A 56372-nucleotide genomic window follows, 5' to 3' on the forward strand; every position below is an offset into this window, starting at 1 on the left:
CCGATGGTTCGAACCGTCGGCGCGCGCCGACGTGGGGAGCCGCCCCGCATGCGCCAAGGCCCACACAAAGTTCATTTGCACCCGGCATGATGGCCCGAAAACCGCCGCATGCGCTTGCGCTGCGCCTTCTAAAATAACGGCATCGCCGCCGCGCCGCCCGAACCGTTCATGAATCCGCCCGCCCCAGCCGACGTATCGAAACCGTACGACGTCATCGACATCCCGCCGGAATTCGCGCCGACCGCCGTCCATCCGATGCGTGTGCGCGCGCGGCAGGTCGATGCCGGCCGCCGCATCCCGCTGCACACGCATGCGTGGGCGCAGCTCGCATACGCGTCGCGCGGCGTGCTGCGCGTCGCGACGACCGGCACGACCTGGATGGTGCCGCCGTCCCGCGCGATCTGGGTGCCGCCGCACGTGACGCACGAGGTCGTGATCGTCGAAGAGGCCTATTTGCGCACGCTGTATATCGACGAGTCGATCGTGCCGGACGGGCTCGATGCATGCCGCGTCGTCGAGGTGACGGGGTTGCTGCGCGAACTGATCGTCGCACTCGACGCACGCGACCTGAGCACCGCGCGCGAGCGCCTGCTGTGCGGGCTCGTGCTCGACGAACTGAGTCATGCCGAGCCGCTGCCGCTCGCGGTGCCGATGCCCGACGAGAAACGGCTGCGCCTGCTGTGCGAATCGGTACTCGCGCATCCCGCGCATGCGGAGTCGCTCGAACACTGGGCGAGCGAGGTCGGCGCGAGCACGCGCACGATATCGCGGCTCTTCAAGCAGGAACTGGGCGTGAGCTTTTCGCAGTGGCGCCAGCAGGCGCTGCTGGCGCGGGCGATTCCGCTGCTGAACCAGGGGCGTCCGCTGTCGCATATCGCGCGCGAGCTCGGCTACCAGAGCCAGAGCGCGTTCTCGGCCATGTTCCGCCGGGCCTTCGGCGAAAGCCCGCGCGCGTTCATGCTGCGCGGCTACGAGCATCGCGGCCCGGAAGGCAGCGTCGCGGATAACGAGACGCCGGACGACGACGACGGCGCGCTCGACACGATGCGCTGAATGCGCGCCGTGGCGTGCCGGATCGTCAGACCGGCCGCACCATATGACGGATCGAGCCGAGCTGCGCGAGCCGCGGCCCGGTGACCTGGTAGCCCATGCGCAGGTACAGACGCGCGGCAGGGTTGTCGACGAATACGCGCAACTGCAGTTCATGCAGACCGCGCGCCCGTGCCCAACGATGCGACATCTCGAGCATGTAGGTGCCGGCGCCCTGGCCGCGATGGCCGGCCGCGATCTGCACGTCGCGGATGTGCAGCGAATCGCCCTCCTCGGTCACGCGCAGCACGCCGATGCGCTCGCCGTCGGCCTCGAGGATGAAGTTCTCGGATTCGCGCCAGCTCGCATAGAACAGGTCGCTGCGCCACACGAGCCCATGGCGCTTGTAGTAGCCGCCCATGTTGCCGTGCGTCAACGCTTCGGCATACGGAAAATCGCCGGGCTCCGCGGGCCGGAGCTGATACAGGAGTCGCAGGTCGGTCGGATCGAGCATCGCGCAGGAGTCAGAAACGCATCCCGCCACGATAGCGCAGTCGCGTGCGGATGCAATCGCGAATTTCTCGTAGGACGCGGTGCGCGATGTAGCACGCGTGGTGAGGGGCGAACGGAAGGCACGACGCACGATGCAAATGAAAAAGCCCGCACGAGGTGGGCTTCTTCATTTTCTGGCGGAGCGGACGAGACTCGCCTACATTCCGCAGGCCGCGGCTGCGCTTGCAAGCGCAGCCCTTCGAGTCCCGCCGGAAGCCGCGCAGGCGGCTTCCTCCGCCCCGCCGTCACACTGCCCGCAAGCGGGCACGACGCACGATGCAAATGAAAAAGCCCGCACGAGGCGGGCTTCTTCATTTTCTGGCGGAGCGGACGGGACTCGAACCCGCGACCCCCGGCGTGACAGGCCGGTATTCTAACCGACTGAACTACCGCTCCAGTCTTGCTGCTTGCCTGGCAGGCGTCGGTTACTTCCTGCCGGCGCGTCGTTTGTTCGAACGACGCCGAAATCTGGCGTCCCCTAGGGGATTCGAACCCCTGTACTCACCGTGAAAGGGTGATGTCCTAGGCCTCTAGACGAAGGGGACAACGTACTGCTTACATCTTTAACGAGAAAGCCCGTTCAAAAACGCTTTTTGAACGGGCTTCGTTCTGGCGGAGCGGACGGGGCTCGAACCCGCGACCCCCGGCGTGACAGGCCGGTATTCTAACCAACTGAACTACCGCTCCAGCTTTCTGCACCACCGCCTGCAGGATCTCGTCACGTTCCTGCACGCGTTGCGACACTTCTACGAAACGCCGCTGAATCTGGCGTCCCCTAGGGGATTCGAACCCCTGTACTCACCGTGAAAGGGTGATGTCCTAGGCCTCTAGACGAAGGGGACAACGTACTGCTTACATCTTTAATACAAAAGCCCGCTCAAAAACGTCTTGAACGGGCTTCGTTCTGGCGGAGCGGACGGGACTCGAACCCGCGACCCCCGGCGTGACAGGCCGGTATTCTAACCGACTGAACTACCGCTCCAGCTTTCTTACCCAACCTGCAGGACGTCGGTTACGTTCCTGCAAGCCTCGCGACACTTCTACGAAACGCCGCTGAATCTGGCGTCCCCTAGGGGATTCGAACCCCTGTACTCACCGTGAAAGGGTGATGTCCTAGGCCTCTAGACGAAGGGGACAAAATCTTTTCAGATTTGTCTGACTTTCGCTATTCACTTCTGGTCAACAGCGAAGGCCGAAATTCTAACTGCTTTGAATCATTTTGTGAAGCATTTATTACTACCGCTGCTTCGCCAATCAATTCGGTTTGTTCTGTTGGTGGAGGTAAGCGGGATCGAACCGCTGACCTCTTGCATGCCATGCAAGCGCTCTCCCAGCTGAGCTATACCCCCTTGCAGAACAGAAATGAGATTATATGGACCGATTTCGAACTTGTAAATACCCTTTTTACGATTCGCACGAAATTTTTTGCGAAGCCGCCGCGCGCGCATGCGCGGACGGCTTCGCGCACGCACGAACGTCAGGCCAGCGCGGCCTCGATGCGCGACACCACGACGTCGCGACCGAACAGCACGAGCACCGCGTCGATCGACGGCGTGTGCGTCGTGCCCGCCACCAGCAGGCGCACCGGCATCGCGAGCTGCGGCATCTTCAGCTTGTGTGCGGCGAGCGTCGCCTTCAACGCCGCGGATACTGCTTCCTTCGTCCAGTCGGCCGCCTTCAGCGCGGCGACGAGATCGGCCAGCGCCGGGCGCACCGCATCGGTCACGTGCTGCGCGAGCGCATCGGCCTCGGGCGCCGGCACGCGGTAGAACATCGTCGCGCCTTCCGCGATCTCCTTGACCGTCGTCGCACGATCCTTCATCAGGCCGACCACCGCGTCGAGCGCGGGGCCCGTCGCGATCGCCGCGTCGTCGATGCCGAGTGCGTCGAGGAACGGCTTCGCGAGTTCGGCAAGGCGCGCGTTGTCGGCTTCCTTGATGTAATGCGCGTTCAGCCAGCTCAGCTTGCTGTGGTCGTACTGCGCGGGCGACTTGCCGAGATGCTCGAGATCGAACCATTCGACGAACTGCTCGCGCGAGAAGATCTCGGCGTCACCGTGCGACCAGCCGAGACGCGCGAGATAGTTGACGACGGCTTCCGGCAGGAAGCCCGCGTCGCGGTACGCCATCACGCTCATCGCGCCATGCCGCTTGCTCATCTTCTCGCCCTGCTCGTTCAGCACGGTCGGCAGGTGCGCATAGACGGGCGGCTCGCCGCCGAGCGCATTCAGGATGTTGATCTGGCGCGGCGTGTTGTTCACGTGGTCGTCGCCACGGATCACGTGCGTGATGCCCATGTCCATGTCGTCCACCACCACGCAGAAGTTGTAGATCGGCGTGCCGTCCGGGCGCGCGATCACGAGGTCGTCGAGTTCCTCGTTCGAGATCTCGACACGCCCCTTCACCGCGTCGTCCCACACGACCGTGCCCGTCAGCGGATTGCGGAAGCGCAGCACCGGCTTCACGCCGGCCGGCGGCTCCGGCAGCACCTTGCCGGGCTCCGGACGCCACGTGCCGTCGTAGCGCGGCTTCAGGCCGGCTTCGCGCTGGCGTTCGCGCAGCGCATCGAGTTCCTCGGCCGACATGTAGCACGGATAGGCGAGCCCCTTCTCGAGCATCTGCGCGAGCACTTCGCGATAGCGATCCATCCGCTGCATCTGGTAGATCGGGCCTTCGTCGAAATCCAGCCCGAGCCATTGCATCCCTTCGAGGATCGCATCGACCGCTTCCTGCGACGAGCGCTCGACGTCGGTATCCTCGATGCGCAGCACGAACGTGCCTTTCATCTTGCGGGCGAACGCCCACGGATAGAGTGCGGAGCGGATGTTGCCGAGGTGGATGAAGCCGGTGGGACTCGGCGCGAAGCGGGTACGGACAGGACGGGTCATAAACGGTAACTCGAACGCCTGGGGCGCATGAATGATTCGACGCGGGACGACGACGGCAGCCCGGACAGCAACGGAGAGCCGGCGGCGCCCGGAACGGGAAAGAAGCCGGAATTATACTCGCGCCGGACATCGCGCCAAGCGCACCGCTTGCTTTATGATGTGCGCGCCGCGGCCGCCAGCCGGCGCGGCGCCGGCCGCACGGAACCTCCTGCGCGGCCGCTCGGAACCTATCGCCGCCGCGGGCCGTGTAACCCGCCGCCAAGCCGCCGGAGAACCATTCGATGTCGTCCCCTCGCCTGTCGCGCCGCCACTTCACGATCGCGTGCGCGTCCGCCAGCCTCGCCGCCTGTACGTCCTTCGGCGACAAGTCCCGCTCCGGCACGGCACTGCCGCAGGAGAAACCCGTCAAGATCGGCATCGCGCTCGGCGGCGGCGCCGCGCGCGGCTTCTCGCACATCGGCGTGCTGAAGGCGCTCGAGGCGCGCGGCATCCCGATCGAGTTCGTCGCCGGGACGAGCGCGGGCTCGGTGGTCGGCGCGCTCTACGCGTCCGGCATGAACGCGCTGCAGATCAACAAGATCGCGCTCGACATGGACCAGGCGTCGATCAGCGACTGGGCGCTGCCGTTTCGCTCGCGCGGCCTGCTGCAAGGCGTCGCGCTGCAGAACTTCCTGAACAAGACGCTCAACAACCGACCGATCGAGAAGATGGCGAAGCCGCTCGGCATCGTCGCGACGGACCTGCAAAGCGGCCAGCCGATCCTGTTCCAGCAGGGCAACACCGGGCTCGCGGTGCGCGCGTCGTGCAGCGTGCCGTCGGTGTTCGAGCCGGTGAAGATCGGCAATCGCGAATATGTGGACGGCGGGTTGGTGAGCCCGGTGCCGGCGTCGTTTGCGCGCAAGATGGGCGCGAGCTTCGTGATCGCGGTCGACATCTCGGCCCGACCGGACGGCGCGGCGACCAACAACCCGATCGAGATGCTGCTGCAGACCTTCACGATCATGGGCCAGACGATCAAGACCTACGAGCTCGACAAGTACGCGGACGTCGTGATTCGCCCGAACCTCGCGGCGATGGGCGGCAGCGACTTCAACCAGCGCAACGCGGCGATCCTCGCGGGCGAGGAAGCGGTCGCGCGCATCATGCCGGAACTGCAGCGCAAGCTCGCGGCGGCGCGCGGCGTGACGGCCGCCGCGTAAGCCACGATGAGCGGGCGGCCGCGGCACACGCCGCGGCCCGGCCGCCGACGGAACGGCTTCGGCTTCGTCGCCAACGCCCGCCCCAAAACAAAAAACCCTGCCACCTTTCGGTGACAGGGTTTTTTATCGTCCGGCCCGACCGACCGGCAAACGTCAGTTGTTGCCGTTCGTCGAATCGTCGCCGATCGTCGCGCGCACGCGCTGACGCAGGTCTTCGGGCTTCATCGGGAATTCCGATTCGATCCGGCGCGCGCCGGTGAAACGCTTTTCCCAGTAGCCGCTGTCGAGATCGTCGACGCGCACCGTGCTGCCCGTCGACGGCGAGTGCACGAACTTGTTGTCGCCGATGTAGATGCCGACGTGCGAGAACGTGCGGCGCATCGTGTTGAAGAACACGAGATCGCCCGGCTTCAGGTTGCTCATGCTCACCTTCTCGCCGACGCGGCTCATTTCTTCCGCGCGACGCGGCAGCGACATGCCGAGCGTGTCCTGGAACACGTAGCGCACGAAGCCGCTGCAGTCGAGGCCCGAATCCGGCGAGTTGCCGCCCCAGCGATACCGCACGCCGATCATGTTCAGCGCGCCGACCACCACGTCGCCGGCCTTGCCCGCCATGCCGGCAAGGAACGACTTCGCGCCGCCGCTCGACGGCGGCGCGTTGGTCTGCTGGAGGGAGGAACCCGACCCGATCTGAGCCGAATTGGTGACATTCTGGTTAAAACTGCTGACTTCGTCGGCGAACGCGCCGGGAGCTGCTGCGAACAGGGCGCCGATGAACAGCCCGGCGATGGTGCGCGCGCATGCCTGGGTCAGGGATCGATGCTGCATTGGTCGATGGAATTTGCTTAAAAATCAGCTGATTGGCGGAAAATTTCGGTCGATACTAGCCAGCGCGTAATCGTTTGTCAAAACAAATTAAAAAATACAATCGAGATGGTCAGACCATTGGACGCCTATCACGCTTTCCAGACCGCTTTCAACAGCTTTTGTGTGTAAGGATGTGACGGTCTGGTGAAGACGTCGGACACCTCCCCCGACTCGACGACCGCGCCGTCCTGCATCACCGCGACGCGGTGCGCCATCGCGCCAATCACCTCCAGGTCGTGACTGATGAACACGTAGCCGAGGTTGTATTTCTGTTGCAAATTCGCGAGCAGCTTCAGCACCTGCTGCTGGATCGACACGTCGAGCGCCGACGTCGGCTCGTCGAGGATCAGGATGCGCGGCTCCAGCACCAGCGCGCGCGCGATCGCGATCCGCTGGCGCTGCCCGCCCGAGAATTCGTGCGGATAACGGTGCAGCACCGTGCGGTCGAGGCCGACTTCGCGCAGCACCGCGAGCGACTTCGCGCGGCGCGCGTCGGGCGTCATGTCCGGGCGATGCAGCTCGAGCCCCTCGCCGACGATCCGCTCGATCGTGTGACGCGGCGAAAGCGAACTGAATGGATCCTGAAAGACCACCTGCATGTTCGAGCGCAGCGCGGTCTGTTCGCGGCCGCGATAGGTCGACAGCGCGCGCCCCTGGAATTCGATCTCGCCGCCGGCCGTCTTCTGCAGCCCGAGCAACGCCATCGCGAGCGTCGACTTTCCCGAGCCCGATTCGCCGACGATGCCGAGCGTTTCGCCCTGCCGCACCGACACCGACACGTCGGCCACGGCCGTCACCGGCACCGTGCCGAACCAGCCGGCGAAGCCCGGCCGCTTGCGCGCGAACTGCACGCTCACGTGGCGCGCGTCGAGCACCACGGGTGCGATCGGCATCACCGGCGTGACCGCGCGTTGCGGCCGGCTGTTCAGTAGCCGCTGCGTATACGGATGCTCGGGCGCCGTGAAGATCCGCTCGACCGGCCCGCTCTCGACGAGCCGGCCGTGCTCCATCACCGCGACCCGCTGCGCGAAGTGCCGCACGAGATTCAGGTCGTGCGTGATCAACAGGATCGCCATCCCGCGCTTTTCCGCCTCCTCCCGCTGCAGCTCCAGCAGCAGGTCGACGATCTGCGCACGGATCGTCACGTCGAGCGCGGTGGTCGGCTCGTCGGCCAGCAGCAGGCGCGGCCGGCACGCGAGCGCCATCGCGATCATCGCGCGCTGTCGCTGGCCGCCCGACAACTGGTGCGGGTAACTGTCGACGCGCTTCTCCGGTTCCGCGATACCGGTGCGCGCGAGCAGCGCGATCGCGCGCTTGCGCGCCTCCACGGCCGAGACGCCGTCGTGCAGCACGATCGTCTCGCCGATCTGCACGCCGATCGTATACAGCGGGTTGAGCGCCGTCATCGGCTCCTGGAAGATCATCGCGATGTCCGAGCCGCGCAGCCCGCGCATCTCGCGCTCGCTCTTGGCGACCAGATCCTGCCCGGCGAAGCGGATCGCGCCGCTCACTTCGGCGTCGCGCAGCAGCCGCAGGATCGACAGCGCGGTCACGCTCTTGCCGGACCCCGACTCGCCGACGAGCGCGACCCGCTCGCCGCGCCCGATCGCGAGCGTCACGTCGTCCACCGCGACCGTGTCGCCGAAGCGTACGTGCAGACGCTCGAGCGACAGCAGCGGCTCGTGCTGCGTCGATACGGTCGATGCGCTCATCGCTGGCCTCCCGCGGCGCGCACCGAGTCGGCGATCCGCGTGTCGAGCGCGTTGCGCAGCGCGTCGCCCATGAAGGTCAGCAGCAGCAGCGTCGCGACCAGCACGCCGAAGGTCGACAGCGAGATCCACCATGCGTCGAGGTTGCCCTTGCCCTGCGCGAGCAGTTCGCCGAGGCTCGGCGTCGGCGGCGGCACGCCGAGCCCGAGGAAATCGAGGCTCGTCAGCGCGAGGATCGACCCGCTCATCCGGAACGGCAGGAACGTGATCACCGGCGTGAGACTGTTCGGCAGGACGTGGCGCCAGATGATCTGCCAGTTCGTCAGCCCCATCGCGCGCGCCGCGCGCACGTAGTCCTGGGTGCGGTTGCGCAGGAATTCCGCGCGTACGTAGTCGGCGAGCCCGATCCAGCCGAACAGCGACAGCAGCACGATCAGCAGCAGGAAGCTCGGCTCGAAGATCGACGCGAAGATGATCAGCAGGTACAGCTCCGGCAGCGAGCTCCAGATCTCGATCAGCCGCTGCCCGACGATGTCGATGCGTCCGCCGAAGAAGCCCTGCACGGCGCCCGCGGCGATCCCGAGCAGCGTGCCGATCACGGTCAGGATCAGCCCGAACTCGACCGACACGCGGAACCCGTACACGAGCCGCGCGAGCAGGTCGCGGCCCTGCGCGTCGGTGCCGAGCCAGTTCTCGCGCGACGGCGGCGCCGGGTTCGGTACGTTCGAGAAGTAGTTCAGCGTGTCGTAGTAATAGCGGTTCGGCGGATAGACGACGAAGTTGCCGGGCGCCTCGAGCCGCTTGCGCACATACGGATCGAGATAGTCGGCCGGCGTCGGGAAATCGCCGCCGAAGGTCGTCTCCGGGTACGCATGGAACATCGGGAAATAGGTCTGGCCGTCGTAGCGCACGACGAGCGGCTTGTCGTTCGACCACAGCGGCGCCGCGAGGCTCGCGGCAAAGGCCACGACGAAGATCACGAAGCTCCAGTAGCCGACGCGCTGCTGCCTGAAGCGCTGCCACACGCGGCGGGCGGGCGACGGCGACACGCGCGCCCGCGCGGCGTCGAGACGGGAAGAGGCGACGGCCCGGTTCATCGCGCTCCTCGCCCGCTGGCGCCGGGCATGCGCATGGCTCGTTTCATGTCAGCGCTCCAGGTTGTCGAATTGAATGCGCGGATCGACCCACACATAGCAGAGATCGGAGATCAGCTTGGTCGCGAGCCCGATCAGCGTGAACAGGTACAGCGTGCCGAGCACGACCGGATAGTCGCGCCGCACGACCGATTCGTACGACAGCAGCCCGAGGCCGTCGAGCGAGAACAGCGTCTCGATCAGCAGGCTGCCGGTGAAGAACGCACCGATGAACGCGGCCGGGAAACCGACGATCAGCGGCAGCATCGCGTTGCGGAACACGTGCTTCCACAGCACGCTGCGCTCGGAGAGCCCCTTCGCGCGCGCGGTCAGCACGTATTGCCGGCGGATCTGGTCGAGGAACGCGTTCTTCGTGAGCATCGTGACGACCGCGAAGCTGCCGACGACCGACGCGGTGATCGGCAGCGCGATGTGCCACAGGTAGTCGAGCACCTTGCCGACGAGCGACAGCTGCGCGAAGTTGTCCGACGTGAGGCCGCGCAGCGGAAAGAGCTGCCAGAACGAGCCGCCGCCGAACAGCACGAGCAGCAACACGCCCAGCACGAAGCCTGGAATCGCATAGCCGACGAGCACGACGAGGCTCGTCGCGACGTCGAACGGCGAACCGTTGCGCACCGCCTTCGCGATGCCGAGCGGCACCGAGATCAGGTACGTGAGGAAGAACGTCCACAGCCCGATGCTGATCGACACGGGCAGCTTCTGCACGACCAGCGACCACACGCTCTGGTGGCGGAAATAGCTGTCGCCGAGATCGAAGCGCGCGAAGCGCTTCAGCATCAGCCAGTAGCGTTCGAGCGGCGGCTTGTCGAAGCCGTACAGCGCCTTCAACTGCGCGAGCTGCTGCGCGTCGACGCCGGTGTGCGCGCGCATCCCGAACGGCGTCGCGCCCTGCTCCGTCGCGCCCTTGCGCAACTCCTGCACGGCCTGCTCGACCGGGCCGCCCGGCACGAACTGGATCACCGCGAACGTGAGCGTCAGCACGCCGACGAGCGTCGGGATCATCAGCAGCAGGCGTTTGAGGATGTAGCTCCACATAGGGCGTCGACTCGTGATCGGGTGGCGGGGTTGAACAGAGGGCCGGCGCGGGTCAGTGATCGGGCTTCGCCCACCAGGTCGACACGACCCAGCCCTCGGCCGAATAGTACAGCGGCAGCGTCTGCGGATAGGCAAGCGTGCGCTTGTACGCGATGCGATGCGTCGTGCTGTACCACTGCGGGACCGCATAGTAGCCATGCATCAGCACGCGGTCGAGCGCGTGCGTCGCGTCGAGCAGTTCCTCGCGCGTCTGCGCGGTGCCGAGCGCATGCAGCAACGCGTCGACGGCCGGCGATTTCAATCCGGTGAAGTTGTCGGAGCCCGGCTCGTCGGCGAACTTGCTCGCGTAACGCGAGTATTGCTCGGCGCCCGGCACCTGCACGCCCGGCAGGCGGATCGTCGTCATGTCGTAGTCGAATGCGTCGAGGCGCTTTTGCAGCAGTGCGTAGTCGGCCGTGCGAAACCGCACGGCGATGCCGAGCTTCGCGAGGTTGCGCTGGTAGGCGGTCACGACGCCTTCCATCGCGCCGCCTGCATCGTCGAGGATCTCGAACGCGAACGGCTCGCCCTTCGCATTGCGCAGCGCGCCGTCGCGATAGGTCCAGCCGGCCTGCGCGAGCAGCGCGCGCGCCTTCAGCAGGTTCGCACGCAGCGAGCCCGGCGGATGGGTGTCCGGCTGCGTGACCATCGGGCCGAACACGGCCGGATCGAGCTGCGCGCGCAGCGGCTCCAGCAGCTTCAGCTCGCCCTCGCCCGGCGTACCGGTCGCCTGCAGGTCGGTGTCGGCGAAGTAACTGTTGAGGCGCGTATACGCGCTGTAGAACAGCTGGCGGTTCAGCCATTCGAAGTCGAACGCGAGGTCGAGCGCCTGGCGCACGCGCACGTCGCGAAACAGCGGCCGGCGCAAGTTCATGAAGAAGCCCTGCATGCCGGCGCCGTTATGTTGGCGGAATTCGCGCTTGACGAGCTCGCCGCTATCGAAACGCTTGCCGACGTCGCGCCGCGTCCAGTTGCGCGCGATGTACTCGACGAGCACGTCGTATTCGCCGGCCTTGAACGCCTCGAGCCGCGCGACGCCGTCGCCGTACAGCTTGTACACGATCCGCTCGAAGTTGTTGGTGCCGACCCGTACCGGCAAGTCGGCGCCCCAGTACGCGGGGTTGCGCCGATAGGTGATCGTGCGGCCGTTGTCGTAACGCTCGATCAGGTACGGGCCGCTGCCGATCGGCTGCTCGAACGCGAGCTGGTCGAACGGGATGCGCGAACCGTCCGCGCGCAATCCCCACTTGCGCGAAAACACCGGCACGCCGCCGGCGATCAGCGGCAACTCGCGATTCGCGCTGCGGAACTCGAAGCGCACGGTCGCCGGATCGACGACCACGACCTTCGCGATCTCCGCGAAATACGCGCCGAACTGCGGCGCGGCCTGCTTGCTCTTCAGCGTGTCGAACGAAAACTTGACGTCGTCGGCCGTGACGCGATCGCCGTTCGAAAAGCGTGCGCGCGGATTCAGGTGGAACGTGACCGAACGGCGGTCGGGCGCGACGGCGATGTCGTCGGCCAGCAGCCCGTACGCGGACGCCGGTTCGTCGGAGCTGCCGGTCGCGAGGCTCTCGAACAGCATGTCGATGCCGGGCGCGGCGTTGCCGCGCATCGTGAACGGATTGAACTTGTCGAACGACGTCAGCCGGTTCGGGTTCGCGAGCACCAGCGTGCCGCCCTTCGGCGCGTCGGGGTTCACATAGTCGAAATGCTTGAAGCCCGGCGGATACTTCGGCTCGCCGTACTGCGCAATGGCGTAGGCCGCGTGCGCGGCCGGCACGGCCAGCGCCGCGTGCAGCGCCAGCACCGCGGCCACGCGGCCGGCGGCCCGCAGCGCGCCGAGGCGGGCGCGCGCGGCGGCGGCCCGGGGCGAACCCTTCGTCATAGAGGCCCTGTCGGTCGAATGAGGGTAGTAACGTGAACGATTCTACCCATTCAATCCGTCGAGCCAAAAGAAAACCGCCACGCGGGCGGTTTCCTCACGAGCGATCGTCGCGCACGCATCACGCACGCGCGACCGGTCGATCAACGCCAGCCGTTGTGGCGGCCGTGATCCCAGTGACCGCGATCGCCGCCCCAGCCGCGGCCATGGCGGCGGTACCACTCGTCGCGGCCCCAGTAGCGGCGGCCGTCCCAGTAGCGGTCGCCGTGCCAGCCGATCACGATCGCCGGCGCCGGCGCGTACACGGGCGCCGGTGCATAGACAGGCGCCGGCTGGTAGACGACCGGCGGAGGCGGCGGCGCATACACGGGCGCGGGCGCGACGTAGACCGGTGCCGGCACGCCGACGTTGATCCCGACATTGACTCCCGCCATTGCTGCGCCCGACACGAGCAAGGCCGTCATACCGGTCAGGAGCGAGGCAACACGCAAAGTCTTCATGGATTCCTCTTCTGGTTGTGTCATGTGTGATTCGACTATAACGGCAAGCACCGTCCCCGCATATTTCAAGTTTGTAAGAACTGATGCGCGGCATCGCAACGGGAAGCCCGCGCTAACGTCTTGTAACAATCGACGTCGATTGCCCGTCCATACCCTTTCCTAAAACATCTTTCATGCTGCGTCGCGCCCGGCGTTAAGCGGCGCGCCGCACACTGCGCGAGCCGAATCGGGCTCCCGCCGCGCTTCGGCACCTCGCTGACAGGCCGGCGCGTCGCGCCGGCGGAGACCTCGCCGATGCTGAAACTCGTCCGACTCGCGCTCGCGCGCCCCTATACGTTCATCGTCCTCGCACTGCTGATCCTGATCGCCGGGCCGCTCGCGGCGCTGCGCACGCCGACCGACATCTTCCCCGACATCCGGATTCCGGTCATCAGCGTCGTCTGGAACTACGCGGGCCTGCAGCCGGCCGACATGTCCGGGCGCATCGTCACCTACTACGAGCGCACGCTCGGCACGACGGTCAACGACGTCGCGCACATCGAGTCGCAGTCGTTCCGCAGCTTCGGGATCGTCAAGATCTTCTTCCAGCCGAGCGTCGACATCCGCACCGCGACCGCGCAGGTCACGTCGATCTCGCAGACCGTGCTCAAACAGATGCCGCCCGGCACCACGCCGCCGCAGATCCTCAACTACAACGCGTCGACCGTGCCCGTGCTGCAGCTCGCGCTCACCAGCGACACGCTGAACGAACAGCAGCTCGGCGACTACGCGACCAACGTGATCCGGCCGCAGTTGCTGTCCGTCGCCGGTGTCGCGATTCCGTCGCCGTACGGCGGCAAGGTGCGCCAGGTGCAGATCGACCTCGATCCGCAGGCGCTGCAGGCCAAGGGACTGTCCGCGCAGGACGTCGCGACCGCGCTCGCGCAGCAGAACCAGATCATCCCGGCCGGCACGCAGAAGATCGGCGGCTTCGAGTACAACATCCGCCTCAACAACAGCCCGTTGACCATCGACCAGCTCAATGCGCTGCCGATCCGCACCGTGAACGGCGCGGTGATCTTCATGCGCGACGTCGCGCACGTGCGCGACGGCTTTCCGCCGCAGGGCAACATCGTGCGCGTCGACGGCCGCCGCGCGGTGCTGATGAGCGTGCTGAAGAGCGGCTCGGCGTCGACGCTCGACATCATCGCGGGCGTCAAGGCGCAGCTGCCGCGCATCGAGGCGACGCTGCCGCCGTCGCTGCGGCTCGTCGTGATGGGCGACCAGTCGGTATTCGTGAAGGGCGCCGTGAGCGGCGTGGCGCGCGAAGGGCTGATCGCCGCCGCGCTCACGTCCGCGATGATCCTGCTGTTCCTCGGCAGCTGGCGCTCGACGCTGATCATCGCCGCGTCCATCCCGCTCGCGGTGCTGGCGGCGATCGCCGCGCTCGCGGCCGCGGGCGAGACGCTCAACGTGATGACGCTCGGCGGGCTCGCGCTCGCGGTCGGCATTCTGGTCGACGATGCGACCGTCACGATCGAGAACGTCAACTGGCATCTCGAACAAGGCAAGGACGTGCGCAGCGCGATCCTCGACGGCGCGTCGCAGATCGTCGCGCCGGCCTTCGTGTCGCTGCTGTGCATCTGCATCGTGTTCGTGCCGATGCTGCTGCTCGACGGCGTCGCCCGCTTCCTGTTCGTGCCGATGGCCGAAGCGGTGATCTTCGCGATGATCGCGTCGTTCGTGCTGTCCCGCACGTTCGTGCCGATGATGGCGCGCTACCTGCTGAAGCCGCATGCCGCGCATCCGGAAGCCGTGCTCGCGCCGCACGGCGCGCCGTTCGCGCCGCCGCGCGCGCGCAATCCGCTGGTGGCGTTCCAGCAAGGGTTCGAGCGCCGCTTCGCGGCGCTGCGCGCGGGCTACCGCGTCGTGCTCGGCCTCGCCCTCGTCCACCGCGCCCGCTTCGTCGCACTGTTCCTCGCCGCGGTGGCGGTGTCGTTCGCGCTGGTGCCGTGGCTCGGCCGCAATTTCTTCCCGTCGGTCGACGCCGGCGAAATCGCGATTCACGTACGCGCGCCGATCGGCACGCGCATCGAGGAAACGGCCGCATTGTTCGATCGCGTCGAGCGCACGGTGCGCGGTGTCGTGCCGCCGCATGCGCTCGCGAGCATCGTCGACAACATGGGCTTGCCGAACAGCGGGATCAACCTCACGTACAGCAACAGCGGCACGATCGGCCCGCAGGACGGCGACATCCTCGTGTCGCTCACCGGCGACCACGCGCCGACGGCACGCTACGTGAAGCAGTTGCGCACCGTATTGCCGCGCGCGTTTCCGGGCGTGACGTTTTCGTTCCTGCCCGCCGACATCGTGAGCCAGATTCTCAATTTCGGCGCGCCCACGCCGATCGACGTGCAGGTGACGGGCCCCGACCGCGCGGCCAACCGCGCGTATGCGACCGAGCTGTTGAGGCGCATCCGCACGGTGCCCGGCGTCGCCGACCCGCGCGTGCAGCAGGCGTCGACCTATCCGCAATTCACGGTGTCGGTCGATCGGGCCCGCGCCGCGCAGCTCGGCGTCACCGAGCAGGACGTCACCAATGCGGTGGTCGCGAGCCTGTCCGGCACGAGCCAGGTGTCGCCGACCTACTGGCTCGATCCACACAACGGCGTGTCCTATCCGATCGTCGCGCAGACCCCGCAGTACCGGATGACGTCACTGTCGGACCTGCGCGCGCTGCCCGTCACCGGCCGCGCGGGCGCGCCGCAACTGCTCGGCGGCCTTGCGACGATCGTGCGCGGACAGACCGATGCGGTCGTGTCGCACTACGACATCGCGCCGCTGTACGACATCTTCGCGACGACGCAGGACCGCGATCTCGGCGCGGTCAGCGCCGACATCGAACGCGTGCTGCACGCGAGCGCGGCGGACCTGCCGAAAGGCTCGCGCGTGACGATGCGCGGCCAGGTGCAGACGATGAACAGCGCGTTCGGCGGCCTGCTTGCCGGCCTGGCCGGCGCGGTACTGCTGATCTACCTGTTGATCGTCGTGAACTTCCATTCGTGGCGCGACGCGTTCGTGATCGTGAGCGGGCTGCCCGCCGCGCTCGCCGGCATCGTCTGGATGCTGTTCGTCACGCGCACGCCGCTGTCGGTGCCGGCGTTGACGGGCGCGATCCTGTGCATGGGCGTCGCGACCGCGAACAGCATCCTCGTCGTCACCTTCGCGCGCGAACGGCTCGCGCATACCGCCGATGCGGCCGTCGCCGCGCTCGAGGCCGGCTTCACGCGCTTTCGGCCCGTGATGATGACGGCGCTCGCGATGATCATCGGCATGGCGCCGATGGCCCTCGGTCTCGGCGACGGCGGCGAACAGAACGCGCCGCTCGGCCGGGCGGTCATCGGCGGCCTGCTGTGCGCGACCGCCGCGACGCTGGTGTTCGTGCCCGTCGTGTTCAGCCTCGTTCACCGGCGCGATCGCGCGCCGCGCTCCGAATCCCTTTCCGTCACTCCGGGAGAACAGCATGTCCACTGAATTCGAAGTCCGTCCCCCCGGCACGCCGCGTTACCTGAAACCACTCGCGATCGCGGGCGCCGTGGTCGCACTCGTCGCCGCGGCCGCCGGTGTGTTTGCCCGCCAGCACGATGCGCACGCGGTCGCCGCGTGGACCGTGCAACAGGCGGTCCCGACCGTCGCGACGGTCGCGCCGCAGCCGGCCGCGGCCGACGCGCTCGTGCTGCCGGGCCGCCTCGACGCGTATGTCGACGCGCCGATCTATGCACGCGTGCCGGGCTACCTGCATGCATGGTACGCGGACATCGGCGCGCACGTGAAGGCCGGTCAGTTGCTGGCGTCGATCGACACGCCCGATCTCGACCAGCAGTTGCAGCAGGCGCGAGCCGACCTGCAGAGCGCGAACGCGAACGAGCGGCTCGCGGCCGTCACGGCCGCCCGCTGGGCCGAGATGCTCGCACAGGATTCCGTGTCGCAGCAGGAAGCCGACGAGAAACGCAGCGACCTCGACGCGAAGCGCGCGGCCGTCGCGGCGAGCACCGCCAACCTGCGGCGGCTCGAAGCACTCGAATCGTTCAAGCGGCTCACCGCGCCGTTCGACGGCGTCGTGACCGCCCGCAAGACCGATGTCGGCGCGCTGATCGACGCGGGCAGCGGCAACGGCGCCGAACTCTTCACCGTATCGGACGCGCGGCGTCTGCGCCTGTACATCCACGTGCCGCAAGACGACGCGGCCGCGATCCGCGCGGGCATGCATGTCGCGCTGACCGTGCCCGAGCGCCCCGGCATGACGTTCGACGCCGTGCTCGCGGATTCCGCGCAGTCGATCGATCCCGCTTCCGGCACGCTGCTCGCGCAGTTTTCGATCGCCAATCCGGCCGGCACACTGTTTCCCGGCGAATACGCGCAGGTGCGGATCGCGATGCCCGGCGCCGCGCATGGGCTGACGATTCCGGCCAGCACGCTGATCTTTCGTCACGACGGGTTGCAGGTCGCCGTGCTCGATGCACACGGGCACGCGCGGCTGCGCAACGTGTCGATCGGGACCGACCTCGGCACGCGCGTCGAGATTGCGTCGGGGCTCGCGGCGGGCGATCGCGTGATCGACAATCCGCCCGATTCGCTCGCGGACGGCGACCCCGTGCGCGTCGCCGGCGCGGCCACGACGGAGCACGCGCATGGCTGACCGTCTTCTCGCCGCGTTGCTGGGCAGCGCCGCACTGCTGGCCGGCTGTTCGCTGGCGCCGACGTATCGCGCGCCCGACGTTCCGGTGCCGGCCGCGTTTCGTGAAACGGGCCCGTGGATCGACGCCGCGCCGGCCGACCGCCTGCCGCGCGACGGTTGGTGGCGCGTGTACGGCGACGCGACGCTCGACCGGCTCGAACCGCTCGTCGCGCGCGCGAATCCCGATCTCACCGCCGCCGTCGCGCGGCACGACGAAGCCGCCGCGCTGTTCGACGAGGCCCATGCGGCGCTGCTGCCGACCGTGGGCATCGGGGCCGAGACCGACCGCGACCGGCAGTCGGCGCGCCGGCCGTTGCGCGGCAGCGGTCAGCCTGACGTCTACGAATCGAACACGCTCGCGGCCGGCACCGGCTACGACGTCGATCTGTGGGGCAAGGTCCGCAATACGGTCGCGGCCGGCCGCGACGACGCGCAGGCGGCCGCCGACGATCTCGCGTCGGTCCAGCTGAGCCTGCAGGCCGGCGTCGCGAGTACCTACTTCGATCTCGCGGGTCTCGACCGCGAAGCCGACACGCTCACGCAAACCATCGACACGTACCGCCGCGCGTGGCAACTGACCGTCAGCCGCCATCGCGGCGGCCTCGCTTCGGGGCTCGACGTGGCGCGTGCGCAGACGCAACTCGCGCTCGCCCAGGCCCGCGCGTCCGACATCGCCGCCCGCCGCGCGCTCGACGAGCACGCGATCGCGGCGCTCGTCGGCGCGTCGGCATCGACGTTCACGCTGCCGTCCGCCGCGGCACTGCCCGGCGTGCCACCGATCCCGACGGGACTTGCCTCGACGCTGCTCGAACGCCGGCCGGACGTCGCCGCCGCCGAGCGCCGCGTCGCGGCCGCGAACGCGCGAATCGGCGTCGCGCGCGCGGCTTTTTTCCCGGACCTGTCGCTCGGCCTCGACGCGGGCTTCCAGAGCGATACGTTCTCGCCGTGGCTCGCCGCGCCGAACGAGATCTGGTCGATCGGGCCGCGTCTCGCGATGACGCTGTTCGACGGCGGCCTGCGCGCGGCCGGCGTGCGCCACGCCCGTGCGCAGTTCGCCGAACAGGGGGCGCGCTACCGGTCCGTCGTGCTGCAGGCGTTCCGCGAAGTCGAGGACGATCTCGCGCTGCTGCACCGCCTCGGCGACGAAGCGGACCAGGACGACGCGGCGCTCGTCGCGGCGCGGCAGTCGCTGGCGCTCGCGATGTCGCGCTATCGCGACGGCGCGGTCAGCTATCTCGACGTGGTCACCGCGCAGACGACCGAACTCGATACGCAGATCGCGGCGCTCGATGTCGACGCGCGGCGCCTGCAAGCGTCCGTCGGGCTCGTACGCGCACTCGGCGGCGGCTGGCGCGGCGCGCGTTCATGAACGTTTCTTCATCGGCACGCCCGGCGTCCGTCGGGGTGTGCCCGATAACGTGTGTCATGCCGGCATCGCCATCGCGGCGACGGCCCCTGCCACCTGAAAAGGATCACGCCATGAAAACCTTGATGTTCGCCACCCTCCTCTCGGCGCTCTGCGTCGCCCTGCCCGGCCAGGCCAGCGCAACGCAAGCCGACGCGGCAATTGCCCCGCAGACGCTCGCATCGTCGACGCCCGCACCGGTGTCGCAGCAATCGGCATGGAATGCACCGCAGGCCGCCCCGCTGACGCGCGCGCAGGTCTATCGCGAACTGGTCCACGCCGAGCGCGATGGCCAGCTCGAGCGGCTCAATCGCGAGCTCTATTCGCATTGAGTGGTCCCGCCTCACGTGACCGGGCATGCCGCGCGACGTGCGGCATGCCTGTCTTGACGAAACGGGGCGCGGCACCCCTCCGTCAGCCGCCCGTGTCGAACCGGAAGCCGTATCGCGCCACCGTTTCGATCCGCGCGGAGAACGCATGCGCGACCAGCTTGCGCCGCAACCGTACGACGAGCGCATTGACCGTTTCGGGTTCGATGTCGGCGTCGCCCCACGCATAGCGCAGCACCGCGTCGCGGCCGACCGGCCGCCCCGCTTCCCGCAGCAGGCATTCGACCACGCGAAACTCCCGTGCGCTGAGCGCGAGCCGCCGGCCCCGCTCCTCGAGTGCGCGCGTCGCCGTGTCGAGCCGGATCGAGTCACGCATCGCGATCACGCCCGCACGGCGCCACAGCGCGCGCAACCGCTCGTGCAATTCGACGAACGAGCATGGATGGGCCAGGCATACGTCGCAGCCCGCCTTCAGCATCTGCGCGCGCTGGGCGGACGTGGCGCCGGCAACGATCGCGGCGATCGTCGCGCTGCCGGCCGATGCGGCGAGCAGCGGCAAGCCATCGAGAACCGCCGGCGCGGCCGCGCCATCGGTGGCGACGATCACGATCGCGTCGAACCGGTCCTGCGTCGCCGCGAAACAGCCATCGCGCCATTCGTCGACGCGTTCGACGCCGTGCATGCTTTCCCGAAACGCCTTGTCGAGCCGCGACACGTCCGGATTCGGCGGAGCAATCAGCAGGATGCGCATCGATCGGTCTCCTGCGCGCTCATGCGAGCGAACGCGGCCAGCATTCGACCGTGATCGCCGCGCCGGCCGGCTGCGCATCGCCGATCCGCAGCGCGAAACCATGTACGCGCATCACCGCCGACACGATGCTTAATCCAAGTCCCGAACCGTTCACGTGGCGGGTGCGCTCGCCGCGATAGAAGCGTTCGAGCACCGCATTGCGCTCACCGGGCGGAATGCCGGGCCCGGTGTCCTCGAACCGGACGAGCGGACCATGCGGCGTCGTCTGGAGCACGACGCGCACGCGGCCGCCCGGCGGTGTGAACTTGATCGCGTTGTCCGCGAGATTGCTGAACGCCTCGAACAGCAACGCACGATCGCCATGGATGCCGTCGACCGTGGCCGCCTCGAGCTCGAACGACACGTCGACGGCCTCGGCCAGCGGCTCGTACAGCTCGCACACGTCGCGCAGCAAGACGGCGACGTCGACCGCGGCAAAGCCGCCGCGCCGGCTCAGCGTGCCGATCTCGGAGATGCGCAGCATCGCGCGAAAACGTTCGAGCAGCCGGTCGGTCTCGTCGCGCGCCGAAGCCAGCAGCGCCGCCGACGCGGGATCGTGGGCGCAGACCGGCTGGTCGGCGAGCCGCGCCAGCATCGTATGCACGCGAGCAAGCGGCGTACGCAGGTCGTGCGCGATCCCGTCGCAGGCATGGCGCACCTCGCCCATCAGCCGCTCGACTTCGTCGAGCATGTGGTTCACGAGATGCGCGAGCAGATCGAGTTCGTCGTAGCGGCCGACCGGCAGCCGCTTGCCGAGATCGCCTTCGGCGATCTGCCGCGTGACGCGCCGGATCGCGGCGACGCGGCGCATCTGCCGCATGCCGAGCATGCTGCCGCCCGCGATGCCGGCGATCAGGATCATCACGCCGCCGACCACGAGCCCGCGGATCGCGACGTCGCGGATCTGGATGAAATGCGACAGGTCGCGCGCGACGACCAGCGTCATCCCGTTGTCGCGGCGCACGGCCATCGCGCGCGCGATCGGCGACGATTGGCCGTCGAGCGGCGCAAGCGTGCGGTTCAGCGTCCGGCCGTGGCGATCGGTGCGCAGCGCCGGCGGCGTCGCGATGTCACCGGCCACGCGGCGCCCGCTCGCATCGAACAGCCCGTAGAAATTCGTGTGCATGTGCTCGTGCTCGAGCCGCCGATGGATCGCGAGCGGCAGCTCGGCATCGGGAATCGAATCGAAATAGATCAGTTGCCACGCGAGCACGTCGTCGGTGTCGCGTGTCATCGTATGCGTCGCGGCGACGCTGATCACGCCCGCGAGCAGCAGCAGCGACACCGAGAAGATCGCCGCGTACGCGCACAGCCAGCGAAACGTCGTCGTATGCCAGCGGCGCGTGAAATTCGCCGCGCGAGCTGCGTCCATCCGTGCCTCCGTCAAGCGAGCATGTAGCCCGATCCGCGCACCGTCTGGATCATCGGGTTCGCGCCAGGCGGATCGATCTTCTTGCGCAGCCGGCCCATGTGGACGTCGATCAGGTTGGTGCCGGGATCGAAGTGATAGCCCCACACGGCCTCGAACAGCATCGTGCGCGTGATCGTCTGGCCCGCGTTGCGCATCATGAATTCGAGCACGCGGAACTCGGTCGGCAGCAGCGGAATCTCGTCGGCGCCGCGACGCGCGCAGCGCGAAATGAGGTCGAGCTCGAGCGCGCCGACCTTCAGCAGCGTCTGCTGCGGCACGCCCGAGGCTTGCCGGCGGCGCAGCAGCACTTCGATGCGCGCGCTCAGTTCGCCCGAATCGAACGGCTTCGTCAGGTAATCGTCGCCGCCCGCGCGCAGCCCGCGAATCCGCTCGTCGACGTCGCCGAGCGCGCTCAGCATCAGCACCGGCGTGTCGATGCCGACCGTGCGCATCGCGGTCAGGATCGCGAGGCCGTCCGCGCCCGGCAGCATCCGGTCGAGCGTGATCGCGTCGTACGAGGCACTCATCGCCCGCATCATCCCTTCGCGACCGTTGTCGATCCAGTCGACCTCGAATCCGCGCGCGGTCAGTTCGCCGACGATTTCGTTCGCGGTCACCGCATCGTCCTCGACCGTCAGTACTCGCATGATTGCCCTCGCAATGAACCTCAAGACGGGCGCGCACGACGCGCCCGACGCTATCGTAAGTGCCGCGAGCGCCGTGCGGCGCCAGATGAAAATAGCTTCATCCGGCCGCGCGGCCGCACGCGTGAAACATGTTTCATCCAGGCGTCGCCCGCCCCGCGGCCGGTGCCGCCTACGCTCACGTCATGCGGCATCGGGCCGCGAAACCAGGAGCTACCGGATGAAACCGTCGACCACCCTCGCCTGCATGCTGCTCGCCTGCGCCAGCACCGCCGCGTTCGCGGGGCCGCACCTCACCCCGCAGGAATGCAATGCGTACCCGTTCGTGCACACGGGCCACGACGTCACGCGCGCGGACCTCGTGCGCGAGCTGACCGAGCTCGAACAGGTCGGCTACGACCCCGCCCATGCGAGCCCGTATTACCCGGACGATCTCGACGGCGCGAAGCATCGGCTCGCCGCCGAGTACCGCGCCGACTGCACGCATGCGTTGACCGCCGACGCGGGCACGCCGCACTGACCGTACGGTCCGGCGCGACGCAGCCGGAAAAGCAAAAAGGCGGCACCTGCGTGCCGCCTTTTCTTCATGAACACGCATGGATACGAACCCGATGCGCGACGCTGCCGCTCACCGCGACATCATGTTCATGCTGACGTTGTGCATCACCCACAGCGTGCCGACGATCACGATCGCGGCGGTCAGCACCGTATAGCTGAACGCCATCACGTTCCAGCGCTGGCCCGACGAGCCGTTCATGTGCAGGAAGTACACGAGGTGCACGACGATCTGCACGAACGCGAGCACGGCCAGCCCGATCAGCGACGCATGCGGCGACAGCACACCGCCCATCACCAGGCCGAACGACGCGGCCGTGAGCAGCACCGACAGGATGAAACCGGCGACGTAGCCGCCGACACTGCCGTGCCCTTCTTCGAGTTGAGACGAATGCGAATGGGCCATTTAGATCACGCTCGCGAGATAGACAAAGGAAAACACGCAGATCCACACGATGTCGAGGAAGTGCCAGAACAGGCTCAGGCACGTCAGGCGCCGCAGGTCGCGATCGGTCAGGTCGCCGCCACGGAACACGATCTGCGCGGCCAGCACGAGCATCCACAGCAGGCCGGCCGTCACGTGCAGCCCGTGCGTGCCGACCAGCGTGAAGAACGCCGACAGGAACGCGCTGCGCTGCGGGCCCGCGCCTTCCGCGATCAGGTGCGAGAACTCGCGCAGTTCCATCGCGAGAAACGCCGCGCCGAGCACGAACGTCACCGCGAGCCACGCGAGCAGCGCGCCGCGTTGCTGCTTGTATGCCGCGAGCATCGCGAAACCGTACGTGATGCTCGACAGCAGCAGCGCGGCGGTTTCGACCGCGACGCCCGGAATGTCGAACAGCTCTTTGGCGGTCTGCCCGCCCGCGTACTGGTGACCGAGCACCGCGAACGTCGCGAACAGCGCCGCGAAGATCACGCAGTCGGTCATCAGGTACAGCCAGAACCCGAACACCGAATGCGACGGCGGATGGTCGTCGTGCTCGAGCAGGGTCGCGCTCAAGGTTTTCTGCAACATCAGTTGGCCTCCAGTTCCACGTCGTCGACGCGCGCGGCCGTGCGCTGCGTCGGCTGCTTGTCTTCGGTCTTGCGCACCGTCGACGCAGGGATGTAATAGCCGTCGTTATCGCGCGAGCTGTAGATCACGAGCGTCGCAATGATTCCGATGAGCCCGCCGATCGCCATCCACCAGATGTGCCACACCAGCGCGAAGCCGAGCACCAGGCTGAAGATCGCGATCACGAGGCCCGCGCAGGTATTCGACGGCATGTGGATGTCGCGAATCGCCGCCGGGTTCGGCCGGCCTTCGCCGCGCGCCTTCATGTCCGCGTACGCGTCGAGCGTGCGCACCTGCGGGATCACCGCGAAGTTGTAGTCGGCCGGCGGCGACGACGTCGCCCATTCCAGCGTGCGGCCGCCCCACGGATCGCCCGTGGTGTCGCGGTATTCCGGCAGGTGACGGTTGCGGATGCTGACGACCAGTTGCAGCAGCTGGCATGCGATGCCGATCGCGATCAGCACGGCGCCGAATGCGGCGACCAGCAGCCACGGATGCCAGGCCGGGTTGTCGTAGTGGTTCAGGCGACGCGTCATACCCATGAAGCCGAGCACGTACAGCGGCACGAACGCGACGTAGAAGCCGACCTGCCAGAACCAGAACGCGGCCTTGCCGAGCTTCTCGTTCAGCTTGAAGCCGAACGCCTTCGGGAACCAGTAGTTGAAGCCCGCGAGATAGCCGAACAGCACGCCGCCGATGATCACGTTGTGGAAGTGCGCGATCAGGAACAGGCTGTTGTGCAGCACGAAGTCCGCGCCGGGGATCGCCATCATCACGCCGGTCATGCCGCCGAGCGTGAACGTGACCATGAAGCCGATCGTCCACAGCACGGGCGTCGTGAACTCGATCCGGCCGCGGTACATCGTGAACAGCCAGTTGAACACCTTCACGCCGGTCGGAATCGCGATGATCATCGTCATGATCCCGAAGAACGCGTTCACGTTCGCGCCCGAGCCCATCGTGAAGAAGTGATGCAGCCACACGAGGAACGACAGCACCATGATCGCGCAGGTCGCGTACACCATCGTCTTGTAGCCGAACAGCGGCTTCTTCGCGAACGTCGCGATGACTTCCGAGAAGATCCCGAACGCCGGCAGGATCAGGATGTACACCTCCGGATGGCCCCACGCCCAGATCAGGTTCAGGTACAGCATCGCGTTGCCCCCGGCTTCGTTCGTGAAGAAATGCATGCCGAGGTAACGGTCGAGGCCGAGCAGCGCGAGCGTCGCGGTCAGGATCGGGAACGACGCCATGATCAGCACGTTCGTGCAGAGCGCCGTCCACGTGAACACCGGCATCTTCATCAGCGTCATGCCCGGCGCGCGCATCTTGATGATCGTCACGAAGAAGTTCACGCCGGTCAGCAGCGTGCCGACCCCGGAGATCTGCAGCGCCCACAGGTAGTAGTCGACCCCTACCCCCGGACTGAACTGCAGCTCCGACAGCGGCGGGTACGCGAGCCAGCCCGTCTGCGCGAATTCGCCGATCACGAGCGACACGTTGATCAGGATCGCGCTGACCGCCGTCATCCAGAACGACAGCGAGTTGATGAACGGGAACGCGACGTCGCGCGCACCGATCTGCAGCGGCACGACCAGGTTCATCAGGCCGACCATGAATACCATCGCCATGAAGAAGATCATGATCACGCCGTGTGCCGTGAAGATCTGGTCATAGTGGTGCGGCGGCAGGTAGCCGGGCGCGTTGTACGCGAGCGCGAGCTGCATGCGCATCATGATCGCGTCGGCGAAGCCGCGCAGCAGCATGATCAGCGCGACGATGATGTACATCACGCCGAGTCTCTTGTGGTCGACCGTGGTCAGCCATTCTGTCCACAGCCATTTCCAGCGGCCGGTGATCGTCAGCGCGGCGAGAATGCCCAGCACGACCAGCCCCATGAAGGCGCCGGCCCCCATGATGATGGGCTGATCGAACGGGATCGCCGAAAGTGTGAGTTTGCCGAACATGCGTTACCCCTTCGTGCCGCAGGCGGCGTCCTTCAGGTCGAGGACGTGGCCATCGTTGTATTTCGCGATGATGTTGTGGAAGAGCCTCGGATCGACCGACGAGAAGTAGCGCACCGGCGCCTTCTCGCTCGGCTGCGCGACGCTGCCGTACAAGGTCGCGTCGAGCCGGTCCGGCGACGCCTTCACCTTCTGCACCCACGCATCGAACTGCTCGCGCGGCTCGGCGAGCGTGCGGAACTTCATGTCGGAGAAACCGCGGCCGCTGAAGTTGGCGGACGTGCCCGCGTAGTTGCCGGGCTCGTCGGCGATCAGGTGCAGGCGCGTCTGCATGCCGGCCATCGCGTAGACCTGGCCGCCGAGCTGCGGGATGAAGAACGAGTTCATCACCGAATCCGACGTGATGCGGAAGTTCACCGGCGTGCCGACCGGAATCGCGAGCTGGTTCACCGACGCGATACCGAGTTCCGGATAGATGAACAGCCACTTCCAGTCGAGCGCGACCACCTCGACGTCGAGCGGCTTCACCGCCGATTCGAGCGGCTTGTACGGATCGAGCTCGTGGGTGGTCTTCCACGTGAGCACGCCGAGGAACAGGATGATCAGCGTCGGTACGGTCCAGATCACGACCTCGATCGCGGTCGAGTGCGACCAGTTCGGCGCATAGGCGGCGTTGCGGTTCGACGCGCGGTAACGCCACGCGAACCATAGCGTGAGCAGGATCACCGGCACGACGACGATCAGCATCGCCCAGGTGGACGTCGCGATCAGCGCCTTTTCGGCCGCACCCACGCTTCCTTTCGGATTTAGTACATCTAAATTACAACCTGACAGGCTCAACGCCGCGCCCATGGACATCAGCGCCGACCAGCCTCTTGAAGCTCTTCTTTTCATCACACAGCCCGAGGGTCATTGAATCCGTTTGCGTACGCCCGATGCGCATTCGATTCACGAAATTGGCCGAATCATACGTCGCGCGAGTGCGATGAAAAACCGGTGCATGCGGCAAATCATCATTGCAAAATCTGCCGTGAGTCACATTGTCGCGGGGCAATTTCACGCAGCCGGAAGCGGGCCCGGCACGCGCCGTGCCGGACCGCGATCGATGCGCGCGCAACGACGCGCGCCGCGTGAGGCGGCGCGCTTGCGCGGCTCGACGTGCCGGGATCAGTCGTGCGTCGAGGCCATGTACGACGGCAGCGCCGGCGTGGGGCCATCCCCTGCCGGCACCTTCGAATGGCTCGCTTCCTGGATCAGCCTGCCGACGGTCGGATCGATCGCATCGGTGAACGGCTTCGGATCGATGCCGACCGCGAGCACGATCAGCGCGAGCGACGCGAACATCACGATCTCGCGACGGTTCAGGTCGGCGAGCTTCGCGATCCGCTGGCTCGCGACCTTGCCGAACACGACGCGCTTGAGCATCCACAGCGTGTACGACGCGCTGAGGATCAGCGTGAGCGCCGCGATCGCGCCGATCCAGAAATTGAAGCGGATCGCGCCCATGATCACCATGAACTCGCCGACGAACCCCGACGTGCCCGGCAGGCCGACGTTGGCCATCGCGAACAGCAGCGTGAAGGTCGCGAAACGCGGCATCACGCCCGCCACGCCGCCGTACGCGGCGATCTCGCGCTGCTTGGTGCGGTCCACGAGCACGTTCACGCACAGCAGCATCGCGCCCGCCACGAAGCCGTACGACACGAGCTGCACGATCGCGCCTTCGACGCCGATCCGATTGAACAGGAACAGGCCGAGCGTGACGATCCCCATGTGCGCGACCGTCGAATACGCGAGCAGCTTGCCGAGGTCGGTCTGCGCGAGCGCGACGAGGCTCGCGTAGACGATCGCGAACAGCGACAGCGCGATCACGGCCGGCGCGAAGAAGTGACTCGCGTCCGGCGTGATCGGCAGCGCGAAGCGCAGGAACCCGTAGCCGCCGAGCTTGAGCATCGCGAGCATCAGCGCGGCGCCCGTCGGGCCGTCCGTGTAGACGTCGCTCAGCCACGTGTGGACCGGCCACATCGGCACCTTGACCGCGAACGCGGCGAAGAAGCCGAGGAACACCAGCAACTGCGGCGCGAAACCGAGCTGCAGCGTGCGCCACACGGCCATGTCGAACGTATGCGACTGCGCGTACAGGTACAGCATCGCCATCAGCAGCAACAGCGAGCCGGCGAACGAGATGAAGAAGAACTTCACGGCCGCATACACGCGTCGCTCGCGCCCCCACGTGCCGATCAGCAAGTACAGCGGGATCAGCGTCGCCTCGAAGAAGATGAAGAACAGCAGCCCGTCCTGCGCGACGAACACGCCGACCATCAGCCCCGACAGGATCAGGAATGACGCGTAGTACTGCGCGACGCGCACCGTGACCGACTCCCACGACGCCACCACCACCACGAGTGTCGTGAATGCGGTCAGCACGACGAGCCAGAGCGACGCGCCGTCGATGCCGACCCGCCACCCGGAATTGAATGCCGCCAGCCAGTCGCGTCTTTCGACGAACTGCATCGCGGCCGAATGCGCATCGAAGCCGGCAACGAGCGGAACCACGGCCGCCAGCCCGGCAATCGCGCCGACCAGCGCGATCAGTCGTATCCGGCGTGCCTGCTGGTCGGAACCGGCGCGCAGCAGGCCCGCGCCGAACAGTATCGGAACCCAGATGGCCAGGCTCAGGAAGGGGAAATCATGCATGTCAACAGGACCTTGAGGAGGTCGCGCCCTGCATCGGGGAAAGGCGCGACGAAAGGAACGAAATCAAATCGACAGGTAGATTTCGTGAATCGCCAATGTTGGCAAAATGTAAAGCGGCATCACCGGAAAACTTGACGCCGCTCAAATGCGATCGGGTTAACCAGCATAAGACGATTGATTATTTTCTGCAGCGCAGCAGAGCATCGATTTTCGGCGGCAGCGTAGTTCACTGATTTGTTTGAATAATTTTTCGTATTGCTTGATGCCGTGCGCGATGAAAATCGACGCAGCGCCGCATTTTTGATGTCAACCGGTCATTTCGGAGGGCCGGAACAGCATGATCGGTGTTCGGCTGTGCCCCGGTCGCTCGGCGCCTCGCTCCTTACAAATAACCTTTCATTGTTATTTCATTTCGTGCCGCGTGCATTTGAGCGAGGATCGGCCGGGCAAGCACGATCCGGCGCCGGCTCGAAGTCTGGAAGCGTGCCGCCGGCATGAACGGGCGGATCGAACAAGACGAAGTGCGCTTCGTCGCCGCTGGCAATCGCAGCCTCGGCTCGATTCACGCGTTTCACGAACGGAAGGCCCTCTATCGTTCGGATACCGAAGCACTGCTGTCGGTTGTCTCTGCGCGCTATCAGGTCATGCAATCCGAGGAGATCGGGAGTGTTATCGAGACCTTGCGGAGATCGGCGGCTTACCGCTTGAGACCGCAGCTGTGCTGCTCAGCAGCCGCATCCGCCGCTTCAGGCGCGTTCCGAAGCATCTCGGATGGGTCTTTTCCCCGGCGTGTCCGGAACGAGCAATCGTCAAGCGCTGCCCTCGCGCGCGACGGCAGCGCGCAATACCACGCGGCGTCAACCGGTACCCACCTACGTCCAGCGCATTCTTGCTGATGGGCCCGCTGAGGACTGAAAAAGAAAAAGCCCCGCAAGTCCGAGAACTTGCGGGGCTTTGTCACCGCTTTTGGCGGAGACGGAGGGATTCGAACCCTCGATCCAGGTTTTGGCCCAGATGCTCCCTTAGCAGGGGAGTGCCTTCGACCTCTCGGCCACGTCTCCCAAACTTTCGCTCGCACCAGGGAGGCAGTGCGACGAGAACGAAATAATATAGGGTTTCGAACCGCCCGTCAATTTCCGTGATGCATTTTCTTCAATGCATCACGAAAAATTCACGATGCCTGGTCGAGTTCGAATGCCTTGTGCAGCGCGCGGACGGCCAGCTCCATGTATTTCTCGTCGATCAGCACCGAAATCTTGATTTCGGACGTCGAGATCATCTGGATGTTGATGCCCTCTTCCGACAACGTGCGGAACATCTTGCTCGCGACGCCCACGTGCGACCGCATGCCGACGCCGACGACCGACACCTTCGACACCTTCGGGTCACCCTGCACGCGCTCGGCGCTCACATGGCCCTGCACCTGGTTGGTGAGGATATCCATCGCCTTCTGGTAGTCGCCGCGACCGACCGTAAACGTGAAGTCGGTTTTGCCTTCGACGCTCTGGTTCTGGATGATCATGTCGACGTCGACGTTCGCATCGGCCACCGGGCCGAGGATCTGATATGCGATGCCCGGCTTGTCGGGCACGCCCATCACAGCAATGCGTGCTTCGTCGCGCTGGAACGCGATGCCGGAAATGACTGCCTTTTCCATGGTCTCGTCTTCTTCAAAAGTAATCAGGGTGCCCGAGCGCATTTCTTCGTCGAGCGCAATCAGCGGATCGGTCAGGCTCGACAGCACACGCGTCTTCACCTGGTATTTGCCGGCGAATTCGACCGAGCGGATCTGCAGGACCTTCGAGCCGAGGCTGGCCATTTCCAGCATCTCCTCGAACGTCACGCGATCGAGGCGGCGCGCCTCTTCGACGACACGCGGATCGGTCGTGTAGACGCCGTCGACGTCGGTATAGATCAGGCACTCTTCGGCACCCAGCGCAGCCGCCACCGCCACCGCCGACGTGTCCGAGCCGCCCCGGCCCAGCGTCGTGATGTGACCGTCCGGATCGACGCCCTGGAAGCCCGTGATGATCACGACCTTGCCCGCGTTCAGATCGTCCTTCACGCGCTCGTCGTCGATCGAGTGAATGCGTGCTTTCGTAAACGCGCTGTCGGTCTTGATCGGCACTTGCCAGCCGGCATAGCTCACGGCCTCGACGCCGATTTCCTGCAGCGCGATCGACAGCAGGCCGACGCTGACCTGCTCGCCGGTCGACGCGATCATGTCGAGCTCACGCGGGCTCGGCTGGCTCGAAATCTCTTTCGCGAGACCGAGCAGACGGTTGGTTTCGCCGGACATCGCCGACGGCACGACCACCATCTGGTGCCCGGCCTGATGCCATTTTGCGACGCGTTTCGCGACGTTCTTGATGCGCTCGACCGAGCCCATCGAAGTGCCGCCGTATTTGTGTACGATGAGTGCCATTGTCGTTCTGAACTGGAGGAGAAACCGCACGGGCGCGCTGGGCAGGCCGCGTAGCCGTTCGGTCACGCGGCTTGTGGCTGTGGACGGACGACGAGGGGGACGGCTGGGACGCAACACGCAAGCGTGACGGATTTTGCCCGGAAGGCCGATCAGGCCGCGCAAACCGGGTACGTCACGCGGAAAACCTGCACAAAACGCTCAAAAATCGAGCCGAGCAAACGACCGAGCGTACCCGATAGAAGCCCGCTTGACAAGCCGCGCGCCGTGTCGGCGGCCGTTCCGGCGCTGTTTACCAAATGGTGAAAACGGGCACGCCATCGCGCCGCCGGCAGGCTGCCGCCGCTACGCGAGCAGCAGGTCGGGACGCCATTCGATCCGGCGCCATGCGGCGGCGCCGGACGTCGCGCCGTCAGGCACGTCGATGTCGCGATTGACGCCCAGCCGCGGCACGTAGATCAGCCGGTCGCCCGCGAACAGCAGCGGCACGTCGCGCTGCCAGGCCGGCACGCCGCGCTCCTGGAACAGGTTCTTCAGCGTCCGGCCCGGCCCGCCCGGCGACGTACGCATCCGTTCGCCGCCCGCCCGGGCGCGCGCAGCCAGCCGCGCACCGCGCAGCAGCGCCTCCGGTACCGCATCGGCGCTCCCCGCGTCGGCCGGCGCGAACACGAACGTGCCGCGCCATCCCGGCAGATGCCACACTTCCTGCCCGTCCCATGCAAGCGCCGCCTCCGGGTGCGGCGTACCGGTGCCGTCGTCGGCCGGTTCGCTGCTGTCGCCCGCTTCCCAGTACACGACATCGCGATAGAGCCTCAGGCACTGCCCCGCGTGATCGACGCGCAGCGCATGCGCGTCGTGCGCGGCACGCAGTTGCCGCATCATGTTGGCGAGCCGCGCAGCCGACGCGCCCGGCAAACCGAGCCGGCGCATCCAGAAGCGCAGCAGATTCGCACCGCGCGTATCGTCGAATCCGATCAGCGCGTCGCGCGACAGCGCCCGCCCGTCGTCGCGCGCGGCGACGGCGAAATCCAGCTCGGCCAGATCGTCGAGCAGCCGCTGCGCGGCGGCCGCATGCTGGGCCGCGCGACCGAGCGCATCGCGAAAACCCGGAAAATGCACGGCCAGCGCCGGCAGCACGTCGAGGCGCAGCGCATTGCGCGCATAGCGCGTATCGCCGTTCGATTCGTCATCGATCCAGGCAAGCGCGTGCTGCTCCGCATAGCGCTCGAGTTGTGCGCGCAACAGCCGCAGCAACGGGCGCACACGCTCGATGCTCACGCCGTCGGGGCGATAACGCGGCGCCATCGCGGCAAGCCCCGCGATTCCCGCCCCGCGCAACAGTTGCAGCAGCACCGTCTCGGCCTGATCGTCCGCATGTTGCGCGAGCCACAGCGTCGCCACGCCGTGGCGTTCACCCATCGCGTCGAGCGCCGCGTAGCGACGCTCGCGCGCGGTCGCCTCGATGCCGAGCCCGCTGTCGCGCGGCACGTCGACGCGCATCGATTCGAATGCGACACCGAGTCGCGCCGCATCCGCTTCGGCATGCGCGACCCAGGCGTCCGCGTTCGCGCTCAGGCCGTGATGCACGTGCAGCGCGACGCAGCGCGAGGCGCCCGCGACGCGCACGGCCGCGTCGAGCAGCACGGTCGAATCGAGGCCGCCGCTGTAGGCGATCGCGATGCGCGCATCAGGCGGCAGGCTGGAAAGCGCAACGCCGACCGCGTCGAGTACGGCGCGGTCGGCGGAGAATTCGGTGGGCGGGATCACGAGCGGGACACGCGCGCAACGGCGCGCGAATTGAATACGCAGCCGGTCATGCGCCCGGCGTGGTTTCCTTGAACTTGCCGTAGGCCATCAGGCGCTCGAAGCGACGCTCGCGCAGCGCGTCGATGCTCATGCCCTGGAACTGGCGCAGCGAATCGGCCAGCGCACGGCGCAGCAGCGCGGCCATGCCCTTCGGATCGCGATGCGCGCCGCCGAGCGGCTCGTTGATGATCTTGTCGATCAGGCCAAGCGCCTTCAGGCGGTGCGCGGTCAGGCCGAGCGCTTCCGCGGCTTCCGGCGCCTTCGCGGCGCTCTTCCACAGGATCGACGCACAGCCTTCCGGCGAGATCACCGAGTAGGTCGAGAACTGCAGCATCATCACGGTGTCGGCCACCGCGATCGCCAGCGCACCGCCCGAGCCGCCCTCGCCGATCACCGTCGTGATGATCGGCGTCTTCAGCTCGGCCATCACGTACAGGTTGCGGCCGATCGCCTCCGACTGGCCGCGCTCTTCCGCGCCGATACCCGGGTACGCACCCGGCGTGTCGACGAACGTGAAGATCGGCAGCCCGAACTTCTCGGCCAGACGCATCAGCCGTTCGGCCTTGCGATAGCCTTCCGGGCGCGGCATCCCGAAGTTGCGCGCGGCGCGCTCCTTCGTGTCGCGGCCCTTCTGGTGACCGATCACCATGCACGGATGGCCGCCGAAGCGCGCGAGACCGCCGACGATCGACAGGTCGTCCGCGAACGCGCGGTCGCCATGCAGCTCGTGAAAATCGGTAAACAGTTCCGCAACGTAATCGAGCGTGTACGGACGCTGCGGGTGCCGCGCGATCTGCGAAACCTGCCATGGCGACAGGTTCGCGTAGAGGTCTTTCGTCAGTTGCTGGCTTTTCTTCGACAGCCGCTCGATTTCTTCCGAAATATCGACAGCCGAGTCGTCCTGCACGAATCGCAGCTCTTCGATCTTGGCCTCGAGTTCGGCGATCGGCTGTTCGAAATCCAGAAACGTGGTCTTCATGTGTTCGAATCCTTGGGTCTTGCGGCAGCGCGTATTCTACCCGCGCGGGCGACGCTCAAAACCGGCTCTCAACTATTGATGTTTAAAACCCGATAGCCAACACTCAGGCGTCGGCGTCGGGCGCATCGAGGCTGCGCCACATGTACCAGGTCGCGACGGTGCGCCACGGCTCCCAGTTGGCCGCAACCTCGCGCGCCTCGCTGCGCGTGACGGGTTCCCCGCTGAAGTAATTGACGCTGATCGCACGGATCAGGCCCGGGTCGTCGAGCGGCAGCACGTCCGGCCGCGACAGGTTGAAGATCAGGAACATCTCGGCCGTCCAGCGGCTGATGCCGCGGATCTGCGTGAGTTCCGCGATCACGTCCTCGTCGTCCATCGACATCCATTTGTCGACGTGCAGCGCCCCCGACACGAAATGCTGCGCGAGATCGAGGATGTATTCCGTCTTGCGCTTCGACAACCCGCACGCGATCAGCTTGTCCGCGCCGAGCCGGATCACCGGTTGCGGTGCGAGTTTCGGACAGGCGTCCTCGATGCGCGCCCACAGCGACTGCGCGGACGGCACCGAAATCTGCTGGCCGACGACCGAGCGCGCGAGCGTGACGAACGGGTCGCCGCGCTTCACGAGATGCGCGGGACCGAACTTCGGAATCAGTTTCTTCAGGATCCGGTCGCGCTTGACGAGGTCCGCGCATGCCTTGTCCCAATAGGCAGGACGCACGACGACCTCCTCGCCGTCCGCTTCGGACGCACGTGTCTTGCGGGCCGCGTCGGCGGCCGGCAGCGCGGCCGCCGGCTGCGCATGACCGTTCAGCGCGCCGTTCGGCACGGCGCGCGTCGCGTCCGACTTCGCCGCCGGTACACGCTTGGCTGCCGGACGCGCGGCGACCGGGGTCGCGCGCCTGACCGGCGCTTTTCTGGCCGTTGCCATCTTGCCTCCTACCTGACGGATCGGTCAGTGGAACGCACCGCGCTCATACGCGACGCCATTCGGTCGATCCGCCCGGTTTGTCTTCAAGTGCGATACCGGCTTCGAGCAATTCCGCCCGGATCCGGTCCGCTTCGGCATAGTCCTTCGCTTGCTTCGCCGCGACGCGCGCGGCGATCTTCGCTTCGATCTCGTCGGCCGCGAGCCCGCCCGCCTGCGCGGCGCCCGACGCCTGCTGCAGGAACGCGCGCGGTTCGCGGCCCAGCAGGCCCAGCAGGCCCGCCAGCTGTTTCAGTTGCCGCGCGAGCGACGCGTCGCGCGTGCGGTTGACTTCGCCCGCCAGCTCGAACAGCGTCGCCACCGCGACCGGCGTGTTGAAATCGTCGTTCATCGCGGCCGCGAAACGCTGCGCGTGCGGCTCGTTCCAGTCGAGCGCGAGCGTATCGGCGTCGACGTCCTTCAGCGCCGTGTACAGACGCGTGAGCGACGCGCGCGCATCGTCGAGATGCACGTCGCTGTAATTGAGCGGCGAACGATAGTGCGTGCGCACGATGAAGAAGCGCATGACTTCCGCGTCGTAACGCTCGAGCACCTCGCGGATCGTGAAGAAGTTGCCGAGCGATTTCGACATCTTCTCGTTGTCGACCTGCACGAAGCCGTTGTGCATCCAGTAATTGACGAACGTCTCGCCGGTCGCGCCCTCGCTCTGCGCGATCTCGTTCTCGTGGTGCGGGAATTGCAGATCCTGCCCGCCGCCGTGGATGTCGAAATGATTGCCGAGCAGCGAGCAGCCCATCGCCGAGCACTCGATGTGCCAGCCCGGGCGACCCATTCCGTACTTCGACGCCCACGACGCGCCTTCCGGATCTTCCGGCTTCGCACGCTTCCACAGCACGAAATCGAGCGGATCTTCCTTCGCGTCGTTCGCGGCGACGCGCTCGCCCGCGCGCAGATCGTCGAGCGACTTGCCCGACAGCTTCCCGTAGTTCGTGAACTTGCGCACCGAGTAATTGACGTCGCCGTCGCTCGCCTGGTACGCGTAGCCGTTCGTCTCGAGCGTCTCGATCATGCCGAGCATCTGCGGGATGAACTGCGTCGCGCGCGGCTCGATGTCGGGCCGCTGGATGCCCAGCGCGCTTTCGTCCTCGTGCATCGCGCCGATGAAGCGGTCGGTCAGCGACTTGATCGTCTCGCCGTTCTCGACCGCGCGGCGGATGATCTTGTCGTCGATGTCGGTGATGTTGCGCACATACGTGACCCGATAGCCGATCGCACGCAACCAGCGCTGGACGAGGTCGAACACGACCAGCATGCGCGCGTGGCCCACGTGACAATAGTCGTAGACGGTGATCCCGCATACGTACATCCGCACTTCGCCGGACTGGCGCGGCACGAAAACTTGCTTGTCACGCGCGAGCGTGTTGTAGATGCGCAGTGATTCCATAGAGATGAACCGTGAGCCGAAGGAAACCGCCCTGGCGAAGCTCGCCCAGCATGTGAAACGGACGGACCATCTGCTGCGGCGCCAGGCCGCGCGTCCTCGATATCACATGGGGCGGTCAGGCTGCAAGCACAGCGGTGACGGCCACGAGAGGCTAAGAAAGACTGTCTGCCGCTCGCCGGAACGCGCAGACGTTTTGTTAGAATGGCTCGGAGTATAACATTCCGATTTACGCCTATGAAACCTCATCGCGGCCGCGCGCCGAGCGCTGCGACCCTCGTTGCGACCACCGTCATGGGCGTCGCGCTGACGCTTTTCGCGGCTCCCGCGGCGCATGCGCAGAAGGCCCCGGCGGTCGCCGACGGCACCCCCGAAATCGACGCGTCGATCGCCGGCAAGCAGTGGAAGCAGGCGCTCGCGCAGCTCGACGCGCGCATCGCGTCGAATCCGCACGACGTGCAGGCGCAGTTCAAGCGCGGCACCGTGCTGGCCCGCCTGAACCGCGACGACGACGCGATCCAGCAGTTCGTCGCGATCACGCAGGCGTACCCCGAACTGCCCGAGCCGTACAACAACCTCGCGGCGCTCTACGCGAAGCACGGCCGCTATGACGAAGCGCGCACCGCGCTCGTCACCGCGACGCAATCGAACCCGAGCTACTCGCTCGCGTACGAGAACCTCGGCGACCTCTACCTGCGGCTCGCTTCCGAATCGTACAAGCGCGCGCAATCGCTCGGCCGCACGAGCGGCGCGACCGCGCAGCGCCTCGCCGATCTCCAGAAGATCGTGTCGCCGCCGAAAGCCGCGCCGAACGCCCGCGCGACGACGCCGGCCACGCGCGCCTACATCGACCGCGCCGCCGCGAACGTGAGCACCACCACGCTGCCGATGTCGCCGACGTTCCAGTTCAACGGTCCGTCGGGCGCACTGGCGGCACCGTACGTCGCGCCGTCGCAATAAGCGGCGCGCCCTTCCTTCCCTCCCAACCTGAGGATCGCAATGAAACGTCTGTTGCTGGCGCTTGGCGGCGCCGCCCTTCTCGCGACCGCGCCCGCGTTCGCGCAAACGGCCACCGCGCACCCCGTCGTGCAGCTGAAGACCTCGCAGGGCGACATCCGCGTCGAGCTCTATCCGGAGAAGGCGCCGAAATCCGTCGCCAACTTTCTCGATTACGTGAAGGCCGGCCAGTACAACGGCACGATCTTCCATCGCGTGATCAAGGGCTTCATGATCCAGGGCGGCGGCTACAAGACCAACTTCGAGGAAAAGCCGACCCGCGCGCCGATCCCGCTGGAAAGCCGCAATGGTCTGAAGAACCTGACCGGCACGATCGCGATGGCGCGCACGAGCGATCCGAATTCGGCCACCGCGCAGTTCTTCATCAATACGGTCGACAACAGCGGCCTCGACTATCCGAACCCGGACGGCAACGGCTACGCGGTGTTCGGCAAGGTCGTGTCGGGCCTCGACGTCGTGAAGAAGATCGAAGGCGTGGCGACGACCTCGCGCGGCCCGATGCAGGACGTGCCGGCGCAACCGGTCGTGATCGAATCGGCGAGCATCGTCTCGAAGTAAGCACCTGCCGGCACGTCCGGCGCCACACGCGGCCGCGTCGCACGACCGGCCGCGTGCCATTTAAACCGCCTCACCGAAGGAATTCATCATGGTTGAACTGCATACGAACCACGGCGTGATCAAGCTCGAACTCGACGCCGCGAAGGCACCGAAGACGGTCGAAAACTTCCTGAACTACGTGAAGAAGGGCCATTACGACGGCACCGTGTTCCACCGCGTGATCAACGGCTTCATGATCCAGGGCGGCGGCTTCGAGCCGGGCCTGAAGCAGAAGCCGACCGACGCGCCGATCGACAACGAGGCGAACAACGGCCTGAAGAACGACAACTACACGATCGCGATGGCGCGCACGAACGATCCGCACTCGGCGACCGCCCAGTTCTTCATCAACGTGAACGACAACGACTTCCTGAACCACTCGTCGCCGACGCCGCAGGGCTGGGGTTACGCGGTGTTCGGCAAGGTCGTCGAAGGCCAGGACGTGGTCGACAAGATCAAGGGCGTCAAGACGGGCAACGCGGGCTTCCATCAGGACGTGCCGACCGACGACGTCGTGATCGAAAAGGCCGTGGTGGTCTGACGCACCAGCCGTCACGGAGGCACTTCGATGTTGCAGGAGAGTCCGCCGCGAAGCGTCTCCGCGGGCGTGCCGGGCGAGCGCGAGTACGCGCAAGCCGCACGCCCGTTCCTGTTTCTCTCCGATCTGCACCTGAGCGAAGCGATTCCGAAGACGGTCGCCGCGTTCGAGCATTTCGTGAAATACACCGCCGACAGCGCCGATTCGGTGTTCATCCTCGGCGACCTGTTCGAATACTGGATCGGCGACGACATCCTCGACGACGATCCGTTCGCCGCGCGCATGGCTGCGCTGATGCACACGTTCTCGGAGCGCGGCATCGCGCTCTACGTGATGCACGGCAACCGCGATTTCCTGCTCGGCCGGCGCTTCATGAAGGCGGCCGGTGCGATGCTGCTGCCCGACCCCTCGCTGATCATGGCGTTCGGCCAGCGCATCGTGCTCGCGCACGGCGACGCGCAATGCACGGCCGATCGCGGCTATCAGTTGTTCCGGCGCGTCGCGCGCAACCGCGTCGCGCAATGGCTGTTTCTCGCATGGCCGTTCCGCTGGCGCCGCGCGCTCGCGCAGCGCATGCGCTCGAACAGCGAAGCCGGCCGCATGCGCCCCGTGTCAGCGATCTACGACGTCACGCGGGAAGGCGTGGCCGCGCTGTTCCGGAAAAGTCGCGCAAGCGTGATCATTCACGGCCACACGCACCGCCCCGCGCGCCACGCGGAACCGGGCGGGATCCGCTGGGTACTGCCCGACTGGGATCTCGATCACGGCACGCCGCGCGGCGGCTATCTGCGCGTCGACGCGGAAGGCATCCACGCGATGCCGCTCGACTGACGCCACCGCTGCCGCTGTCGTCGCATCGACCGGCAGTCGTGGGCGCCCTGCTCGTTCGTTACATCTGGCGTTCGACCGTCTTGCCTTCCAGCACCGCGGACAGCCTGCGCAGGTCGAGGCGCGCCGCATCGGCGCCCTGCAGCGTTTCCAGATGCGTGCCGAGCCGCTCGAGCGCCGCGACGATCTCGTCGACGCGACGGCTCTCCTTCGCCGCGTGATCGATCAGCCCGTGAATCGCAAGCGACATCGGATCGTCGGCGTTCGGCGTGATCCCGTACGCGCAGAATGCCGCGCGCTCGGGTTGCGGCCTCGGCTGCGCCGGCATCACGATGCGCGCCGGGTTGCCGACCGCCGTGCCGCCGGGCGGCACCGGCTTGACGACCACCGCGTTCGAGCCGATCTTCGCGCCCGCGCCCACCGTGAAACCGCCGAGCACCTTCGCGCCAGCGCCGACGATCACGCCGGCCTCGAGCGTCGGATGGCGCTTCGCGCCGCGCGTGAGCGACGTGCCGCCCAGCGTCACGCCCTGATAGATCGTGCAGTCGTCGCCGATGATCGCCGTCTCGCCGATCACGACACCCATGCCGTGATCGATGAACACGCGCCGGCCGATCGTCGCGCCGGGGTGGATCTCGATCCCGGTCAGGAACCGGCCGGCCTGCGACGCGAACCGCGCGAGCCAGTAGCGCTTCGCGCGCCAGCAGGCGTGCGCGAAACGGTGCAGCACGAGCGCATGCAGCCCCGGATAACAGGTCAGCACTTCCCACGCACTGCGAGCGGCGGGATCCCGCTCGCGAATCGTTGCAACGTCTTCGCGCAGTCTCGTGAACATGATGTGATCTGGGAAAAGGCCGGCGCGCATCGCCGGCAATGCCGGCCGTTATCGCGCCGGGTAATTTGCTTATGACGTCCGGCGATTGTAGGGCCAGTCGCGCGCCGCCGCACGCGGTCGCGCGTTCACCCCGCCACCGGCGCGGGTATTCGGCCGGGACGGGTTTCCGGGGAGGCCCGTCGGGCGAAACTGCAGGGTTCGTCGCTTCCGGCGGATCACCGCATGGCCTGCCCGCCACCCACCACCCGCCGCATCCGTCGGACGCCCCGCACCCCGCGATCAGCGCGCCGGCCGCTTACGCGTCGCCGCCCGGTTTGCCCGACTTCAGCAGGATGTGCTTCGCGACGCCGCGCAGGATGTTGACCTCCTCGCGCTCGAGGCCCGTGCGCGCGAACAGCCGCCGCAGCCGCGGCATCAGCTTCTTCGGGTTGCGCGGATCGAGGAAGTCGAGCGCGATCAGCGCATGCTCGAGGTGCACGTACATCCGCTCGATCTCGTCGCTCTGCGCGAGCGTGCCGGCTTCGGCCGGCGGTTGCGCCGACGGCTCGCTCGCCTGCTCGAGAAACGCGACGCGCAACTCGTACGCGAGCACCTGCACGGCCTGCGCGAGGTTCAGCGAACTGTAGGCCGGATTCGCCGGAATGTGCGCGAGCGCGCTGCACTGCTCGACATGCTCGTTCGCGAGACCCGTACGCTCGTTGCCGAACACGAGCGCGATGTCGCCCGTGCCGACCTGCGCGCTCGCCTGCGCGGCGGCCGCGCGCGGCGCGAGCCGCGGCGGCCCGTATTCGCGCGTACGCGCGGTCAGCGCGATCGACCAGTGCACGCCGGACAGCGCTTCGCCGAGCGTCGACACGACATGCGCGGACGCGAGGACGTCGTCCGCGCCGCTGGCCATCGCGATCGCCTCCGGATCGCTCTGCACGTGCGGCACGCGCGGTGCGACCAGCACGAGGCGCGAGAAGCCCATCGTCTTCAGCGCGCGGGCGGCCGCCCCGACGTTGCCGGGATGGCTCGGCTCGACGAGCACGAAGCGGGTGGACGTGAAGCCGCCGGACGGCGGCGGGGACGAGGCCGCGCCCGATTCGGACGGCGCGGCGGTGTTCTGCGGGGTTTCCACTACGAGACGACTCGGTTCATCAGAATGGCCGTATGGTATCGCCATCGCTCCCGCAAACCCACTCGTCCGGATGGCCAGTGGGGGTTTCCCCGCATTCCGGTCGCCTGAAACCACCAAAAATCGGGTAAAATCATGCCTTTACGCGTTGCGCCGCGGCGCAGCGCGGGTCGTACCCCGCTCTTTGTCAATTCGCGTCTCACCTCGCCCCGGCACGCTTGCGCCGTTCCGGGCGGTTGTCCCACTTCGTGGCGGCCCGTGCCGCCGGCTACAGGATCCAGGCTCATGCATCCCATGCTCAACATTGCTGTCAAGGCTGCGCGCCGCGCCGGACAGATCATCAATCGCGCGTCCCTCGATCTCGACCTGATCGAGATCCGCAAGAAGCAGCAGAACGACTTCGTCACCGAAGTGGACAAGGCCGCCGAAGACGCGATCATCGAGACGCTGAAGACCGCCTACCCCGACCACGCGATCCTCGCGGAGGAATCGGGCGAATCCGACAACGAATCCGAATTCAAGTGGATCATCGATCCGCTCGACGGCACGACCAACTTCATCCACGGCTTCCCGTATTACTGCGTATCGATCGCGCTCGAGCACAAGGGCGTCGTCACGCAGGCCGTCGTCTACGATCCGAACAAGAACGACCTGTTCACGGCCACCCGCGGCCGCGGCGCATACCTGAACGACCGCCGCATCCGCGTCGGCCGCCGCGACCGCCTGGCAGACGCACTGGTCGGCACGGGCTTCCCGTTCCGCGAGAAGGACGGCCTCGACGCCTACGCGCGCCTCTTCACCGAAATGACGCAGGCCTGCACGGGCCTGCGCCGTCCGGGCGCGGCGGCACTCGATCTCGCGAACGTCGCGGCCGGCCGCCTCGACGCGTTCTTCGAGCAAGGCATCAACGTGTGGGACATGGCAGCGGGCAGCCTGCTGATCACCGAGGCCGGCGGCCTCGTCGGGAACTACACGGGCGACGCCGATTTCCTGCATCGCCACGAGATCGTCGCCGCGAACCCGAAGATCTACGCGCAGATGATCCCGATCCTGAACCGCTACAGCCGCGTGCATCCGGCAGCGGAGTAAGCCCGGGCCGCGCCCGCGTGGCGCGGCTTTCGCGCAAACCGCTCGCAGGCATCGTCACGCTGGCGCGCCGATCGCCCCGGAACGCGGGACAATCTTCCGTGCACACGGGTCGCTTCGTGCGCCTATCCTGAAGTTGCCCGAGTTGCCTGGGGCCGGCCGGCGTATCGCCGCCCGCGCCGCTGGTCGCGCAATGCCAGCGAAGGGTTTGCGTCCGGCATGCCCGCGCGGCGACAACGCCGCCGCCGGCATGCCGGCCCCGCCTGTATCAACACCGCCACGGCGCCGTGGCAATCGCATCCGAGTCCTCATGTTACGGCTAAGCGAAATTAAACTCCCCCTCGACCACCCCGAGAGCGCGCTCGAGGCCGCAATTCGCGCGCGCCTCGCGGAGCTTGGCGTGGCGGCAGACGGGCTGCTCCGTTACACCGTGTTCCGCCGCGCGCACGACGCGCGCAAGCGCGCGGACATCAAGCTCACGTACATCGTCGATGTCGAAGTCAAGGACGAAGCGGCCGCGCTCAAGCACATCGCCGGCAAGCCGCATTGCGGCGTGACGCCCGACATGGCGTACCACTTCGTCACGAAGGCGCCCGAACACGCCGATTTCCTGCGCCCGGTCGTGATCGGCATGGGGCCGTGCGGCCTGTTCGCGGGGCTGATCCTCGCGCAGATGGGGTTCCGTCCCATCATCCTCGAACGCGGCAAGGCCGTGCGCGAACGCACCAAGGACACGTTCGGCCTGTGGCGCAAGAGCGTGCTCAATCCCGAATCCAACGTGCAGTTCGGCGAAGGCGGCGCAGGGACGTTCTCCGACGGCAAGCTGTACAGCCAGATCAAGGATCCGAACCACTATGGCCGCAAGGTGCTCGACGAATTCGTCAAGGCCGGCGCGCCCGAGGACATCCTGTACCTGAGCCGCCCGCACATCGGCACGTTCCGCCTCGTCAGCATGGTGGAAAAAATGCGCGCGTCGATCCACGAACTCGGCGGCGAAGTGCGCTTCGAAACCCGTGTCGACGATATCGAAATCGACCAGGGCAAGGTGCGCGCGCTCAAGCTGTCGAACGGGGAAACGTTGCGGTGCGACCGCGTGGTGCTGGCCGTGGGCCACAGCGCGCGCGACACGTTCCAGATGCTGCACGACCGCGGCGTCTATATCGAAGCGAAACCGTTCTCGCTCGGTTTCCGCATCGAGCATCCGCAGGGGTTGATCGACCGCAGCCGCTTCGGCAAGTTCGCGGGTCACAAGCAGCTCGGCGCGGCCGACTACAAGGTGGTCCACCACTGCAGCAACGGGCGCGCGGTCTACAGCTTCTGCATGTGCCCGGGCGGCACGGTGGTCGCCGCGACCTCGGAGCCGGGCCGCGTCGTCACCAACGGGATGAGCCAGTATTCCCGCGCGGAGCGCAATGCGAATGCGGGCATCGTCGTCGGCATCACGCCGGACGACTATCCGGGCGGCCCGCTCGCCGGCATCGCGTTCCAGCGCAAATGGGAGGAACGCGCGTTCGAACTCGGCGGCGGCGACTACCGCGCGCCGGGCCAGCTGGTCGGCGATTTCATCGCGGGCCGGCCGTCGACGTCGCTGGGCTCCGTGGAGCCGTCGTACAAGCCCGGCGTGAATCCGACCGACCTCAGCACCGCGCTGCCGGACTACGTGATCGAAGCGATCCGAGAGGCGCTGCCCGAGATCGACAAGAAGATCGCCGGCTTCGCGATGCACGACGCCGTGCTCACCGGTGTGGAGACACGCACGTCGTCGCCGATCCGGATTCGCCGGAAGGACGACTACCAGAGCATGAACGTCGAAGGCCTGTATCCGGCCGGCGAAGGCGCCGGCTATGCGGGCGGCATCTATTCGGCCGCGATCGACGGTATCGAAGTCGCGCAAGCGGTGGCGCTCAGCCTGATGTCGGGACACGCGTCCTGAACTGCGGGACAGGGCCGGCGCACGCAGGTTCGTGACCTGGGCGCGGCCGGCCTGCCTGCGCCGCGACAGCGCGGGCGCCACGCCATACGCTGATGCGGTGCCGGGTGATAGCCGAACCTCGGTCAGTCTTCCGAACGCTCCACGACCACCTCGCTGATTTGCAGCACCGGTTGTATATCCGTGTAATTGGCGATGTCGGCCATGATCTCCTGCGCGTGCGGGTCGCGGGCTGCCTGGAAAGCTTCGACGGACGTACAGACGAAGTCACACTTGGCCACGTAAACCGGGTCGGCGCCAGGCGCACCGCCTGCGATGCCCTTGTCCACCGTGTAGTACAGACATGCCGCGCCGAGTCGCTGTTTCACCATCGGCATATGCGTCTCGCGGTAGTACGCATGGTCGAATCGCGCGCCTGCGGTGTACGGATACATGACACTGACTTTGATCATCGGATTGGTTCTCCTGTTGCGGCACGGTAATCGAGGCGCCGCCGCCCGCGAGACGAGTCCGAGGTCGCCGATACAGGCATGGCCGACCTTTGTTCCGGAATCGGTGTACTCGTTCTTGCGATTGTAAGCACCGGTGAACCCGTCTTGCCAGTTCGGTGGCAACGGGTGCCCCATGATGCCGCAGCGGCTCGGTGCTGTCAGATGCTTTGCAGGTCGGCAGCCGGGAGAAGCCGTCTTTCAAATCGCGACTGCCCGGCACCACCGGCAATCGGCCGAATGGCCAACTTCGCACGTTCACGTCGACGCCACTGGTAAACTCGGGCAACCCAAGCAACAACTTCATGCCTGATCTATGACCACGCTGTCGCCCGAGGCCTTTGCCGGCCACACCCCAATGATGCAGCAGTACCTGCGCATCAAGGCCGATCATCCGGACACGCTCGTCTTCTACCGGATGGGCGACTTCTACGAGTTGTTCTTCGAGGATGCGGAAAAAGCGGCGCGCCTGCTCGACCTGACCCTCACGCAGCGCGGCGCGTCGGCCGGCACACCGATCAAGATGGCCGGCGTCCCGCATCACGCGGTCGAGCAATACCTGGCGAAGCTCGTGAAGATGGGCGAATCGGTCGCGATCTGCGAGCAGATCGGCGATCCGGCCACGTCGAAGGGCCCGGTCGAACGCAAGGTCGTGCGCGTCGTCACGCCCGGCACGCTGACCGATGCCGCGCTGCTGTCCGACAAGAACGACGTCTACCTGCTCGCGATGTGCACCGGCCACAACAAGCGTGGCGTCGCGGTCAATATCGGCCTCGCGTGGCTGAACCTCGCGAGCGGCGCATTGCGGCTCGCCGAAATCGAGCCCGAGCAGCTTGCCGCCGCGCTCGAACGCATCCGGCCGGCCGAAATCCTGACGCCGGACGGTGCAACCGACGCCATTCCGGCCGGCGCGGGCGCCAGCAAGCGCGTGCCGGCCTGGCACTTCGACATCGCGTCGGGCACGCAGCGCCTGTGCGACCAGCTCGATGTCGCGAGCCTCGACGGATTCGGTGCGCATTCGCTGACGAGCGCGTGCGGCGCGGCCGGCGCGCTGCTGCTCTATGCCGCGGCCACGCAAGGCCAGCAACTGCGGCACGTGCGCAGCCTGAAGGTCGAGAACGAAACCGAATACATCGGGCTCGACCCGGCCACGCGCCGCAACCTCGAACTGACCGAGACGCTGCGCGGCACCGAGTCGCCCACGCTGTATTCGCTGCTCGACACCTGCTGCACGACGATGGGCAGCCGTCTGCTGCGTCACTGGCTGCATCACCCGCCGCGTGCGTCGGTCGCCGCGCAGTCGCGCCAGCAGGCGATCGGCGCGCTGCTCGACGCGCCGGCCAACGCGAGCCTCGATGCGCTGCGCAGCGCGCTGCGCCAGATCGCCGACGTCGAACGGATCACCGGGCGGCTCGCGCTGCTGTCCGCGCGCCCGCGCGACCTGTCGAGCCTGCGCGACACGTTCGCCGCGCTGCCGGCGCTGCGCGAGCGCATCAGCGCGATCGTCGCGAACGCCGATGCGCTCGCGCGCGTCGACGCGGCGCTCGCGCCGCCCGCCGAATGCCTCGACCTGCTGACGAGCGCGATCGCCACCGAGCCGGCCGCGATGGTGCGCGACGGCGGCGTGATCGCGCGCGGCTACGATGCCGAGCTCGACGAGCTGCGCGACATTTCGGAGAACTGCGGTCAGTTCCTGATCGATCTCGAAGCGCGCGAGCGCGCGCGCACCGGCATCGCGAACCTGCGTGTCGAATACAACAAGGTGCACGGCTTCTACATCGAGGTCACGCGCGGCCAGACCGACAAGGTGCCCGACGATTACCGCCGCCGCCAGACGCTGAAGAACGCCGAGCGCTACATCACGCCGGAACTGAAGACCTTCGAGGACAAGGCGCTGTCCGCTCAGGAACGCGCGTTGGCGCGCGAGCGCGCGCTGTACGACTCGGTGCTGCAGGCGCTGCTGCCGTTCATCCCCGAATGCCAGCGCGTCGCCTCGGCCCTCGCCGAGCTCGACCTGCTCGCCGCCTTCGCCGAACGCGCACGCGCGCTCGACTGGGTCGCGCCGACCTTCACCGACGAGATCGGCATCGAAATCGAACAGGGTCGCCATCCGGTCGTCGAAGCGCAGGTCGAGCAGTTCATCGCGAACGACTGCCGGTTCGGTCCCGAACGCAAGCTGCTGTTGATCACCGGCCCGAACATGGGTGGTAAGTCGACGTTCATGCGGCAGACCGCGCTGATCGCGCTGATGGCGTACGTCGGCAGCTACGTGCCGGCGAAGTCGGCCTGCTTCGGCCCGATCGACCGGATCTTCACGCGCATCGGCGCGGCCGACGATCTCGCGGGCGGCCGCTCGACCTTCATGGTCGAGATGACCGAAGCCGCGGCGATCCTCAACGACGCGACGCCGCAAAGCCTCGTGCTGATGGACGAGATCGGCCGCGGCACGTCGACCTTCGACGGCCTTGCGCTCGCCTGGGCCATCGCGCGCCACCTGCTGGCGCACAACGCGTGCTACACGCTGTTCGCGACGCACTACTTCGAGCTGACGCAACTGCCGGCCGAGTTCCCGCAAGCGGCGAATGTCCATCTGTCGGCCGTCGAGCACGGCCACGGGATCGTGTTCCTGCACGCGGTGAACGAGGGCCCGGCGAACCAGAGCTACGGCCTTCAGGTCGCGCAGCTCGCGGGCGTCCCGGCACCGGTGATCCGCGCCGCGCGCAAGCACCTCGCGTATCTCGAACAGCAGTCGGCGTCCCAGCACACGCCGCAACTCGACCTGTTCAGCGCGCCGCCGGCGGCAATCGACGACCTCGAATGCGCGGACGCGCCGGCGCTGCCCGACACGCCGCATCCGGTGCTCGAAAAGCTGCGCGACATCGATCCCGACGATCTCAAGCCGCGCGAGGCGCTCGACCTGCTGTACGAGCTGCGCACGCTGGTCCGGTCGCACGATGCCGACGGGCACGCGTAAGCGCATGCCGCGGGGCCTGCCAGCCCGCGCCGCCGCCGCGCTCGTCACGGCGGCGCTTGCCTTCGCGCAGGCGGATGCGCTGGCCGCGCCCCCCAAGCGCAGCGCGGCGCCCTACTCGTTCGCCGTCGTGTCGGGCGTCATCAACGTCCCGGCGGACGAGCCGGCCGCGCAGCGGCTGCTCGATGCGATCGCACGCGAACGCAACCTCGCGTTCGTCGTCTACGCGGGCGATCTCAAAGGCTCGAAGGAAGCATGCCGCGACGCGCTGTATTCGCAGCGCGGCGCGATCCTGGATTCAGCACGCGTGCCGCTCGTGTTCATTCCCGGCCACGACGACTGGATCGCCTGCAACACGGCGGCCGGCGGCGGCTACGACCCGGTCGAGCGGCTCGATTTCCTGCGGCAGACGCTGCTCGCCGATTCGGTGCTGCCCGACCCCGGTGCGCTGCAGATCACGCGCGAGAGCGAAGTCGCGCGGTTCCGGCCGTATCGCGAGAACGCACGCTGGATGCGCGACGACATCGTCTACGTCGCCCTCAATGCACCGGCGCCGAACAATCATTATTTGACGGCGGGCGGCCGCAACGGCGAATTCGAGGATCGCATCATCGCGAACGGCTTCTGGATCGACCACGCAGCCGAATATGCGAAGCGGCGCGAGGCGCGCGCGATGGTGGTGATTTTCGAAGGCGATCCACAGTTCGAACGCTATGAACGCGCGGAGCGCTTCGCATGGCTGCGTTTCAACCGGCCGCGCGTGCGCGACGGCTTCCGTGAGCTGAAACGAACGCTGGTGAAGGCGGCGGCGACATTCCGCGGCCCGATCCTGGTGATGCATGCGAGTGGCGAACCGCTGGCGAACGGCTTTCTGATCGATCGTCCGCTGCATGCCGACGACGGTGAACTGGTAGGAAACGTGACGCGCGTCGCGATCGGACCGCGCCATCCGGCGAATCAGTGGGTGAAGGTGAGCGTCTCGCCGGCGCGGCAGACGATCTTCAACGTGAGCCTCCAGGAGGTGCCGAAGAACCTGCCGGTGCCGCCCACGCTGCCGCTCGTGCCGCGCGACGACGTGCCGCTGCCGCAGATGCCGGAAATTCCTGCGCTGCCGGCGCTGCCCGACGCGTCGTCGGTCGCGCCGCCGCTGCAGGGCGACGGCGCCGCACCGGGCGGCGCGTCGTGGCCGGCACCGCCTCCCGCATCGGGGCCGGCGCCGGGCCTGCCGGCAAGCTCAGTGCAGGGTACGCCCTGACGGCGCTTCGCCGTCTTCGTCGTCGTCCTCGTCGATGATCTCGAGCCCTTCCGCGCCATGCGCGTGCTCGTGCTCGATTTCGTCTTCGGTGGCTTCGCGGACGTCCTTCACGGTCAGCGCGAAACGCAGCGCCATGCCGGCCAGCGGGTGATTGCCGTCGAGCACGACCTTGTCTTCGGCGATATCGGTGACCGTGTAGATCAGCGAGTCGACTTCCTCGTCGCCGTCTTCCGGCGTGCCTTCGAACTGCATGCCGACCTCGAGGGGCTCGGGAAAACGGTCGCGCGGCTCGATCTTCACGAGTTCGGGATCGTAGTCGCCGAACGCGTCCTGCGGCTCGAGCTGAACCTGTGCCTGGTAGCCCGCCTCGTGGCCGTCGAGCTGTTCCTCGATCTTGGGGAACGTGCCATCATAGCCGCCGTGCAGATAGACCATCGGCTCGTCGCTTTCCTCGATCAGATTGCCCTGTGCGTCCGACAGCTTGTAAGTAACCGACACGACGGTGTTTTTTGCGATTTTCATCCAATTCTCCCAAATACAAGTCTCATTATACGATGCGCAACCGGTCTCAAGCCGAACCGCGGGATGCCGCTGCCGCCCCGCTCGGCGCGCCGCCTTCCGATCTTCCCACGCCGCTGCTCGGCGGCCTCACGCCGGCGCAATTCATGCGCGGCTACTGGCAAAAGAAGCCGCTGCTGATCCGCCAGGCGATCCCCGGCGTCACGTCGCCGGTCACGCGCGATGCATTGTTCGAGCTCGCCGCCGACTATGACGCGGAATCGCGATTGATCACCCATTTTCGTAACAAGTGGCAACTGGCGCACGGTCCGTTCGAGCCCGATTCGCTGCCTTCGGTCACGCGCAAATCCTGGACCCTGCTCGTGCAGGGGCTCGACCTGCACGTCGACGCCGCGCGCGCGTTGCTCGACCGCTTCCGTTTCATCCCCGACGCGCGGCTGGACGACCTGATGATCTCGTATGCGACCGACGGCGGCGGCGTCGGCCCGCACTTCGATTCGTATGACGTATTCCTGCTGCAGATCGAAGGCCGGCGCCGCTGGCGGGTCGGCGCGCAGAAGGATCTGTCGCTGCAGCCGGACGTGCCGCTGAAGATCCTCGAAAACTTCGAGCCGAGCGACGAATGGGTGCTGGAACCCGGCGACATGCTGTACCTGCCGCCGCACATCGCGCACGATGGCGTCGCCGAAGGCGAATGCATGACCTGCTCGATCGGCTTCCGGGCCCCGTCCGTCGGCGAGCTGGGCGCCCAGTTCCTGTACTACCTCGCGGAGCGCGGCGGCCTGCGCGACGCGAACGGGGACGACCTCTACCGCGATCCGAAGCAGCCGGCCGTCGACGCGCCCGCGCAACTGCCGCCGGCCATGGTCGAACGTGTCGCCGAGATCGTCGATGCGATCCGCTGGCGCAAGCGCGACGTCGCCGAATTCCTCGGCTGCTACCTGAGCGAGCCCAAATCCAACGTCGTTTTCGACCCGCCCGAGCGTCCGCTGTCCGAAGCCGCGTTCGTCACGCAAGCGTCACGCCGTGGCGTGTGTCTCGACAGAAGGGCCGCATTGATGTATAACGCGCGCTCGTACTTCATTAATGGCGAGGAAGGACCGCTCGAGCAAGCCGGTGAATGGCTGCCCGAACTGGCCAATCAACGCCAGATGGAGGCGAAACGGTTTGTAACACTATCCCGGGTTCCTTCAATGACAGCCTTGTTGCACGAGTGGTATCGTGCGGGCTGGATACGGGTCGGAAACCGGAATTAGTGTGAGTCGCCCCGTATGCCCGTACAGATCAAATTCTGTATGGGAAAGACAACGTATTGACCCCGCATTTGTCGACGGTCGATAGGAAAGTGCATATAATTTCCGCCCAAGCCGTAGGGAAGATTCACGCTCTAAGAAGTGCATCTCCACCAGCGGCCCAGGTCGGTGTTGGAGCACATTACCGGTATTGTTTCGCGCTGTTGCTTACCTTTAACCATAAAAGGACGTGATCATGAAGAAATCCCTCCTCGTAGCTTCCCTGTTGGCTGCTGTTGCACTGGCTGCTTGCAACAAGAGCGCTGATCAAGCTGCTTCGTCGGCTGCAAGCGACGCGGCTGCTGCCGCTTCGTCGGCTGCTTCGGCAGTTGCTGGTGCTGCGAGCGACGCTTCGGCTGCTGCTTCGTCGGCAACGGCTGCTGCGAGCGACGCTGCTGCTGCAGTGGCGTCGGCTGCTTCGGCAGCGACGGCTGCTCCGGCTTCGGGCGCAAGCCAGTAAGCCTTCAGCATCAGCTGAAAAAAACCGGCCCGAGGGCCGGTTTTTTTACGTCTGCCGCTTTCGAATCGAGCACGCGGCAGCCGTGTCGAGCCGCCGCGGCGGCCCTCCCCCGCTCATCCGAGCATCAGCCAGTCGAAGCCCGCGTCCTGCGAGGCCACGATCACGTCTTCCCCGTCCGTCCCGAGCACACCGCCAAACGCCTGGCGGGCCAGTTCTGGCAGGTTGTTCTGCTGGCTCAGATGGGCCGCCACCAGGTGCTGGAGACGGCTGCGTTCGAGCGACGCGAGAATCTCGGCCGCCGCGTCGTTGCTCAGGTGGCCGTGGTTGCCGCCGATCCGCGCCTTCAGCGACTGCGGATAGCGGCTGGCGGCCAGCATCGCGGTATCGTGGTTGGATTCGAGCACCAGCGCGTCACAGCCGCTCAGGACGGCCGTGATGTGCGGCGTGGCCATCCCGACGTCCGTCAGCACGCCGAGCCGGCGGTTTCCGTCCATGAAGACGAACTGGAGCGGTTCCCGCGCGTCGTGGGGGACCGTATAGGGCATCACGGCCAGATCGCGTATCGCGGCCGTCTCGTCGCCCCACAGCACGTGGAGATCGACATCGACCTCGTCCGCGCCGACCGCACGCGCGGTGCCCCAGCTCATGTAGAGCGGCAACGACGCGCGACGCGCGAGCGTCAGCGCGCTGCCGACGTGGTCGCTGTGTTCATGGGTAATGAGGATCGCGTCGAGATCGGCGACGCCGAGATTCAGTCGGCCGAGCCGGCGCTCGACCTCCTTGGCGGAAAAGCCGCAGTCGAGCAGCACGCGGGTGGTCGTCGTGCCGCTCGAGGCCTCGACGACCAGCGCGTTGCCTTCGCTGCCGCTTCCGAGGCTGGCGAATCGCACGCGCTCAGTTCAGCTGCGCGTGCAGCAGCGAAATGAGCCTCTGCGCGTCCGACGAGTTGTCGATCTGGCCATTCGCGCCGACCACCGCGACCTGCGTGCCGCCATTGCCCTGTGCACGCACGTTGATCAGATATTCCTTGCCGGGCTTGGCTGCCGACGGACCACCGTAGAACAGCTTGCCGAACAGGCCGTCACGCTTGAGCTCTTCCATCGAATTCGCGTAGCGCACGGTGTACACGCCCTTCTCGCGATCGCGATTGTCGACCGTGAAGTTGGTCCGGTCGAGCGCCAGGCCCACGCGCAGCCACGCGCGGTCGAACGACTCGGCCAGCTGCAGCGTCGCCGCGCCGCCGCTCGTATCGCTGACCTGCGCCGGCGCCGTCGCGGGACGCGCATCGGTCAACAGCTGCTTCGCCTGCGCGTCGGTCAGGCCGAACTTCTGCATCAGCTTCGACAGGAACACGGCTTCGAGCACCGGATTGCGCGGACGCTCTTCCCAGCGCGACGACGTGCCGCCCTGCGGGCCGACCATCATTTCTTCCATCGCGCTGTGCGTGATCGAGATGTCGGTGTTGCCGTCCGACGTGCGGTTCACGAGCGTGCGGAAGCGGTCGCGCGTGCCCGACGAATACGCGAAATCGATGACCCGGCCGATCGTGCGGCGGAACCAGTCGTCCGGAATGTTCGCGCGGTTCTCGGCCCAGTCGGTGGCCATGATGCCCGTCGACGGCGCATCGGTCTTCAGCGAGAAGCCGTTCTCCTGCCAGAATTCCTTCAGGATCGGCCACAGCTGCTCGGGCGTGCGGCCGTCGACGACGAGCCAGCGGCGATCGCCGTCGCGCTCGATATGCATGCCAAGCGGATCCTGCGCGCTCGGGATGCCGTCGGTCGCATTGCCTGCTTGCGTCGTGGCCCGCGGCGGCAGCGTGCCGAGCCCGGCATTGGTCGGCGGCGCGACGAACTGCTGCGTCGTCGGGACCGGCTTCAGGTCGCTCGGCACCGCGAGCGGCGGCGCCGACCCGGTGTTCTTGTAGTTGACCCGGTCAGGGGCCAGGTAGTCGTTCAGCGTATCGCAGCCAGCGAGCGCGCCCAGCGCCAGCGCCACCACCGACAGCTGGATGGCGCGAGAGGAAAAGGCGAAACGTTTCATGAAATCCTTCGTCTTGCTAGAACGCTCGTCAGGAGCGGCGCCGGACGGAGCCGGCCGGTGCGGGTTGATCAGGGGTCGAGCCGGCGGCCGCAGGACGCGGCCGCCTCGGCATCAGAGGACGCCGGCCTCGACGAGGGCCGAACGCACGGCATCGTGGCAGCGCTCGTCGAGCGCCGTGAGCGGCAGCCGGATGCCGCCCTGCATCTTGCCCATCGCCTGCAGCGCCCACTTCACCGGGATCGGGTTCGCTTCGATGAACAGGTTCTTGTGCAGCGACAGCAGCTTCATGTGCAGCGCGCGGGCTGTCTGCACGTCGCCGGCCAGCGCCGCGCGGCACAGCTCGCTCATCGCGCGCGGCGCGACGTTCGCGGTCACCGAGATGTTGCCGTGGCCGCCGAGCAGCATCAGCGCGATCGCGGTCGGATCGTCGCCGCTGTAGATCGCGAAGTGCTTCGGCGCAGCCTTGATCAGGTGCGCGGCACGATCGATGTTGCCGGTCGCTTCCTTCACGCCGATGATGCCCGGCACGTCAGCGAGGCGCAGCGTCGTCTCGTGCGCCATGTCCGCGACCGTCCGGCCCGGCACGTTGTACAGGATCACCGGCAGGTCGACCGCTTCGGCGATCGTCCGGAAGTGGCGGTACATGCCTTCCTGCGTCGGCTTGTTGTAGTACGGCACGACCTGCAGCGTCGCGTCCGCGCCGACGGCCTTCGCATGCTTCGTCAGCTCGATCGCCTCGGCGGTCGAATTGCCGCCCGCGCCCGCGATGATCGGGATGCGTTTCGCCGCATGCTCGACCGCCGTGCGGATCATCAGGATGTGCTCTTCGACGTTGAGCGTTGCCGATTCGCCGCTCGTACCGACGACGACCAGCGCATCGGTGCCTTCCGCGATGTGCCAGTCGATCAGTTTGCGAAACGCCGGCAGGTCGAGACTGCCGTCTTCGAGCATCGGGGTGACGATCGCGGGGATGCTGCCGCGGATTTGAATGCCGTCTTGGGTGCCGTTAGCCATGAAACGCGATTGATTGTGTACCGGTAAACGTTGAGATTGTAGCGGATTAGCCGGGCAGTTCGTAACGTGGAATTCCCGCCCCCGCCTTCGGGGTCGCGCCCTCGCGCACTGCGCTCAGACGCTGGACGAACGCCTCGCGCGGCGCGGCGATGAAACCGTCCTCGTACGCGACCACCCGCAGGTGGCCGTGCACGGCGTCCAGCAGCTCGCCCGGGGCGAGCAGGAACGCGGGGTTGGACGGTTTTCCGACCGTTTCGTTTCCTTGCGCGAAAGTTTCGTAAATCAGCACGCCGCCCGGCGCCACGGCATCGCGCAGATGGGGCCAGAGCGGGCGATGCAGATAGTTCGTGACGATCACGGCCGCGAACCGCTCGCCGGCCGGCAGCGGCCATGGCGCGCCTTCGAGATCGGCCTCGCGGGCGTCGACGCCGGGAATCGCGCGCAACGCGGCGAGCGCGGCCGGATCGCGGTCGAGCGCGACGACCGGATGCCCGCGCGACGCGAACCAGCGCGCATGGCGGCCGCCGCCCGCGGCGACGTCGAGCACCGCGCCGCCGGCCGGCACGAGCCGCGCCCATTGCGCGACCCAGCGCGACGGCCCGGCCTGGCCGACGTGACCGCCCGCGGCGGCGATGACGGATTCGCTCATGCGCCGGATCAGTTGTACGACAGGCCCATCGCGTCGCGCACGTCGCGCATCGTTTCCGTCGCGTACTTGCGCGCCTTGTCGCAACCGTCCGCGACGATCGCGCGCAGCAGCGACGGATCGTCCATGTACTTCTGCGCACGCTCGAGCATCGGCTGCTGTTCGCGCAGGATGCCTTCGACGACCGGCTGCTTGCAGTCGAGGCAGCCGATACCCGCCGAGCGACAGCCCTTCTGCACCCACTCGTGCGTCGCTTCGTCCGTGTAGACCTGGTGAAGCTGCCACACCGGGCACTTGTCGGGATCGCCCGGATCGGTGCGGCGCACGCGCGCGGGATCGGTCGGCATCGTGCGGACCTTCTTCGTGATCGTCTCGGCGTCTTCGCGCAGGCCGATCGTGTTGCCGTACGACTTGGACATCTTCTGCCCGTCGAGGCCCGGCATCCGCGACGCTTCGGTCAGCAGCGCCTGCGGCTCGACCAGGATGATCTTGCGCGCGCCTTCGAGATAGCCGAACAGGCGCTCGCGGTCGCTCATCGACAGGCTTTGCGACTCCTGCAGCATCGCGCGCGCCTGTTCGAGCGCCTCGTCATCGCCCTCCTGCTGGTACGCATTGCGCAGCTCGTGATAGAGCTTCGCGCGCTTGCCGCCGAGCTTCTTCGCGGCTTCGAGCGCCTTCTCCTCGAAACCGGGCTCGCGGCCGTACAGGTAGTTGAAGCGGCGCGCGATCTCGCGCGTCATCTCGACGTGCGGCACCTGGTCCTCGCCGACCGGCACGAGCGAGCCGCGATACAGCAGGATGTCGGCGGCCATCAGCACCGGGTAGCCGAGGAAGCCGTAGGTGGACAGGTCCTTGTCCTTCAGCTTCTCCATCTGCTCCTTGTAGGTCGGCACGCGTTCGAGCCAGCCGAGCGGCGTGCTCATGCCGAGCAGCAGTGCGAGTTCCGCGTGCTCGGGCACCTTGCTCTGGATGAACAGCGTCGCCTGCGCCGGATCGATGCCGGACGCGAGCCAGTCGATCAGCACGTCCCACACGTTCTTCTCGATGACCTCGGGCGTCTCGTAGTGCGTCGTCAGCGCGTGCCAGTCGACGACGCAGAAGAAGCACGGGTACTCGGACTGCAGCTTCACCCAGTTTTTCAGCACGCCGTGGTAATGACCGAGGTGCAGCGACCCGGTGGGTCGCATGCCGGAGAAAATACGTTCTGGGAACATGATTGTCGTTAGAAAAGCGAGGCGAAGGGAGACAGGATGGCGCTCAGGACGGCGTAGCCGACATTGACGAGCGGACGCAGCCAGAAGTTCGTCAGCACGCCCGTCGTGACGAGCACGAGGACGATGATGAAACCGTACGGCTCGATGCGCGACAGCGCGATCGATTGCCTGGTCGGCAGCAGCGCCGCCAGGATGCGGCCGCCGTCGAGCGGCGGCAGCGGAAACAGGTTCAGCACGCCGAGCACGAGGTTCGCGCTGACGCCGGCGAGCGCCATCCGCGTGAAGAACGGCTCGTCGACACCCACGGCCGGCAGCACGAGGGTCAGCAGGCCCCAGACGAGCGCCTGCACGAAGTTGCACGCGGGCCCAGCGAGCGCGACCCACAAACTGCCCCAGCGCGGATTGCGCAGGTTGCCGAACGACACCGGCACCGGCTTCGCATAGCCGAACAGGAACGCGCCGCCGGTCAGGAAGTACATCGCGAGCGGAATCGCGATCGTGCCGAGCGGATCGATGTGGCGCATCGG

General features: G+C 66.8%; 48 protein-coding genes, 8 tRNA genes and 3 pseudogenes (1 of these 59 only partly in view). 19 read left to right on the plus strand and 40 right to left on the minus strand.

Annotated features, from left to right (window positions below):
- Nucleotides 1-168 precede the first annotated feature (168 nt).
- Nucleotides 169-1053 (plus strand): AraC family transcriptional regulator, encoded by an 885-nt coding sequence (locus tag H0X91_RS03990; RefSeq protein ID WP_006481946.1) that lies wholly within the window; start codon nucleotides 169-171, stop codon nucleotides 1051-1053.
- Between the two features lie 25 nt (nucleotides 1054-1078).
- On the opposite strand, the gene H0X91_RS03995 is transcribed toward H0X91_RS03990, so the two are convergent.
- From H0X91_RS03995 to gltX, 9 genes are all read right to left on the minus strand, one after another.
- Nucleotides 1079-1543, minus strand: a complete 465-nt coding sequence (locus tag H0X91_RS03995) for a GNAT family N-acetyltransferase (RefSeq protein WP_006481948.1) — start codon at nucleotides 1541-1543, stop codon at nucleotides 1079-1081.
- A gap of 357 nt (nucleotides 1544-1900) precedes the next feature.
- Nucleotides 1901-1977 (minus strand) — tRNA-Asp (locus tag H0X91_RS04000).
- A gap of 73 nt (nucleotides 1978-2050) precedes the next feature.
- Nucleotides 2051-2126: transfer RNA gene (locus H0X91_RS04005), tRNA-Glu, on the minus strand.
- Between the two features lie 65 nt (nucleotides 2127-2191).
- A tRNA-Asp gene (locus H0X91_RS04010) sits at nucleotides 2192-2268 on the minus strand.
- A gap of 79 nt (nucleotides 2269-2347) precedes the next feature.
- Nucleotides 2348-2423 (minus strand) — tRNA-Glu (locus tag H0X91_RS04015).
- 63 nt (nucleotides 2424-2486) lie between these two features.
- Nucleotides 2487-2563 (minus strand) — tRNA-Asp (locus H0X91_RS04020).
- A gap of 78 nt (nucleotides 2564-2641) precedes the next feature.
- Nucleotides 2642-2717 (minus strand) — tRNA-Glu (locus tag H0X91_RS04025).
- A gap of 137 nt (nucleotides 2718-2854) precedes the next feature.
- Nucleotides 2855-2930, minus strand: a tRNA-Ala gene (locus H0X91_RS04030).
- A 128-nt stretch (nucleotides 2931-3058) separates the two neighbouring features.
- Nucleotides 3059-4468: a glutamate--tRNA ligase gene (gltX, locus tag H0X91_RS04035; protein WP_006481951.1), complete on the minus strand. Its 1410-nt coding sequence runs from the start codon at nucleotides 4466-4468 to the stop codon at nucleotides 3059-3061.
- Between the two features lie 281 nt (nucleotides 4469-4749).
- Here gltX and H0X91_RS04040 point away from each other — a divergent pair, with 281 nt between their 5' ends.
- On the plus strand, nucleotides 4750-5667 hold the full coding sequence (locus tag H0X91_RS04040; RefSeq protein ID WP_062911355.1) for a patatin-like phospholipase family protein: 918 nt from the start codon (nucleotides 4750-4752) through the stop codon (nucleotides 5665-5667).
- Between the two features lie 153 nt (nucleotides 5668-5820).
- On the opposite strand, the gene H0X91_RS04045 is transcribed toward H0X91_RS04040, so the two are convergent.
- The 6 genes from H0X91_RS04045 to H0X91_RS04070 form a co-directional block, all read right to left on the minus strand.
- Nucleotides 5821-6495 carry a C40 family peptidase gene (locus tag H0X91_RS04045; protein WP_196432822.1) on the minus strand — a complete coding sequence of 225 codons (675 nt, stop codon included), beginning with the start codon at nucleotides 6493-6495 and terminating at the stop codon, nucleotides 5821-5823.
- 128 nt (nucleotides 6496-6623) lie between these two features.
- Nucleotides 6624-8246 carry an ABC transporter ATP-binding protein gene (locus H0X91_RS04050; protein ID WP_058901583.1) on the minus strand — a complete coding sequence of 541 codons (1623 nt, stop codon included), beginning with the start codon at nucleotides 8244-8246 and terminating at the stop codon, nucleotides 6624-6626.
- The gene (locus H0X91_RS04055) at nucleotides 8243-9340 is read right to left on the minus strand and encodes an ABC transporter permease (protein WP_006481943.1); all 1098 of its coding nucleotides are present in this window, start codon (nucleotides 9338-9340) and stop codon (nucleotides 8243-8245) included. The genes H0X91_RS04050 and H0X91_RS04055 overlap by 4 nt, the downstream gene beginning before the upstream one ends.
- Nucleotides 9341-9388: 48 nt before the next feature.
- On the minus strand, nucleotides 9389-10432 hold the full coding sequence (locus tag H0X91_RS04060) for a microcin C ABC transporter permease YejB (RefSeq protein ID WP_006481944.1): 1044 nt from the start codon (nucleotides 10430-10432) through the stop codon (nucleotides 9389-9391).
- A 52-nt stretch (nucleotides 10433-10484) separates the two neighbouring features.
- Nucleotides 10485-12359, minus strand: a complete 1875-nt coding sequence (locus H0X91_RS04065; RefSeq protein ID WP_196432823.1) for an extracellular solute-binding protein — start codon at nucleotides 12357-12359, stop codon at nucleotides 10485-10487.
- Nucleotides 12360-12499: 140 nt separating this feature from the next.
- A complete protein-coding gene (locus tag H0X91_RS04070) occupies nucleotides 12500-12856 on the minus strand; it encodes a hypothetical protein (RefSeq protein ID WP_012328786.1) in 357 nt (118 codons plus the stop codon).
- A 294-nt stretch (nucleotides 12857-13150) separates the two neighbouring features.
- On the opposite strand from H0X91_RS04070, the gene H0X91_RS04075 reads away from it, so the two are divergent.
- From H0X91_RS04075 to H0X91_RS04090, 4 genes are all read left to right on the plus strand, one after another.
- Nucleotides 13151-16369, plus strand: a complete 3219-nt coding sequence (locus H0X91_RS04075; protein ID WP_196432824.1) for an efflux RND transporter permease subunit — start codon at nucleotides 13151-13153, stop codon at nucleotides 16367-16369.
- On the plus strand, nucleotides 16359-17534 hold the full coding sequence (locus H0X91_RS04080; protein WP_006498657.1) for an efflux RND transporter periplasmic adaptor subunit: 1176 nt from the start codon (nucleotides 16359-16361) through the stop codon (nucleotides 17532-17534). The genes H0X91_RS04075 and H0X91_RS04080 overlap by 11 nt, the downstream gene beginning before the upstream one ends.
- The gene (locus H0X91_RS04085) at nucleotides 17527-18942 is read left to right on the plus strand and encodes an efflux transporter outer membrane subunit (protein WP_059722808.1); all 1416 of its coding nucleotides are present in this window, start codon (nucleotides 17527-17529) and stop codon (nucleotides 18940-18942) included. The genes H0X91_RS04080 and H0X91_RS04085 overlap by 8 nt, the downstream gene beginning before the upstream one ends.
- A gap of 110 nt (nucleotides 18943-19052) precedes the next feature.
- Complete coding sequence (locus H0X91_RS04090) at nucleotides 19053-19310, plus strand: DUF4148 domain-containing protein (protein WP_006498655.1); 258 nt, start codon at nucleotides 19053-19055, stop codon at nucleotides 19308-19310.
- An 82-nt stretch (nucleotides 19311-19392) separates the two neighbouring features.
- Here the strand turns inward: H0X91_RS04090 and H0X91_RS04095 are convergent, their stop codons facing one another.
- The 3 genes from H0X91_RS04095 to H0X91_RS04105 are packed head-to-tail and all read right to left on the minus strand — an operon-like array spanning nucleotide 19393 to nucleotide 22155.
- Complete coding sequence (locus H0X91_RS04095; protein ID WP_006483996.1) at nucleotides 19393-20058, minus strand: response regulator transcription factor; 666 nt, start codon at nucleotides 20056-20058, stop codon at nucleotides 19393-19395.
- Between the two features lie 19 nt (nucleotides 20059-20077).
- Nucleotides 20078-21469 carry a sensor histidine kinase gene (locus tag H0X91_RS04100; RefSeq protein ID WP_006498654.1) on the minus strand — a complete coding sequence of 464 codons (1392 nt, stop codon included), beginning with the start codon at nucleotides 21467-21469 and terminating at the stop codon, nucleotides 20078-20080.
- An 11-nt stretch (nucleotides 21470-21480) separates the two neighbouring features.
- Nucleotides 21481-22155, minus strand: a complete 675-nt coding sequence (locus H0X91_RS04105) for a response regulator transcription factor (RefSeq protein WP_006483985.1) — start codon at nucleotides 22153-22155, stop codon at nucleotides 21481-21483.
- A gap of 217 nt (nucleotides 22156-22372) precedes the next feature.
- On the opposite strand from H0X91_RS04105, the gene H0X91_RS04110 reads away from it, so the two are divergent.
- Nucleotides 22373-22672 (plus strand): DUF4148 domain-containing protein, encoded by a 300-nt coding sequence (locus H0X91_RS04110; protein WP_012492696.1) that lies wholly within the window; start codon nucleotides 22373-22375, stop codon nucleotides 22670-22672.
- A gap of 108 nt (nucleotides 22673-22780) precedes the next feature.
- On the opposite strand, the gene cyoD is transcribed toward H0X91_RS04110, so the two are convergent.
- From cyoD to H0X91_RS04135, 5 genes are all read right to left on the minus strand, one after another.
- Entirely contained in the window at nucleotides 22781-23113 is a 333-nt protein-coding gene (gene cyoD / locus H0X91_RS04115; RefSeq protein ID WP_006478441.1) for a cytochrome o ubiquinol oxidase subunit IV, read from the minus strand.
- A complete protein-coding gene (gene cyoC, locus H0X91_RS04120) occupies nucleotides 23114-23722 on the minus strand; it encodes a cytochrome o ubiquinol oxidase subunit III (protein WP_006483998.1) in 609 nt (202 codons plus the stop codon). It lies immediately after the preceding gene.
- Complete coding sequence (gene cyoB / locus H0X91_RS04125) at nucleotides 23722-25728, minus strand: cytochrome o ubiquinol oxidase subunit I (RefSeq protein ID WP_006498653.1); 2007 nt, start codon at nucleotides 25726-25728, stop codon at nucleotides 23722-23724. The genes cyoC and cyoB overlap by 1 nt, the downstream gene beginning before the upstream one ends.
- A gap of 3 nt (nucleotides 25729-25731) precedes the next feature.
- Nucleotides 25732-26619: a ubiquinol oxidase subunit II gene (gene cyoA, locus H0X91_RS04130; RefSeq protein ID WP_012492697.1), complete on the minus strand. Its 888-nt coding sequence runs from the start codon at nucleotides 26617-26619 to the stop codon at nucleotides 25732-25734.
- 273 nt (nucleotides 26620-26892) lie between these two features.
- The gene (locus tag H0X91_RS04135) at nucleotides 26893-28422 is read right to left on the minus strand and encodes a complex I subunit 4 family protein (protein WP_006483984.1); all 1530 of its coding nucleotides are present in this window, start codon (nucleotides 28420-28422) and stop codon (nucleotides 26893-26895) included.
- Between the two features lie 464 nt (nucleotides 28423-28886).
- On the opposite strand from H0X91_RS04135, the pseudogene H0X91_RS34930 reads away from it, so the two are divergent.
- Nucleotides 28887-29158: pseudogene (locus H0X91_RS34930) on the plus strand (DUF932 domain-containing protein); the annotation flags it as partial.
- Nucleotides 29159-29389: 231 nt separating this feature from the next.
- Here the strand turns inward: H0X91_RS34930 and H0X91_RS04140 are convergent.
- Both H0X91_RS04140 and H0X91_RS04145 read right to left on the minus strand, forming a co-directional pair.
- Nucleotides 29390-29483 (minus strand) — tRNA-Ser (locus H0X91_RS04140).
- 110 nt (nucleotides 29484-29593) lie between these two features.
- Nucleotides 29594-30847, minus strand: coding sequence for an aspartate kinase (locus H0X91_RS04145; RefSeq protein WP_012492698.1), 1254 nt, complete (start codon nucleotides 30845-30847; stop codon nucleotides 29594-29596).
- On the opposite strand from H0X91_RS04145, the pseudogene H0X91_RS35420 reads away from it, so the two are divergent.
- Nucleotides 30830-31067 (plus strand): annotated as a pseudogene (locus H0X91_RS35420) (hypothetical protein); the annotation flags it as partial. The gene H0X91_RS04145 and the pseudogene H0X91_RS35420 sit on opposite strands and share 18 nt — an antisense overlap.
- Before the next feature lie 122 nt (nucleotides 31068-31189).
- On the opposite strand, the gene tilS reads toward H0X91_RS35420, so the two are convergent.
- From tilS to cysS, 4 genes are all read right to left on the minus strand, one after another.
- Nucleotides 31190-32611 (minus strand): tRNA lysidine(34) synthetase TilS, encoded by a 1422-nt coding sequence (gene tilS / locus H0X91_RS04150; RefSeq protein ID WP_069353276.1) that lies wholly within the window; start codon nucleotides 32609-32611, stop codon nucleotides 31190-31192.
- Nucleotides 32612-32657: 46 nt separating this feature from the next.
- On the minus strand, nucleotides 32658-33629 hold the full coding sequence (locus H0X91_RS04155; protein ID WP_006478433.1) for an acetyl-CoA carboxylase carboxyltransferase subunit alpha: 972 nt from the start codon (nucleotides 33627-33629) through the stop codon (nucleotides 32658-32660).
- A 103-nt stretch (nucleotides 33630-33732) separates the two neighbouring features.
- Nucleotides 33733-34560 carry a DNA-3-methyladenine glycosylase family protein gene (locus H0X91_RS04160; RefSeq protein WP_006484005.1) on the minus strand — a complete coding sequence of 276 codons (828 nt, stop codon included), beginning with the start codon at nucleotides 34558-34560 and terminating at the stop codon, nucleotides 33733-33735.
- Between the two features lie 43 nt (nucleotides 34561-34603).
- Nucleotides 34604-36001 carry a cysteine--tRNA ligase gene (gene cysS / locus H0X91_RS04165; protein WP_006484007.1) on the minus strand — a complete coding sequence of 466 codons (1398 nt, stop codon included), beginning with the start codon at nucleotides 35999-36001 and terminating at the stop codon, nucleotides 34604-34606.
- A 234-nt stretch (nucleotides 36002-36235) separates the two neighbouring features.
- On the opposite strand from cysS, the gene H0X91_RS04170 reads away from it, so the two are divergent.
- From H0X91_RS04170 to H0X91_RS04185, 4 genes are all read left to right on the plus strand, one after another.
- Nucleotides 36236-36958 carry a tetratricopeptide repeat protein gene (locus H0X91_RS04170; protein ID WP_077021989.1) on the plus strand — a complete coding sequence of 241 codons (723 nt, stop codon included), beginning with the start codon at nucleotides 36236-36238 and terminating at the stop codon, nucleotides 36956-36958.
- A gap of 39 nt (nucleotides 36959-36997) precedes the next feature.
- Nucleotides 36998-37573, plus strand: a complete 576-nt coding sequence (locus H0X91_RS04175; RefSeq protein ID WP_006484003.1) for a peptidylprolyl isomerase — start codon at nucleotides 36998-37000, stop codon at nucleotides 37571-37573.
- An 88-nt stretch (nucleotides 37574-37661) separates the two neighbouring features.
- Entirely contained in the window at nucleotides 37662-38153 is a 492-nt protein-coding gene (locus H0X91_RS04180; protein WP_006483987.1) for a peptidylprolyl isomerase, read from the plus strand.
- Between the two features lie 27 nt (nucleotides 38154-38180).
- Entirely contained in the window at nucleotides 38181-38981 is an 801-nt protein-coding gene (locus H0X91_RS04185; protein WP_006483982.1) for a UDP-2,3-diacylglucosamine diphosphatase, read from the plus strand.
- A 58-nt stretch (nucleotides 38982-39039) separates the two neighbouring features.
- Here H0X91_RS04185 and cysE read toward each other — a convergent pair whose 3' ends face one another.
- Nucleotides 39040-39813 (minus strand): serine O-acetyltransferase, encoded by a 774-nt coding sequence (gene cysE, locus H0X91_RS04190; protein WP_230205484.1) that lies wholly within the window; start codon nucleotides 39811-39813, stop codon nucleotides 39040-39042.
- A gap of 295 nt (nucleotides 39814-40108) precedes the next feature.
- Nucleotides 40109-40933, minus strand: coding sequence for an RNA methyltransferase (locus tag H0X91_RS04195; RefSeq protein ID WP_006483995.1), 825 nt, complete (start codon nucleotides 40931-40933; stop codon nucleotides 40109-40111).
- A 282-nt stretch (nucleotides 40934-41215) separates the two neighbouring features.
- Between H0X91_RS04195 and H0X91_RS04200 the strand changes: the two genes are divergently transcribed.
- Both H0X91_RS04200 and H0X91_RS04205 read left to right on the plus strand, forming a co-directional pair.
- Nucleotides 41216-42019 carry an inositol monophosphatase family protein gene (locus H0X91_RS04200; RefSeq protein WP_006493635.1) on the plus strand — a complete coding sequence of 268 codons (804 nt, stop codon included), beginning with the start codon at nucleotides 41216-41218 and terminating at the stop codon, nucleotides 42017-42019.
- A gap of 307 nt (nucleotides 42020-42326) precedes the next feature.
- Nucleotides 42327-43949 (plus strand): NAD(P)/FAD-dependent oxidoreductase, encoded by a 1623-nt coding sequence (locus tag H0X91_RS04205; protein ID WP_034201564.1) that lies wholly within the window; start codon nucleotides 42327-42329, stop codon nucleotides 43947-43949.
- Between the two features lie 122 nt (nucleotides 43950-44071).
- On the opposite strand, the gene H0X91_RS04210 is transcribed toward H0X91_RS04205, so the two are convergent.
- Complete coding sequence (locus H0X91_RS04210) at nucleotides 44072-44398, minus strand: EthD family reductase (protein WP_006484001.1); 327 nt, start codon at nucleotides 44396-44398, stop codon at nucleotides 44072-44074.
- A gap of 352 nt (nucleotides 44399-44750) precedes the next feature.
- Between H0X91_RS04210 and mutS the strand changes: the two genes are divergently transcribed.
- Nucleotides 44751-47408, plus strand: a complete 2658-nt coding sequence (gene mutS, locus H0X91_RS04215; RefSeq protein ID WP_062884442.1) for a DNA mismatch repair protein MutS — start codon at nucleotides 44751-44753, stop codon at nucleotides 47406-47408.
- Nucleotides 47409-47412: 4 nt separating this feature from the next.
- Nucleotides 47413-48660, plus strand: a complete 1248-nt coding sequence (locus tag H0X91_RS04220) for a hypothetical protein (protein ID WP_077022005.1) — start codon at nucleotides 47413-47415, stop codon at nucleotides 48658-48660.
- Here H0X91_RS04220 and H0X91_RS04225 read toward each other — a convergent pair.
- Complete coding sequence (locus H0X91_RS04225; protein WP_006498638.1) at nucleotides 48640-49182, minus strand: FKBP-type peptidyl-prolyl cis-trans isomerase; 543 nt, start codon at nucleotides 49180-49182, stop codon at nucleotides 48640-48642. The genes H0X91_RS04220 and H0X91_RS04225 overlap by 21 nt on opposite strands.
- A gap of 32 nt (nucleotides 49183-49214) precedes the next feature.
- Here H0X91_RS04225 and H0X91_RS04230 point away from each other — a divergent pair, with 32 nt between their 5' ends.
- A complete protein-coding gene (locus H0X91_RS04230) occupies nucleotides 49215-50435 on the plus strand; it encodes a cupin domain-containing protein (protein WP_196432825.1) in 1221 nt (406 codons plus the stop codon).
- A gap of 56 nt (nucleotides 50436-50491) precedes the next feature.
- A pseudogene (locus H0X91_RS35305) lies at nucleotides 50492-50738 on the plus strand (hypothetical protein).
- Here H0X91_RS35305 and H0X91_RS04235 read toward each other — a convergent pair.
- From H0X91_RS04235 to H0X91_RS04265, 7 genes are all read right to left on the minus strand, one after another.
- Entirely contained in the window at nucleotides 50739-50942 is a 204-nt protein-coding gene (locus tag H0X91_RS04235) for a hypothetical protein (RefSeq protein WP_006487056.1), read from the minus strand. It lies immediately after the preceding pseudogene.
- A gap of 102 nt (nucleotides 50943-51044) precedes the next feature.
- A complete protein-coding gene (locus H0X91_RS04240; protein WP_058901597.1) occupies nucleotides 51045-51821 on the minus strand; it encodes an MBL fold metallo-hydrolase in 777 nt (258 codons plus the stop codon).
- A 4-nt stretch (nucleotides 51822-51825) separates the two neighbouring features.
- A complete protein-coding gene (gene bamC / locus H0X91_RS04245; protein WP_006487057.1) occupies nucleotides 51826-52971 on the minus strand; it encodes an outer membrane protein assembly factor BamC in 1146 nt (381 codons plus the stop codon).
- A gap of 111 nt (nucleotides 52972-53082) precedes the next feature.
- Nucleotides 53083-53985 carry a 4-hydroxy-tetrahydrodipicolinate synthase gene (gene dapA / locus H0X91_RS04250; protein WP_006487058.1) on the minus strand — a complete coding sequence of 301 codons (903 nt, stop codon included), beginning with the start codon at nucleotides 53983-53985 and terminating at the stop codon, nucleotides 53083-53085.
- 46 nt (nucleotides 53986-54031) lie between these two features.
- Nucleotides 54032-54634 carry a class I SAM-dependent methyltransferase gene (locus H0X91_RS04255; protein ID WP_012492702.1) on the minus strand — a complete coding sequence of 201 codons (603 nt, stop codon included), beginning with the start codon at nucleotides 54632-54634 and terminating at the stop codon, nucleotides 54032-54034.
- An 8-nt stretch (nucleotides 54635-54642) separates the two neighbouring features.
- Nucleotides 54643-55845, minus strand: coding sequence for a tryptophan--tRNA ligase (locus tag H0X91_RS04260; protein ID WP_006487046.1), 1203 nt, complete (start codon nucleotides 55843-55845; stop codon nucleotides 54643-54645).
- Between the two features lie 8 nt (nucleotides 55846-55853).
- Nucleotides 55854-56372 carry the 3' portion of a site-2 protease family protein gene (locus H0X91_RS04265; protein ID WP_006487048.1) on the minus strand. It continues 144 nt past the right edge of the window, so only the last 519 of its 663 coding nucleotides appear in the window; its start codon lies beyond the right edge, outside the window; the stop codon is at nucleotides 55854-55856.

Source organism: Burkholderia sp. 9777_1386 (genome assembly GCF_015712265.1).
Lineage (GTDB): Bacteria > Pseudomonadota > Gammaproteobacteria > Burkholderiales > Burkholderiaceae > Burkholderia > Burkholderia cenocepacia.

Excerpts from the sequence above, each read along its gene's own strand:
- cyoC (WP_006483998.1), bottom strand. The coding sequence starts at position 23,722 with ATGTTGCAGAAAACCTTGAGCGCGACCCTGCTCGAGCACGACGACCAT.
- cyoB (WP_006498653.1), bottom strand. The coding sequence starts at position 25,728 with ATGTTCGGCAAACTCACACTTTCGGCGATCCCGTTCGATCAGCCCATC.
- H0X91_RS04235 (WP_006487056.1), bottom strand. The coding sequence starts at position 50,942 with ATGCTGAAGGCTTACTGGCTTGCGCCCGAAGCCGGAGCAGCCGTCGCT.
- H0X91_RS04185 (WP_006483982.1), top strand. The coding sequence starts at position 38,181 with ATGTTGCAGGAGAGTCCGCCGCGAAGCGTCTCCGCGGGCGTGCCGGGC.
- H0X91_RS03995 (WP_006481948.1), bottom strand. The coding sequence starts at position 1,543 with ATGCTCGATCCGACCGACCTGCGACTCCTGTATCAGCTCCGGCCCGCG.
- H0X91_RS04085 (WP_059722808.1), top strand. The coding sequence starts at position 17,527 with ATGGCTGACCGTCTTCTCGCCGCGTTGCTGGGCAGCGCCGCACTGCTG.
- H0X91_RS04080 (WP_006498657.1), top strand. The coding sequence starts at position 16,359 with ATGTCCACTGAATTCGAAGTCCGTCCCCCCGGCACGCCGCGTTACCTG.
- H0X91_RS04155 (WP_006478433.1), bottom strand. The coding sequence starts at position 33,629 with ATGAAGACCACGTTTCTGGATTTCGAACAGCCGATCGCCGAACTCGAG.
- H0X91_RS04145 (WP_012492698.1), bottom strand. The coding sequence starts at position 30,847 with ATGGCACTCATCGTACACAAATACGGCGGCACTTCGATGGGCTCGGTC.
- H0X91_RS04205 (WP_034201564.1), top strand. The coding sequence starts at position 42,327 with ATGTTACGGCTAAGCGAAATTAAACTCCCCCTCGACCACCCCGAGAGC.
- H0X91_RS04200 (WP_006493635.1), top strand. The coding sequence starts at position 41,216 with ATGCATCCCATGCTCAACATTGCTGTCAAGGCTGCGCGCCGCGCCGGA.
- H0X91_RS04255 (WP_012492702.1), bottom strand. The coding sequence starts at position 54,634 with ATGAGCGAATCCGTCATCGCCGCCGCGGGCGGTCACGTCGGCCAGGCC.
- H0X91_RS04170 (WP_077021989.1), top strand. The coding sequence starts at position 36,236 with ATGAAACCTCATCGCGGCCGCGCGCCGAGCGCTGCGACCCTCGTTGCG.
- H0X91_RS04060 (WP_006481944.1), bottom strand. The coding sequence starts at position 10,432 with ATGTGGAGCTACATCCTCAAACGCCTGCTGCTGATGATCCCGACGCTC.
- H0X91_RS04220 (WP_077022005.1), top strand. The coding sequence starts at position 47,413 with ATGCCGCGGGGCCTGCCAGCCCGCGCCGCCGCCGCGCTCGTCACGGCG.
- H0X91_RS04040 (WP_062911355.1), top strand. The coding sequence starts at position 4,750 with ATGTCGTCCCCTCGCCTGTCGCGCCGCCACTTCACGATCGCGTGCGCG.
- H0X91_RS04095 (WP_006483996.1), bottom strand. The coding sequence starts at position 20,058 with ATGCGCATCCTGCTGATTGCTCCGCCGAATCCGGACGTGTCGCGGCTC.
- H0X91_RS04070 (WP_012328786.1), bottom strand. The coding sequence starts at position 12,856 with ATGAAGACTTTGCGTGTTGCCTCGCTCCTGACCGGTATGACGGCCTTG.
- H0X91_RS04075 (WP_196432824.1), top strand. The coding sequence starts at position 13,151 with ATGCTGAAACTCGTCCGACTCGCGCTCGCGCGCCCCTATACGTTCATC.
- dapA (WP_006487058.1), bottom strand. The coding sequence starts at position 53,985 with ATGGCTAACGGCACCCAAGACGGCATTCAAATCCGCGGCAGCATCCCC.
- H0X91_RS04105 (WP_006483985.1), bottom strand. The coding sequence starts at position 22,155 with ATGCGAGTACTGACGGTCGAGGACGATGCGGTGACCGCGAACGAAATC.
- H0X91_RS04100 (WP_006498654.1), bottom strand. The coding sequence starts at position 21,469 with ATGGACGCAGCTCGCGCGGCGAATTTCACGCGCCGCTGGCATACGACG.
- H0X91_RS04045 (WP_196432822.1), bottom strand. The coding sequence starts at position 6,495 with ATGCAGCATCGATCCCTGACCCAGGCATGCGCGCGCACCATCGCCGGG.
- mutS (WP_062884442.1), top strand. The coding sequence starts at position 44,751 with ATGACCACGCTGTCGCCCGAGGCCTTTGCCGGCCACACCCCAATGATG.
- H0X91_RS04225 (WP_006498638.1), bottom strand. The coding sequence starts at position 49,182 with ATGAAAATCGCAAAAAACACCGTCGTGTCGGTTACTTACAAGCTGTCG.
- H0X91_RS03990 (WP_006481946.1), top strand. The coding sequence starts at position 169 with ATGAATCCGCCCGCCCCAGCCGACGTATCGAAACCGTACGACGTCATC.
- H0X91_RS04055 (WP_006481943.1), bottom strand. The coding sequence starts at position 9,340 with ATGAACCGGGCCGTCGCCTCTTCCCGTCTCGACGCCGCGCGGGCGCGC.
- cyoD (WP_006478441.1), bottom strand. The coding sequence starts at position 23,113 with ATGGCCCATTCGCATTCGTCTCAACTCGAAGAAGGGCACGGCAGTGTC.
- H0X91_RS04210 (WP_006484001.1), bottom strand. The coding sequence starts at position 44,398 with ATGATCAAAGTCAGTGTCATGTATCCGTACACCGCAGGCGCGCGATTC.
- H0X91_RS04090 (WP_006498655.1), top strand. The coding sequence starts at position 19,053 with ATGAAAACCTTGATGTTCGCCACCCTCCTCTCGGCGCTCTGCGTCGCC.
- H0X91_RS04110 (WP_012492696.1), top strand. The coding sequence starts at position 22,373 with ATGAAACCGTCGACCACCCTCGCCTGCATGCTGCTCGCCTGCGCCAGC.
- H0X91_RS04050 (WP_058901583.1), bottom strand. The coding sequence starts at position 8,246 with ATGAGCGCATCGACCGTATCGACGCAGCACGAGCCGCTGCTGTCGCTC.
- cyoA (WP_012492697.1), bottom strand. The coding sequence starts at position 26,619 with ATGAAAAGAAGAGCTTCAAGAGGCTGGTCGGCGCTGATGTCCATGGGC.
- H0X91_RS04230 (WP_196432825.1), top strand. The coding sequence starts at position 49,215 with ATGCGCAACCGGTCTCAAGCCGAACCGCGGGATGCCGCTGCCGCCCCG.
- bamC (WP_006487057.1), bottom strand. The coding sequence starts at position 52,971 with ATGAAACGTTTCGCCTTTTCCTCTCGCGCCATCCAGCTGTCGGTGGTG.
- H0X91_RS04065 (WP_196432823.1), bottom strand. The coding sequence starts at position 12,359 with ATGACGAAGGGTTCGCCCCGGGCCGCCGCCGCGCGCGCCCGCCTCGGC.
- gltX (WP_006481951.1), bottom strand. The coding sequence starts at position 4,468 with ATGACCCGTCCTGTCCGTACCCGCTTCGCGCCGAGTCCCACCGGCTTC.
- cysS (WP_006484007.1), bottom strand. The coding sequence starts at position 36,001 with ATGGAATCACTGCGCATCTACAACACGCTCGCGCGTGACAAGCAAGTT.
- H0X91_RS04260 (WP_006487046.1), bottom strand. The coding sequence starts at position 55,845 with ATGTTCCCAGAACGTATTTTCTCCGGCATGCGACCCACCGGGTCGCTG.
- H0X91_RS04175 (WP_006484003.1), top strand. The coding sequence starts at position 36,998 with ATGAAACGTCTGTTGCTGGCGCTTGGCGGCGCCGCCCTTCTCGCGACC.
- H0X91_RS04135 (WP_006483984.1), bottom strand. The coding sequence starts at position 28,422 with ATGCATGATTTCCCCTTCCTGAGCCTGGCCATCTGGGTTCCGATACTG.
- H0X91_RS04180 (WP_006483987.1), top strand. The coding sequence starts at position 37,662 with ATGGTTGAACTGCATACGAACCACGGCGTGATCAAGCTCGAACTCGAC.
- H0X91_RS04160 (WP_006484005.1), bottom strand. The coding sequence starts at position 34,560 with ATGGCAACGGCCAGAAAAGCGCCGGTCAGGCGCGCGACCCCGGTCGCC.
- cysE (WP_230205484.1), bottom strand. The coding sequence starts at position 39,813 with ATGTTCACGAGACTGCGCGAAGACGTTGCAACGATTCGCGAGCGGGAT.